Origin of the sequence: Streptomyces sp. NPDC052114 (assembly GCF_040680155.1) — a bacterium.
Taxonomy (GTDB): domain Bacteria; phylum Actinomycetota; class Actinomycetes; order Streptomycetales; family Streptomycetaceae; genus Streptomyces.
In genome coordinates this window covers 1-56,061 of the sequence record NZ_JBFAWC010000002.1, presented here as the reverse complement: position 1 = coordinate 56,061, position 56,061 = coordinate 1, and the positions used below count along the sequence as shown (strand labels likewise).

General features: G+C 73.0%; 49 protein-coding genes (1 of these 49 only partly in view). 26 read left to right on the top strand and 23 right to left on the bottom strand.

Annotated features, from left to right (window positions below; all coding sequences use genetic code 11):
• Positions 1-476, bottom strand: partial view of a MarR family transcriptional regulator gene (locus AB0L89_RS04435; RefSeq protein WP_365134152.1) — the 5' portion only. It extends 7 nt beyond the left edge of the window; 476 of the gene's 483 nt are visible here — the first part of the coding sequence; it begins with the start codon at positions 474-476; the stop codon falls past the left edge of the window.
• A 250-nt stretch (positions 477-726) separates the two neighbouring features.
• Between AB0L89_RS04435 and AB0L89_RS04430 the strand changes: the two genes are divergently transcribed.
• From AB0L89_RS04430 to pcaD, 6 genes are all read left to right on the top strand, one after another.
• Complete coding sequence (locus AB0L89_RS04430) at positions 727-1,581, top strand: CoA transferase subunit A (RefSeq protein ID WP_365134150.1); 855 nt, start codon at positions 727-729, stop codon at positions 1,579-1,581.
• On the top strand, positions 1,581-2,228 hold the full coding sequence (locus AB0L89_RS04425; protein WP_365134147.1) for a CoA transferase subunit B: 648 nt from the start codon (positions 1,581-1,583) through the stop codon (positions 2,226-2,228). Before AB0L89_RS04430 ends, AB0L89_RS04425 begins: the two co-directional genes overlap by 1 nt.
• Positions 2,229-2,362: 134 nt before the next feature.
• The gene (pcaH, locus tag AB0L89_RS04420) at positions 2,363-3,115 is read left to right on the top strand and encodes a protocatechuate 3,4-dioxygenase subunit beta (RefSeq protein ID WP_365135530.1); all 753 of its coding nucleotides are present in this window, start codon (positions 2,363-2,365) and stop codon (positions 3,113-3,115) included.
• Positions 3,115-3,672 carry a protocatechuate 3,4-dioxygenase subunit alpha gene (pcaG, locus tag AB0L89_RS04415; protein ID WP_365134144.1) on the top strand — a complete coding sequence of 186 codons (558 nt, stop codon included), beginning with the start codon at positions 3,115-3,117 and terminating at the stop codon, positions 3,670-3,672. The genes pcaH and pcaG overlap by 1 nt, the downstream gene beginning before the upstream one ends.
• Positions 3,669-5,051, top strand: coding sequence for a 3-carboxy-cis,cis-muconate cycloisomerase (pcaB, locus tag AB0L89_RS04410; RefSeq protein WP_365134141.1), 1,383 nt, complete (start codon positions 3,669-3,671; stop codon positions 5,049-5,051). The genes pcaG and pcaB overlap by 4 nt, the downstream gene beginning before the upstream one ends.
• Entirely contained in the window at positions 5,048-6,205 is a 1,158-nt protein-coding gene (pcaD, locus tag AB0L89_RS04405) for a 3-oxoadipate enol-lactonase (RefSeq protein WP_365134138.1), read from the top strand. The genes pcaB and pcaD overlap by 4 nt, the downstream gene beginning before the upstream one ends.
• A 54-nt stretch (positions 6,206-6,259) precedes the next feature.
• On the opposite strand, the gene AB0L89_RS04400 is transcribed toward pcaD, so the two are convergent.
• Positions 6,260-6,673, bottom strand: coding sequence for a helix-turn-helix domain-containing protein (locus AB0L89_RS04400; protein ID WP_365134135.1), 414 nt, complete (start codon positions 6,671-6,673; stop codon positions 6,260-6,262).
• 103 nt (positions 6,674-6,776) lie between these two features.
• Here AB0L89_RS04400 and AB0L89_RS04395 point away from each other — a divergent pair, with 103 nt between their 5' ends.
• Positions 6,777-7,625, top strand: coding sequence for an alpha/beta hydrolase (locus AB0L89_RS04395; protein ID WP_365134132.1), 849 nt, complete (start codon positions 6,777-6,779; stop codon positions 7,623-7,625).
• Positions 7,626-7,657: 32 nt separating this feature from the next.
• Here AB0L89_RS04395 and AB0L89_RS04390 read toward each other — a convergent pair whose 3' ends face one another.
• From AB0L89_RS04390 to AB0L89_RS04380, 3 genes are all read right to left on the bottom strand, one after another.
• A complete protein-coding gene (locus AB0L89_RS04390) occupies positions 7,658-8,410 on the bottom strand; it encodes a hypothetical protein (RefSeq protein WP_365134129.1) in 753 nt (250 codons plus the stop codon).
• A gap of 298 nt (positions 8,411-8,708) precedes the next feature.
• Positions 8,709-9,647 (bottom strand): SDR family oxidoreductase, encoded by a 939-nt coding sequence (locus tag AB0L89_RS04385; RefSeq protein ID WP_365134126.1) that lies wholly within the window; start codon positions 9,645-9,647, stop codon positions 8,709-8,711.
• Between the two features lie 22 nt (positions 9,648-9,669).
• Positions 9,670-10,434: an SDR family oxidoreductase gene (locus tag AB0L89_RS04380; RefSeq protein ID WP_365134123.1), complete on the bottom strand. Its 765-nt coding sequence runs from the start codon at positions 10,432-10,434 to the stop codon at positions 9,670-9,672.
• 68 nt (positions 10,435-10,502) lie between these two features.
• Here AB0L89_RS04380 and AB0L89_RS04375 point away from each other — a divergent pair, with 68 nt between their 5' ends.
• The 4 genes from AB0L89_RS04375 to AB0L89_RS04360 all read left to right on the top strand — a co-directional run bounded on the left by AB0L89_RS04375 (position 10,503) and on the right by AB0L89_RS04360 (position 14,081).
• Positions 10,503-11,258, top strand: a complete 756-nt coding sequence (locus AB0L89_RS04375) for an enoyl-CoA hydratase family protein (protein ID WP_365134120.1) — start codon at positions 10,503-10,505, stop codon at positions 11,256-11,258.
• A gap of 68 nt (positions 11,259-11,326) precedes the next feature.
• Entirely contained in the window at positions 11,327-12,175 is an 849-nt protein-coding gene (locus AB0L89_RS04370) for a CoA-transferase (protein WP_365135527.1), read from the top strand.
• Positions 12,172-12,963: a CoA-transferase gene (locus tag AB0L89_RS04365; RefSeq protein WP_365134117.1), complete on the top strand. Its 792-nt coding sequence runs from the start codon at positions 12,172-12,174 to the stop codon at positions 12,961-12,963. The genes AB0L89_RS04370 and AB0L89_RS04365 overlap by 4 nt, the downstream gene beginning before the upstream one ends.
• A gap of 35 nt (positions 12,964-12,998) precedes the next feature.
• Positions 12,999-14,081, top strand: a complete 1,083-nt coding sequence (locus tag AB0L89_RS04360; protein WP_365135524.1) for a nitronate monooxygenase — start codon at positions 12,999-13,001, stop codon at positions 14,079-14,081.
• A gap of 295 nt (positions 14,082-14,376) precedes the next feature.
• Here AB0L89_RS04360 and AB0L89_RS04355 read toward each other — a convergent pair whose 3' ends face one another.
• The 4 genes from AB0L89_RS04355 to AB0L89_RS04340 form a co-directional block, all read right to left on the bottom strand.
• Positions 14,377-17,025 (bottom strand): AAA family ATPase, encoded by a 2,649-nt coding sequence (locus AB0L89_RS04355; RefSeq protein ID WP_365134114.1) that lies wholly within the window; start codon positions 17,023-17,025, stop codon positions 14,377-14,379.
• 251 nt (positions 17,026-17,276) lie between these two features.
• On the bottom strand, positions 17,277-18,434 hold the full coding sequence (locus AB0L89_RS04350) for an acetyl-CoA C-acetyltransferase (RefSeq protein WP_365134111.1): 1,158 nt from the start codon (positions 18,432-18,434) through the stop codon (positions 17,277-17,279).
• Between the two features lie 46 nt (positions 18,435-18,480).
• Complete coding sequence (locus tag AB0L89_RS04345; RefSeq protein WP_365135521.1) at positions 18,481-19,068, bottom strand: TetR/AcrR family transcriptional regulator; 588 nt, start codon at positions 19,066-19,068, stop codon at positions 18,481-18,483.
• Between the two features lie 99 nt (positions 19,069-19,167).
• Positions 19,168-19,950 carry an SDR family oxidoreductase gene (locus tag AB0L89_RS04340; protein WP_365134108.1) on the bottom strand — a complete coding sequence of 261 codons (783 nt, stop codon included), beginning with the start codon at positions 19,948-19,950 and terminating at the stop codon, positions 19,168-19,170.
• A 114-nt stretch (positions 19,951-20,064) separates the two neighbouring features.
• Between AB0L89_RS04340 and AB0L89_RS04335 the strand changes: the two genes are divergently transcribed.
• From AB0L89_RS04335 to AB0L89_RS04320, 4 genes are all read left to right on the top strand, one after another.
• Positions 20,065-21,222, top strand: coding sequence for an acyl-CoA dehydrogenase family protein (locus AB0L89_RS04335; RefSeq protein WP_365134105.1), 1,158 nt, complete (start codon positions 20,065-20,067; stop codon positions 21,220-21,222).
• Entirely contained in the window at positions 21,222-22,220 is a 999-nt protein-coding gene (locus AB0L89_RS04330) for an acyl-CoA dehydrogenase family protein (protein ID WP_365134102.1), read from the top strand. Before AB0L89_RS04335 ends, AB0L89_RS04330 begins: the two co-directional genes overlap by 1 nt.
• 211 nt (positions 22,221-22,431) lie before the next feature.
• Positions 22,432-23,616: an anhydro-N-acetylmuramic acid kinase gene (locus AB0L89_RS04325; protein ID WP_365134099.1), complete on the top strand. Its 1,185-nt coding sequence runs from the start codon at positions 22,432-22,434 to the stop codon at positions 23,614-23,616.
• A gap of 105 nt (positions 23,617-23,721) precedes the next feature.
• Complete coding sequence (locus AB0L89_RS04320) at positions 23,722-24,672, top strand: DUF2510 domain-containing protein (protein WP_365134096.1); 951 nt, start codon at positions 23,722-23,724, stop codon at positions 24,670-24,672.
• A gap of 174 nt (positions 24,673-24,846) precedes the next feature.
• Here the strand turns inward: AB0L89_RS04320 and AB0L89_RS04315 are convergent, their stop codons facing one another.
• On the bottom strand, positions 24,847-25,431 hold the full coding sequence (locus AB0L89_RS04315; RefSeq protein WP_365134093.1) for a TetR/AcrR family transcriptional regulator: 585 nt from the start codon (positions 25,429-25,431) through the stop codon (positions 24,847-24,849).
• A gap of 189 nt (positions 25,432-25,620) precedes the next feature.
• Here AB0L89_RS04315 and AB0L89_RS04310 point away from each other — a divergent pair, with 189 nt between their 5' ends.
• Positions 25,621-26,457, top strand: coding sequence for a phosphatase PAP2 family protein (locus tag AB0L89_RS04310; protein ID WP_365134090.1), 837 nt, complete (start codon positions 25,621-25,623; stop codon positions 26,455-26,457).
• A complete protein-coding gene (locus AB0L89_RS04305) occupies positions 26,454-27,416 on the top strand; it encodes a DMT family transporter (protein ID WP_365134088.1) in 963 nt (320 codons plus the stop codon). The genes AB0L89_RS04310 and AB0L89_RS04305 overlap by 4 nt, the downstream gene beginning before the upstream one ends.
• A 78-nt stretch (positions 27,417-27,494) precedes the next feature.
• Here the strand turns inward: AB0L89_RS04305 and AB0L89_RS04300 are convergent, their stop codons facing one another.
• The 3 genes from AB0L89_RS04300 to AB0L89_RS04290 all read right to left on the bottom strand — a co-directional run bounded on the left by AB0L89_RS04300 (position 27,495) and on the right by AB0L89_RS04290 (position 33,312).
• A complete protein-coding gene (locus AB0L89_RS04300) occupies positions 27,495-28,499 on the bottom strand; it encodes a phospholipid scramblase-related protein (RefSeq protein ID WP_365134085.1) in 1,005 nt (334 codons plus the stop codon).
• An 88-nt stretch (positions 28,500-28,587) separates the two neighbouring features.
• The gene (valS, locus tag AB0L89_RS04295; protein ID WP_365134082.1) at positions 28,588-31,140 is read right to left on the bottom strand and encodes a valine--tRNA ligase; all 2,553 of its coding nucleotides are present in this window, start codon (positions 31,138-31,140) and stop codon (positions 28,588-28,590) included.
• Positions 31,141-31,254: 114 nt separating this feature from the next.
• Positions 31,255-33,312: a phosphocholine-specific phospholipase C gene (locus AB0L89_RS04290; protein WP_365134079.1), complete on the bottom strand. Its 2,058-nt coding sequence runs from the start codon at positions 33,310-33,312 to the stop codon at positions 31,255-31,257.
• Between the two features lie 510 nt (positions 33,313-33,822).
• On the opposite strand from AB0L89_RS04290, the gene mgtA reads away from it, so the two are divergent.
• Genes mgtA through AB0L89_RS04270 form a run of 4 tightly spaced genes read left to right on the top strand, consistent with a single transcriptional unit; the run spans position 33,823 to position 39,006 of the window.
• On the top strand, positions 33,823-36,552 hold the full coding sequence (gene mgtA, locus AB0L89_RS04285) for a magnesium-translocating P-type ATPase (RefSeq protein ID WP_365134076.1): 2,730 nt from the start codon (positions 33,823-33,825) through the stop codon (positions 36,550-36,552).
• Positions 36,553-36,596: 44 nt separating this feature from the next.
• Positions 36,597-37,790, top strand: a complete 1,194-nt coding sequence (locus tag AB0L89_RS04280) for a serine hydrolase domain-containing protein (RefSeq protein ID WP_365135518.1) — start codon at positions 36,597-36,599, stop codon at positions 37,788-37,790.
• Positions 37,791-37,813: 23 nt separating this feature from the next.
• The gene (locus AB0L89_RS04275; RefSeq protein ID WP_365134073.1) at positions 37,814-38,362 is read left to right on the top strand and encodes a DinB family protein; all 549 of its coding nucleotides are present in this window, start codon (positions 37,814-37,816) and stop codon (positions 38,360-38,362) included.
• On the top strand, positions 38,359-39,006 hold the full coding sequence (locus AB0L89_RS04270; protein ID WP_365134070.1) for a TetR/AcrR family transcriptional regulator: 648 nt from the start codon (positions 38,359-38,361) through the stop codon (positions 39,004-39,006). Before AB0L89_RS04275 ends, AB0L89_RS04270 begins: the two co-directional genes overlap by 4 nt.
• Here the strand turns inward: AB0L89_RS04270 and AB0L89_RS04265 are convergent.
• Both AB0L89_RS04265 and AB0L89_RS04260 read right to left on the bottom strand, forming a co-directional pair.
• Positions 38,996-39,463 (bottom strand): SAM-dependent methyltransferase, encoded by a 468-nt coding sequence (locus tag AB0L89_RS04265; protein WP_365134067.1) that lies wholly within the window; start codon positions 39,461-39,463, stop codon positions 38,996-38,998. The genes AB0L89_RS04270 and AB0L89_RS04265 overlap by 11 nt on opposite strands.
• Positions 39,464-39,542: 79 nt before the next feature.
• Positions 39,543-42,101, bottom strand: coding sequence for a glycoside hydrolase family 3 C-terminal domain-containing protein (locus AB0L89_RS04260; protein WP_365134064.1), 2,559 nt, complete (start codon positions 42,099-42,101; stop codon positions 39,543-39,545).
• Between the two features lie 415 nt (positions 42,102-42,516).
• On the opposite strand from AB0L89_RS04260, the gene AB0L89_RS04255 reads away from it, so the two are divergent.
• From AB0L89_RS04255 to AB0L89_RS04245, 3 genes are read left to right on the top strand one after another with little or no spacing between them, the layout of a single operon-like run.
• Positions 42,517-43,440: an NADP-dependent oxidoreductase gene (locus AB0L89_RS04255; RefSeq protein WP_365134061.1), complete on the top strand. Its 924-nt coding sequence runs from the start codon at positions 42,517-42,519 to the stop codon at positions 43,438-43,440.
• Positions 43,437-44,189, top strand: coding sequence for a GNAT family N-acetyltransferase (locus AB0L89_RS04250; protein WP_365134058.1), 753 nt, complete (start codon positions 43,437-43,439; stop codon positions 44,187-44,189). The genes AB0L89_RS04255 and AB0L89_RS04250 overlap by 4 nt, the downstream gene beginning before the upstream one ends.
• Before the next feature lie 38 nt (positions 44,190-44,227).
• Positions 44,228-44,728, top strand: coding sequence for an FBP domain-containing protein (locus tag AB0L89_RS04245; protein WP_365134055.1), 501 nt, complete (start codon positions 44,228-44,230; stop codon positions 44,726-44,728).
• A gap of 19 nt (positions 44,729-44,747) precedes the next feature.
• On the opposite strand, the gene AB0L89_RS04240 is transcribed toward AB0L89_RS04245, so the two are convergent.
• On the bottom strand, positions 44,748-45,137 hold the full coding sequence (locus AB0L89_RS04240; protein WP_365134052.1) for a (2Fe-2S) ferredoxin domain-containing protein: 390 nt from the start codon (positions 45,135-45,137) through the stop codon (positions 44,748-44,750).
• A 26-nt stretch (positions 45,138-45,163) separates the two neighbouring features.
• Positions 45,164-46,510, bottom strand: coding sequence for a 6-phospho-beta-glucosidase (locus AB0L89_RS04235; protein ID WP_365134049.1), 1,347 nt, complete (start codon positions 46,508-46,510; stop codon positions 45,164-45,166).
• A 187-nt stretch (positions 46,511-46,697) separates the two neighbouring features.
• Between AB0L89_RS04235 and AB0L89_RS04230 the strand changes: the two genes are divergently transcribed.
• Complete coding sequence (locus tag AB0L89_RS04230) at positions 46,698-47,513, top strand: hypothetical protein (RefSeq protein ID WP_365135515.1); 816 nt, start codon at positions 46,698-46,700, stop codon at positions 47,511-47,513.
• Positions 47,514-47,582: 69 nt separating this feature from the next.
• A complete protein-coding gene (locus AB0L89_RS04225) occupies positions 47,583-48,878 on the top strand; it encodes an MFS transporter (protein WP_365134046.1) in 1,296 nt (431 codons plus the stop codon).
• Here AB0L89_RS04225 and AB0L89_RS04220 read toward each other — a convergent pair.
• The 6 genes from AB0L89_RS04220 to AB0L89_RS04195 form a co-directional block, all read right to left on the bottom strand.
• Positions 48,875-49,360 (bottom strand): thioesterase family protein, encoded by a 486-nt coding sequence (locus AB0L89_RS04220; RefSeq protein WP_365134043.1) that lies wholly within the window; start codon positions 49,358-49,360, stop codon positions 48,875-48,877. The genes AB0L89_RS04225 and AB0L89_RS04220 overlap by 4 nt on opposite strands.
• Positions 49,357-50,313, bottom strand: a complete 957-nt coding sequence (locus AB0L89_RS04215; RefSeq protein ID WP_365134040.1) for a 3-hydroxyacyl-CoA dehydrogenase NAD-binding domain-containing protein — start codon at positions 50,311-50,313, stop codon at positions 49,357-49,359. Before AB0L89_RS04215 ends, AB0L89_RS04220 begins: the two co-directional genes overlap by 4 nt.
• 87 nt (positions 50,314-50,400) lie before the next feature.
• Positions 50,401-51,297: a 3-keto-5-aminohexanoate cleavage protein gene (locus AB0L89_RS04210; protein WP_365134037.1), complete on the bottom strand. Its 897-nt coding sequence runs from the start codon at positions 51,295-51,297 to the stop codon at positions 50,401-50,403.
• Positions 51,298-51,362: 65 nt separating this feature from the next.
• Positions 51,363-52,202 (bottom strand): TetR/AcrR family transcriptional regulator, encoded by an 840-nt coding sequence (locus tag AB0L89_RS04205; protein WP_365134034.1) that lies wholly within the window; start codon positions 52,200-52,202, stop codon positions 51,363-51,365.
• A 92-nt stretch (positions 52,203-52,294) separates the two neighbouring features.
• Positions 52,295-54,232: a beta-N-acetylglucosaminidase domain-containing protein gene (locus AB0L89_RS04200; RefSeq protein WP_365134031.1), complete on the bottom strand. Its 1,938-nt coding sequence runs from the start codon at positions 54,230-54,232 to the stop codon at positions 52,295-52,297.
• 38 nt (positions 54,233-54,270) lie between these two features.
• Complete coding sequence (locus tag AB0L89_RS04195) at positions 54,271-55,530, bottom strand: alpha-L-fucosidase (protein ID WP_365135512.1); 1,260 nt, start codon at positions 55,528-55,530, stop codon at positions 54,271-54,273.
• Positions 55,531-56,061 lie beyond the last annotated feature (531 nt).

Genomic DNA, 56,061 nt, shown 5'->3' with positions numbered 1-56,061 from the left:
TTGGCCGCCGGGGCCGGGGCCGGGGCCGTCGGCTCCACGGGGTTGCGCAGCCCCTCGGCGGCGTCCGCCACGCGGTGCAGCAGATCGAAGAAGACGGACTGCTCGTCGGCGGAGAGCGGCGCGAGGAAGACCTGGTTCATCCGGGCCGTGCGCACGGTCAGCCTGCGGTGGGTGCGCCTGCCCTCGTCGGTGAGGCCCAGCAGATAGCGGCGGCCGTCCTGCGGGTCGCGCACCTTGTCGAGCAGCCCGCGCCGGATCAGCCGGCTGATGACCTCCGCGATGGTGGAACGGTCGAGGCCCACCCGCTCGCCCACCGTGCGCTGGTCGAGTCCGGGCTCGGCGACGAGGGTGTTGAGGACCGCGAACTGCGGCGAGGTGATCTCCTCGGAGACCATCGTGTTCCACAGCAGGTGGTGCGCCTGCTGGAGCCGCCGGGCCAGGTGCCCGGGGTGGGTGGCAAGGTCCACCGCGGCCATGGGGTCCTCCGCTTCCTCGACGTGTCTCGTCGCTGCGTCTCACCGACGCGCTTCATCGGTGCGCTTCATCGCCGCGTCTCTGCGGCGCCTCTGCGACGGCCAGTTCATCGGTGCACTGAACAATACCCGCTCCGCCATTCGGATGCGTACCGCTCTTGCCAGGCTCTTCGCGCCCTCCTATCCTCGCCGAAATAGTCAGTGCCCTGATTAATCGGGGCGGTGGAGTGACGAAGGAGAGGGGACCGCGCGCATGGACAAGGTGGTGGCCACGGCCGCCGACGCGGTGGCCGACGTCCGCGACGGGGCGTCGCTCGCGGTCGGCGGCTTCGGCCTGAGCGGCGTGCCGAACGAGCTGATACGGGCGCTGTACGCGTCCGGGGTCTCCGGCCTGCGGGTGGTCTCCAACAACTGCGGGGCGATGGACTCCGGTCTCGCGGTGCTCCTGTCGGCCGGCCGCATCGCCCGCGTGACCGGCTCGTACATCGGCGCCAACAAGGAGTTCGCGCGGCAGTACCTGAGCGGTGAGCTGGAGGTCGAGTTGATCCCGCAGGGCACGCTCGCCGAGCGGCTGCGCGCGGGCGGTGCCGGCATCCCCGCGTTCTACACCCCGGCCGGGGTGGGCACGCAGGTCGCCGAGGGCGGGCTGCCCTGGCGGTACGACGGCCAGGGCGGGGTCGCACTCGCCTCGCCGCCCAAGGAGGTGCGCGAGTTCGACGGCACGTCCTACGTCCTGGAGCGCGCGATCCGCACGGATGTCGCGCTGGTGCGGGCGGCGAAGGGCGACCGGCACGGCAACCTCGTCTTCGGCAAGTCGTCGCGCAACTTCAACCCGCTGGCCGCGATGGCGGGACGCCTCACCGTCGCCGAGGTGGAGGAGCTGGTGGAGCCCGGCGGGATCGATCCCGACGAGGTGCATCTGCCCGGGATCTTCGTGCAGCGCGTGCTCGCCCTCACGCCGGAGCAGGCGGCGGACAAGGGGATCGAGCGGCGTACGGTCTCCGCGCCCGTGACGCGGCACGCGGATTCCACGCACGCGGAACGGCCGTCGGATTCCACGCACGCGCAACGGCACCCGGATTCCGCCCCCGGGGCGGTGAGCCGCTGATGGCCTGGACCCGTGAGGAGATGGCCGCCCGCGCCGCGCGCGAGCTCAAGGACGGCCAGTACGTGAACCTGGGCATCGGTCTGCCCACCCTGATCCCCAACCATCTACCCCCGGGCGTGGAGGTGGTCCTGGAGTCCGAGAACGGCATCCTCGGCGTCGGCCCCTACCCGGCCGAGGACGAGGTCGACCCCGATCTGATCAACGCGGGCAAGGAGACGGTGACCGTCCTGCCCGGCGCCGCCTACTTCGACTCGGCGCTCTCCTTCGGGATGATCCGCGGCGGCCACATCGACGTCGCCGTCCTGGGCGCCATGCAGGTCTCCGCGCGCGGGGACCTCGCCAACTGGGCGGTCCCCGGCAAGCTGATCACCGGGATCGGCGGGGCGATGGACCTCGTGCACGGCGCCCGCACCGTCATCGTCGTCATGAACCACACCGCCAAGGACGGCACCGCGAAGCTCCTCGACGCGTGCACGCTGCCGCTGACCGGCCGGGCCTGCGTCGACCTGGTGATCACCGACCTCGGCGTCCTGGAGGTGACCGGACGCGGCCTGGAGCTGGTCGAGCCGGCCCCCCGCGTGACGGTCGAGGAGATCATCGCGAGGACCGCCGCCAAGATCCATGTCCCGGACGGGTTCCCGGCATGAACCCGCGCGCCGCCACGGAGCCGCGAGAAACGGAGCCGCACGAGATGACCAGCACCGATTCCCTGCCCACCGACCCGTCCACACCTCTGTCCACCCCCCTGCCCACTGCCCTGCCCACCGCCCTGCCCGCTCCCCTGCCCGACGGGCTCAGCCAGGAGGCGATCGACGCCGAGGTCGCCAAGGCGCGGGCCGCGGCGACCGGCGGGCACCAGCCGCCGCTCGGCTACCCGCCCTACCGCAGCGCCCACTTCCGCCACCCCCACCACCCGCCGATACCGGTGCGCGACCCCGAGGCGGTGGAGCTGAGCGGCCCCGCCTTCGGCGTCACCGACGTCACCGCCCTGGACCGCGATCTGACGCGGCAGCACCAGGGCGAGCCGCTGGGCGAGCGGATCACCGTCAGCGGCCGGGTCCTGGACCGGCACGGGCGGCCCGTGCGCGGCCAGCTGGTCGAGCTGTGGCAGGCCAACGCCTCCGGCCGGTACGCGCACCAGCTCGACCAGCACCCGGCACCCCTGGACCCGCACTTCACGGGCTTCGGCCGCTGTCTGACCGACGACGACGGCGCGTACTCCTTCACGACCATCAAGCCGGGCGCCTATCCGTGGCGCAACCACGTCAACGCCTGGCGTCCGGCGCACATCCACTTCTCGCTCTTCGGCACGGCGTTCACCCAGCGCCTGGTCACCCAGATGTACTTCCCCGGGGACCCGCTCCTGCCGTACGACCCGGTGCTGAACTCGGTGACCGACGACGCCGCGCGCCGGCGCCTCGTCTGCGCGTACGACCACGCCCTGTCCGTGCCCGAGTGGTCGCTCGGACACCACTGGGACATCGTGCTCGACGGCCCGTCCGCGACGCTCTTCGAGGAAGGCGACCAGCTCTGATGACCACACACCCGCCCACGCCCTCCCAGACCGTCGGCCCCTTCTACGGCTACGCGCTGCCCTTCCCCGGCGGCGGCGACGTGGCGCCCGCCGGCCACCCGGACACGATCACCCTGCACGGGTACGTGTACGACGGCGCGGGACGCCCCGTCCCCGACGCCCTGATCGAGACCTGGCAGCCCGCCCCGGACGGCTCGCGGGCGGGCGCGCCCGGATCGCTGCGGCACGACCCCGTCACGGGGCGGGTCGTGGGGCGTGACGGCGTCGCGTTCACCGGGTTCGGCCGCGTGGCGACCGACGCGGACGGCCACTGGGCGCTGCGGACGCTGCCGCCGGGCGGCGTCTCGTACGTCTCGCTCGCCGTCTTCGCGCGCGGGCTGCTGCGGCATCTGTTCACGCGCGCGTACCTGGTGGACGAGCCCGGCGACGCGCTGCTCGGCTCCCTGGCCCCGGAGCGGCGCGACACGCTGATCGCGCGGGGCGAGTCCCCTCGTACGTACCGCTTCGACGTCCGTCTCCAAGGGGCGGACGAGACGGTCTTCCTGGAGTTCCCGTGAGCGGCCTGCTCTCGCCCGGCTCGGCGGGCTCTCCCGCCGAGGAGGCCACCGGTGATCCCGCCTTCCTTCAGGCCCTGTTGGACGCCGAGGCGGCGCTGTGCCGCGCGCAGGCGGCGGTGGGCCCGGTTCCCCGGGAGGCGGCCGCGGCGGTCACCGGGGCGGCCGACGCGCGCCGCTTCGACGCGCGCGCTCTCGCCCTCCGCGCGCGGGAGGGCGGAAATCCGGTGATCCCTCTGGTGGCGGAGCTGACGGCGGCGGTGCCCGCCGAGGCCGCGCCCTACGTCCACCGGGGCGCCACCAGTCAGGACATCCTGGACACGGCGCTGATGCTCGTGTCCGCGCGCACCCTGGACCTGGTCCTCGCTGATCTCGCGCGCACGGAGCGGGCGTGGGCGCGGCTGGCCTCGGCGCACCGGGACACGGCGATGCCGGGCCGTACGCTCACGCAGCACGCGGTGCCGACGACGTTCGGCCTGAAGGTGGCGGGCTGGCGGTCGCTGACCCTCGACGCACGGGACCGGATCGTCCGGGTACGGGAGAGTCTTCCCGTACAACTGGGCGGCGCGGCGGGCACGTTGGCGTCGTTCCGGGCGTACGCATCGTCCCAGGCGCACCACTCGTTCCGGGAGACCCCGTCGTCCCGGGATCGCGAGGACGACGACGGATCCGCGGAGGCGCTGGTCGCCGCCCTGGCCCGCGAACTCCGGCTGTGCGCGCCCACGCTGCCCTGGCACACCCTGCGCACCCCCGTGGCCGATCTCGCCGCCGCCCTCGCGTTCACGGCGGGCGCCCTCGGCAAGGCGGCCGCCGATGTGCTCACGCTCGCGCGCACCGAGATCGCCGAGGTCTCCGAAGGCGCGGGCGGCGGCTCGTCGGCCATGCCGCACAAGGCGAATCCGGTGCGGGCCACGCTGATCGCCGCCGCCGCGCGCCGCGCGCCCGCCCTCGCGGCCGTCCTGTACGGCTCGCTGGCCGCGGAGGACGAGCGGCCCGCGGGCGCCTGGCACGCCGAATGGGAGACGCTGCGCGATCTGCTGCGGCTCACCGGGGGTGCGGCGCGGGACGCGGCCGAACTGGCCGAGGGCCTGCGGGCGCACCCGGAGGTCATGCGGGAACACCTCGACCTGACCGGCGGGTTGATCGTCTCGGAGCGGCTGGCCGCCGAACTCGCGCCGCTCCTGGGCCGGGCCCGCGCCAAGGAACTGCTGACCCGTGCGGCGCGGCGCACCCGCGCCGAGGGCAGCGCGCTCGCGGACGTCCTCGCCGAGGAGCCGGACCTCAAGGACGTCGGCCTCACGGCCCTCGCCGAACTCACCGACCCCACCCGCTACACCGGTTCCGCGGGCCCCCTCACCGACCGTGCCCTGGAGCGACGTTGACCACCGAACCGAGCGGCGGGCTGCCGCACCACACCGTCGAGGGCGCGCCCACCGCTCCCCCGCTCCTGCTCGGCCCCTCCCTGGGCACCTCCACCGCCCTGTGGGACGCCGTCGCGCCCGAACTCTCCGCCGCCCACCGGGTCGTGCGCTGGGACCTGCCGGGCCACGGCGGCTCCCCCGCCGACCTGATCGGGCCCGGCGCGACGGTCGCCGAGCTGGCGGACCTCGTCCTCGCCCTCGCCGACGCGCTCGGCATCGACCGCTTCGCGTACGCGGGCGTCTCGATCGGCGGGGCCGTGGGGCTGCATCTCGCGGCCCGGCACCCCGAGCGCGTGACGGGCCTCGCCCTGATCTGCACCTCGGCGCACTTCGGGGGCGCCGAGCCGTGGCGGGAGCGGGCCGCGCTGGTGCGCGGGGAAGGGCTGGCCGACCTCGCGGAGTCGGCGCCCCAGCGGTGGTTCACGCCCGGTTTCACGGTGCCCGCGCTGGTCGCGGACCACCGGGCGGCGGACCCGGACGCGTACGCCGCGTGCTGCGACGCGCTGGCCGCGTACGACCTGCGGGAGTCGCTGGCGGAGGTCCAGGTCCCGACGCTGGTGATCGCGGGGCGCGAGGACCCGGCGACGCCGCCCGCCCATGCGCGGGAGATCGCCGACGGGGTGCCGGGCGCCTGTCTCATGGAGCTGCCGGGCGCCTCGCACCTCGCGCCCGCCGAGCGCCCGGACGCCGTCGCGGCGGCGCTGCGCGCCCACTTCACGGGCCTGCCGGGCAACGGCACGGCGGTGCGGCGGGCCGTGCTCGGGGACGCGCACGTGGACCGCGCGCAGGCGGTCACCACGCCCTTCACGGCACGCTTCCAGGACTTCATCTCCCGGTACGCGTGGGGCGAGATCTGGACCGACCCCACGCTGGCGCGCCGCGAGCGCAGCATGATCACGCTGACCGCGCTGGTCGCCGGCGGCCACCTCGACGAGCTGGCGCTGCATGTCCGCGGGGCCCGCGCGAACGGCCTCACTCCGGAGGAGATCGGCGCGGTCCTGTTGCAGACGGCCGTTTACTGCGGGGTGCCCGCGGCCAACGCGGCGTTCGCGGTGGCGCAGCGGGTGCTCGCGGAGGAGAGGCCCGAGTCCGACCGGGGCGCGCGTCGGAAGTGAATCCTGTTCAAGACCTCAACGAGTGGCTGTGATCAGCAGATTCGATGCCCGCCCCTAGTCGGGCAGTGCCCCGTCGGCGAGCTGGTTGCTGCGGTCGATCTCCGCCATGTGCGTCTCGGCCCAGACCCGCAGGGCGGAGAGCGGACCTTCGAGGGACAGGCCGAGCTCGGTGAGCCGGTAGTGGACGGCGGGCGGCACGGTGGGTTCCACTCGGCGCGCGACCAGGCCGTCGCGGACCAGATTCTGCAGGGTGACGGACAGCATCTTCTGTGAGATGCCGGGGATACGGCGCCGCAGTTCCGCGAAACGGAGCTCGTCCGGAGCCTCCGCGGCCAGCACTTTGACCGTCATCGACGTCCACTTGGTGCCGATCCGGTCGAGCAACTGACGGGTCGGGCAGCGCGGATCCAGCAGATCGCCCCGCTCACCGGGCCGCCGACCGGGTTCGCCGGGCCTCGATGTGGTCACTCAGGGCTCACCACCTGAAGGGAAAGTGCCGTCTTGGACGGCCCAGGATAGTTCCCTAGCGTGACCTGGTCACCATTCCTCACCACTCACCTGGAGCCCCTCCATGCCCGAGCTGCGGCGCGTCCCCGTCAACGGAGTCGAACTGAACGTCGCTCTGGTCGGATCGGGCCCGGCCGTACTGCTGCTGCACGGCTTCCCGCACACCTGGGAGCTGTGGACGGACGTCATGGCCGACCTGTCCGACCGCTACCGCGTCATCGCGCCGGACCTGCGCGGCTTCGGCGCGAGCAGCCGAGCCGCCTCCGGGTACGACGCGGGCACCCTGGCCGAGGACGCCGCGGCGCTCCTCACCACGCTCGGCGTGTCCTCGGCCGCGGTCGTGGGCATCGACGCGGGTACCGCGCCGGCCTTCCTCCTCGCCCATCGTCGCCCCGGTCTCGTCCGGCGCCTGGTCGTCATGGAATCGCTCCTGGGCAGGCTGCCCGTCGCCGAGGACTTCCTCGCCGACGGGCCGCCGTGGTGGTTCGGCTTCCATTCCGCGCCCGGCCTCGCCGAGACCGTGCTGGAGGGCCACGAGGCCGCCTACGTCGACTGGTTCCTGCGCGCCGGCACCCTCGGCGACGGGGTGCGCCCCGCCCTGCGGGACGCCTTCGTCCGCGCGTACACCGGCCGCCAGGCGTTGAGCCGCGCGTTCTCGTACTACCGGGCGCTGCCCGAGAGCGCGGTACAGATCGAACAGGCGGTCGCCACTGCCCGCCTGACGGTGCCGACGATGGCGTTGGGCGCCCGGCCCGTCGGTGCCGCGCTGGAACGTCAGCTCCGCCCGGTCACCGACGATCTCACCGGACACGTCATCGAGGACTGCGGCCACATCATCCCGCTGCACCGCCCGCACGCCCTGCTCAAGCTGCTGCGTCCGTTCCTGGCCGGTGAGGACGCGAAAGCGGCGTGACCGGGGCCGGGGGCCGACGTCCGATACCCGCCCTAGAGCCCGGCGCGGGCCACGAACAGGGACCGCAGGTGGGCCAGGCTCCGCTCGGCCAGGGGACGCAGCCCCGCGGCGACGGCGCGGGCGTCGGCCCGCAGCCGGTCCGGGGCGTCGGCGCCGAGGGCCTCGATGGCCTCTGCGGAGAAGGACGACTCGGCGAGCCAGTCGTCGAGCAGGCCGGGGGTGACCTCCAGATGGAACTGGAGCCCCCAGGCCGCGGATCCGGCCCGGAACGCCTGGCACTCGGTGGTGGCGGTGCGGGCGAGGGTGCGGGTGCCGGGGGCGGGGACGATGCGGTCGCCGTGCCAGTGCAGGACGGCGGGGGCGTCGGCGAGCGGGCCGACGACGGGGTCGTCGCGGTCCACGTCGTCCAGGGGGTACCAGCCGATCTCGCTGCCGTGGCCGAGCTCGGCGCCCGGCCGGACGGCCAGCCCCTCGGCGCGGGCGAGCAGTTGGGCGCCCAGGCACACGCCCAGCGTGGGCAGCCCGGTCCGCACGGCGTCGGCCAGCAGGTCCCGCTCCAGCTTCAGCGCCGGGTGCCCCGCCAGGTCGTCGGCGTTCATGGGACCCCCCATCACGACGAGCCCCGCGAGCTCGGACACCGGCGGGAGATCGTCGGCGACGACGTCCGGGGTGTCGAGGAGGTTGCGTACGTCGACGTCGAGCCCGCTGCCGTCCAGCGCGTCCAGGATCAGGCCGGGCTTCTCGACCGCGACGTGCTGGAGGATCAGGACGGTGGGCGCGGGCATGGGGAGATCTCCAGAAGAGGGCCGGGAACACCGGGTGTTCCGGTGCGAGCTACGCGGGCGCGGGGGCGCTCGGGTGTTCACCCTAACGCAGCAGGTCAGAGAGGTGCGGGGCCGCACGGGAGGATCGCGGGGCCGCCACGCGCGCGTGCGTGCGTCATCGCCAGACCTCTACGCGGACCTCTACGCGGACCTCTACGCGCGCGTGCGTCACCCCAGCCGCCACGCGCGCGTGGATCCCACACCGGGCACCCCCGCACGCGTGAATCCCGCACCGGGCACCCACCCCCCGCTCCTCACCTCACCGCGCCCCGTACACCGGCTGCGGCGTCTCCGCGGCGGAGAGGAGCTTCAGGGTGGCCTCGCCCGCCTCGGACGGCGTCCACCGCGCGCCCTTGTCCGCGGTCGGGCCGGGACGCCACCCCTCCATGACCGTGATGCGGCCCGCCTCGGCCTCGAAGACGCGGCCGGTGACGCCGGCCGATGCCGGGGAGCCGAGCCAGACGACGAGGGGCGACACGTTCTCCGGAGCCATCGCGTCGAAACCGCCGCTCTCCGGGGCGGCCATGGTCTCGGCGAAGGTCCGCTCGGTCATGCGGGTGCGGGCAGCGGGGGCGATGGCGTTCACCCGCACTCCGTAGGAGGCCAGTTCGGCGGAGGCGACGAAGGTGAGGCCGAGTATCCCGGCCTTGGCCGCGCTGTAGTTGCCCTGCCCGACGCTCCCCAGCAGACCGGCCCCCGAGCTGGTGTTGACCACGCACGCGTGCGGAGTGCGACCGGCCTTCGCCTCGGCCCGCCAGTGCGCGCCCGCGTGCTTCAGGGGCAGGAAGTGTCCCTTCAGGTGGACGCGCATCACGGCGTCCCAGTCGTCCTCGTCGACGTTGACCAGCATCCTGTCCCGCAGGAAGCCCGCGTTGTTCACGAGGGTGTCGAGGCGGCCGTACGCGTCGAGGGCGGCGCGGACCAGGGAGGCGGCGCCCTCGGAGGTGGCGATGTCGCCGCCGTGCGCGACGGCGTCGCCGCCCGCCGCGCGGATCTCCTCGACGACGTCCTGCGCGGGTCCGCCGGACTCCCCCGCTCCGTCGGGCCCCACACCGAGGTCGTTGACGACCACCTTGGCGCCTTCGGCGGCGTACGCGCGCGCGTGCGCACGGCCGAGGCCCCGGCCCGCGCCCGTGACGATCACGACGCGCCCCGCGCAGATTCCGGACGTGGCGGCCGACGTGGCGGCTGAAGTCATGCGGCAACTCCCTCAGAGGCGTTCAGTGGTTGACGGACGCGGCGTCCAGGAACGCGGGGCGTTCACCGCCGCCGTGCAGCTGGAGCGCGGCGCCGCTGATGTAGCGGGCGCGGTCGGAGGCGAGGAAGACGCAGGCGTCGCCCACGTCCGACGGGTCGGCGAGGCGGCCCAGCGGGACGGTCCGTGCGACCTGCGCGACGCCCTCCTCGTCGCCGTAGTGGAGAGCGGCGCTCTCGGTGCGGGCGAGGCCGAGGACGACCGTGTTGACGCGCACGGCCGGGGCCCATTCGACGGCCATGGTGCGGGCGAGGTTCTCCAGGCCCGCCTTCGCGGCGCCGTAGGCCCCGCTGCCCGGCGAGGGCCTGGTGCCGCTGACACTGCCGATCATCGTGATGCTGCCGCCGCTCCCCTGACGGCGCATCACGTCGTGGGCGCCGAGGGACGCGTAGAGCGGGGCGAGCAGGTTCAGTTCGACGATCTTGGCCTGGCGGGCCGGGGCGGAGTCGGCGAGCAGCCCGAAGGGCGTGCCGCCCGCGTTGTTCACGAGGGCGTCCACGCGGCCGTGGTCCGCGGCCACCTGGGCGAAGAAGGCGTGCGCGGCCTCGGCGTCGCGCAGGTCGAGCGGGCGGAACTCGGCGGCGGCGCCCGCCGCTTCGACCGGTTTCTCCGGCGGCCGGCGGGCGCAGACGACGACGTGCGCCCCCGCCGTGAGGAAGCTGCGGGCGATTCCGGCGCCGACGCCGCGGGTGCCGCCGGTGACGACGACCACCTGTCGCGTGTCAGTCATCGCTGCTACCTTTCCAACTAACAAATGTTTGGTTGAAGGCGTGTGATTGAAAGGTAGCGGATCCTCTGATGCCTGTCTCCACCTCCGCCCCGGACAAGGGCGTGGCCGTCGTCACCGTCGACTACCCACCCGTCAACGCCCTTCCTGTACAGGGTTGGTACGACCTGGCGGACGCCGTGCGCGCCGCCGGCCGCGACCCCGGGACGCGCTGCGTGGTGCTGGCCGCCGAGGGGCGCGGGTTCAACGCGGGCGTGGACATCAAGGAGATGCAGCGCGACAGCGGCCACACCGCCCTGATCGGCGCCAACCGCGGGTGCTACGCCGCGTTCTCGGCGGTCTACGAGTGCGAGGTCCCGGTGGTCGCCGCCGTGCACGGCTTCTGCCTGGGCGGCGGCATCGGGCTCGTGGGGAACGCGGACGCGATCGTGGCGAGCGACGACGCCACGTTCGGCCTGCCCGAGCTGGACCGCGGCGCGCTCGGCGCGGCCACGCATCTGGCGCGCCTGGTCCCGCAGCACCTGATGCGCGCCCTGTACTACACCTCGCGCACCGCGACGGCCGCCGAGCTGCACGCGCACGGGTCCGTGTGGCGGGTCGTCCCCCGCACGGAACTGCACGAGGCGGCCTTGGAGTTGGCGCGCGAGATCGCGCTCAAGGACGGCACGCTGCTGCGCTTCGCGAAGGCCGCGATCAACGGCATCGACCCGGTCGACGTGCACCGCAGCTACCGCTTCGAGCAGGGCTTCACCTTCGAGGCGAACCTCAGCGGCCTGGCCGACCGCATCCGCGGGGACTTCGGAACGCAAGGGGAGGGCACGGCATGAGCGACACCACCGACGACAGGACCGGCGGCGCGACCGGCGACGCAACCGGCGGCAGGACCGACAAGAGGATGACGCCCGACGAGATCGTGGGGCGGCTGGAGAGCGGGATGACGCTCGGCATCGGCGGCTGGGGCTCGCGCCGCAAGCCGATGGCGCTCGTCCGCGCGCTGCTGCGGTCCGACGTCACGGACCTGACCGTCGTCTCGTACGGCGGCCCGGACATCGGCCTGCTCGCCGCGGCGGGCCGGATCCGCAAGCTGGTCACGGCCTTCACCACGCTCGACTCGATCCCCCTGGAGCCCAACTTCCGTGCGGCGCGCGAGCGCGGCACCCTCGAACTCGTCGAGCTGGACGAGGCGATGTTCATGCAGGGCCTGACCGCCGCCGCCCAGCGGCTGCCGTTCCTGCCGATCCGCGCGGGGCTCGGCTCGGACGTCCTGCGGGTCAACCCCCAGCTGCGCACGGTCTCTTCGCCGTACGAGGACGGGGAGGAGCTCGTCGCGGTGCCCGCCCTGCGGCTGGACGCCGCCCTGGTGCACATGAACCGCGCGGACCCCTTCGGCAACGGCCAGTACCTGGGCCCCGACCCCTACTTCGACGACCTGTTCTGCGAGGCCGCCGACTCCGCGTACGTCTCGTGCGAGCGCATCGTCGACCCCGGCGAACTGACCGCGCACGCCACGCCCCAGACGATGCTGATCTCACGGCACGCGGTGACGGGCGTGACCGAGACCCCCAAGGGCGCGCACTTCACCTCCTGCGCTCCCGACTACGCCCGCGACGAGCCCTTCCAGAAGGCGTACGTCACCGCGGCGGCCGACCCCGAGGCCTGGGAGGCCTTCCGGAACCGCTTCCTCGCGGGCAGCGAGCGTGACTACCACGCGGCCGTGCAGACCTGGCACAAGGAGCAGCGATGACGAGGACCGACCCGACGACGCCCCGGGCGACCGAGCGGACCGCCACCCGCGCCGAGTACTGCGTGATCGCCTGCGCCGAGGCCTGGCGGGGCGACGGCGAGATCCTCGCCTCCCCGATGGGCTCGGTCCCGTCGATCGCGGCCCGCCTCGCCAGGCTGACCTTCTCCCCCGACCTGCTGCTCACGGACGGGGAGGCCCTGCTCATCGGCGACGTCCCGGCCGTGGGGGCGGCGTCCGCGGTGACGGAGGGCTGGCTGCCGTACCGCAGGCATCTGACGATGGTGATGGGCGGCCGGCGGCACGTGATGATGGGCGCGAGCCAGATCGACCGCTTCGGCAACCAGAACATCTCGTGCATCGGCGACTGGGCGCGCCCCACCCGGCAGCTGCTCGGCGTCCGCGGCGCCCCGGTCAACACCCTCAACAACCCGGTGAGTTACTGGATCCCGCGCCATTCTCCCCGGGTCTTCGTGGAGAAGGTCGACATGATCAGCGGGGTCGGGTACGACAGCGCGGCCGCCGCCGGGCCCTCCGCGACCCGCTTCCACGATCTGCGCCGCGTCGTCTCCGACCTCGGCGTCTTCGACTTCGCGACGCCCGATCACGCGATGCGCCTGGTCTCCCTGCACCCCGGTGTCACGCTCGACCGCGTGCGCGAGGCCACCGGCTTCACGCTGTCGGTGCCGGACGACGTCCCGTACACCCGCGATCCGACCGCCGACGAACTGCGGCTGATACGGGACGTGGTGGACCCGCGCGGGCTGCGGGAGCGCGAGGTGCGCTCGTGACCGAGGAGCCTGCCGCGCGTCCCGCGACGCCCACCCTGGAGACGCCGCTGACGAAGCTGGTCGGCGTCCGGCACCCGATCGTGCAGACCGGCATGGGCTGGGTCGCGGGCCCCCGGCTGGTGTCGGCGACCGCCGCCGCCGGGGCGCTCGGCATCCTGGCCTCCGCGACGATGACGGTCGAGCAGCTGCGCGCGGCCGTGCGCGAGGTCAAGTCCCGTACGGACGCGCCCTTCGGGGTCAATCTGCGGGCCGACGCCGGGGACGCGCGCGAGCGGGTCCGGATCATCGTCGACGAGGGGGTGCGGGTCGCCTCCTTCGCGCTCGCGCCGTCCAGGGAGCTGATCGCCGAACTCAAGGACGCGGGGGTGGTGGTCATCCCCTCGGTCGGCGCGCGCCGGCACGCGGAGAAGGTCGCCGCGTGGGGCGCGGACGCGGTGATCGTGCAGGGCGGCGAGGGCGGCGGGCACACCGGAGAGGTCGCGACGACCGTCCTGCTCCCGCAGGTCGTCGACGCGGTCGACCTGCCGGTGGTCGCCGCCGGGGGCTTCCACGACGGCCGTGGCCTCGTCGCCGCGCTCGCGTACGGCGCCGCGGGCGTGGCCATGGGCACCCGCTTCCTGCTCACCTCGGACTCGACGGTGCCGGACGCGGTCAAGGCCCGCTATCTGGCCGCCTCCGTCAAGGACATCACGGTCACCACGCGCGTGGACGGCCTCCCGCACCGGATGCTGCGCACGGACCTGGTGGCGGCCCTGGAGAGATCGGGCCGCATCGCTTCACTCGCCCGCGCGGTGCGGCACGCGGCGGCGTTCCGGAAGGTCTCCGGGCTGGGGTGGGTCCGGATGGCCCGCGACGGCCTGGCGATGAAGCACGGCAAGGACCTGACGTGGAGCCAGGTCCTTCTCGCGGCGAACACCCCGATGATGCTCAAGTCTGCGATGGTGGACGGCCGTCCGGATCTGGGGGTGATGGCGTCGGGGCAGGTGGCGGGCCTGATCGAGGACCTGCCGTCGTGCGCGGAGCTGGTGGAGAGGGTGATGCTGGAGGCGGACGAGGTACGGGGACGGCTGCGGCTGGGGCAAGAGTCGGCGACCGGCATGGGAGACGGCTGCCGCTGAGGCGAGAGTGGGGAGTCGGCATGGGGGATGGCTGCGGCTGAGGCGAGAGTCAGCAATCGGCATGCGATACGGCTGCCGCTCAGGCGAAGTCGGCAGACGGCAGACGGCACGGGAGACGGCTACGGCCGGGGTGAAGTCGGCTGTCGGCGTGCAGGACGCCACCGGCCGAACAGAACTCGTCCGCCGGAGGGGGCCTCGCCGCCTCCCCGGTCACCGCCCCGCTCGCGTCGCCTTCCCCGACCCGCCACCGCGCCCGGCCGCCGCCCGCACCTCAGTGCCTCAGTGCCTCAGTGCCTCAGTGCCTCACCAGCGTCAGATGGTCGAGGGCCTGGTCGACGAGGCCGTCCGCCCCGCAGGTCCGGGCCAGCGCGAGGCCCCGTTCCAGCTCCGGCGCGGAATCCGCCGCGATGCCGTACTCGACGCGGGCGACCGCGTGTTCGTACGCGCAGGGCGAGGCCTCCAGATAGGTGGCGGCCCTGCGGTACAGGGCGACCGAACGCGGCCCGGTCTCCAGCGCCGCCGCGCACCGCAGGGCCTCGCCGATCGCGGTGTCCGTGCCGAACCGCTCGGCCTGTATGCGGGCGTCCGAGACGAGGTGCGCCGCCCGCTTGGGGTCCACGTGGACCAGGGCGCGGGCGAGGTCGTACGCCCAGGGCGCGAGGACGGTGTTGTACTGGCCGCGCGCCGTCAGCGCCTTTGCGGTGGCCTCCAGTTCGTTGAGGCCCTCCTCGGTGCGCCCGAGGGCGAGCAGGAGCCGCCCGCGCACGGACGGCGCGTCCGGTACGTAGATCGTGGAGGCGGACGGCGGCGCGAAGCCGTACTCGTCGGCGACGGCGCCCGCCTCCTCGACGTGCCCGCGCGCCAGCAGCGTGTCGATGAGCATGCTGGCCGCTTCCCAGTGCATCGGCAGGCCCTGGCCGACGCGGTCGGCCAGGCGCAGGCTCTCGCGCAGGGAGCGCTCGGCGTCGATCAGCCGTCCGCGCCTGCGGTACACATAGCCGAGGAAGGCGTGCGAGAGGGAGAGGTGGCCGCCGCTCCAGCCCGCGGTCTCATAGGCGCGCACGGCCTCGGTGAACAGGCTCTCCGCGCGGTCGAGCCGGTCCGAGAAGGCGTACGACCCGCCCAGCATCAGGCGGAGTTCGAAGCTCCATTCCGTGTCGGTCCAGCCGAGTCCGGGCGCGAGGCGGCCGTTGACGAGGGCGCGGTCGCAGAGCTCGACGACCACTTCCGCGTTCTCCCCGCGGGTCATGGCGTCGAAGGCGCGCAGGATCAGCAGGGCGCGCTCGGAGTTGTCCCGGCCCGAGAGGGGTCCGGCGAGCGTGGCGAGCCGCCGCGACCGGCCGGGCGAGTCCTCCTCGCCCGCGTGGATGCCCTCCCACATGTAGTGGACGGCCTGGAGGCGCAGGCGCGCGGGCCCGGGTTCGAGCCGCACCGCTTCCTCCACGATGGCCCGCAGGCCCTCCTCCAGCTGGTCGTTGTGGACGAGCGCCTGGGAGAGACGGCAGACCGCGTCGACGCGCAGCTCCTGGTCGAGGCCGCGCATGGAGAGCGCCTCGCGCAGATGTCCGACGGTGGTGGCCGGTGAGGTGAGCAGCGTGGCGCAGCCGAGTTCGTAGAGCACGCGCGCGTGGATGTCGGGCAGCGGCGGCTCGCGCAGGGCCCGCTCCAGACAGCGGCGGGCCGCGTCGGGCGCGCCGACGGCGAGGTGTTCCGCGGCGGCCCTGCGCAGTTGCTCGACCAGTTCGGCGTCGTCGTCCGGGTGGACCTCCAGGAGGTGGCGGGAGGCTGCCGCGGCGCCGCGGCCGGAGCGGGTGACGACGGAGGCGGCCTGGCCGTGCATCGCGGTGCGGGTGGCCGGCGGGATGGAGTGGTAGACCGTGCTGGCGATCAGCGGGTGGACGAACTCCAGGCCTTCTTCGCCGGTGAGCAGGATGCGGGCCGTACAGAGCCGCTCCGCGCACCGCTCGGCGTTGTCGGGCCTCATGCCGGCGAGCGCGGCGGCCAGGTCGAGGGAGATGGCGCTGCCGAGGATCGCGGCGGCCCAGGCGAAGCGGGTGGCGTCGGTGCCGAGTCCTTCGAGGCGGGCGACCAGGCCGCGGCCTCGGGCGGTGCGGTTGAGGGCCCGCAGCTCGTCGGCGGAGCTCTCCACCGGTTCGAGCTCGCTGTCCTGCACCTTGGCGAGCAGTTCGACCGATTCGTACGGGTTGCCGCCGGTGACCGCCCAGACCTCGCGGCAGAACGGTGCGTCGGCGTGCTCGCCGAGCGTGGCACGGGTGAGGCCCGCGGCGGCGTCGGGGGTGAGGGCGCGCAGGGTGGTGAACGAGCGTGCGGTGGCGGCGACGGCCGCCAGGTGACGCGCGCTGTCGCCGGTGGCCTCGCCGGGGCGGTGGGCGACCACGACGAGGACGGGCAGTTCGTCCAGGCGCTGCGCGAACGCGGCCAGCCAGTGCAGGGTCTCCTGGTCGGCCCAGTGCGCGTCGTCGATGACCAGGACGAGCGGCCAGTTCAGGCGCGCGAGCCGGGACACCGCCTCGACGAGTCCGTCGCAGACACCCTGCGGGTCGGCCTGTCGGCCACCGGGCTCGGCTATGCCGAGGGCCGGGCCCGCGATGTCGTACCAGTCGCCGAGGTACTCGCGGGCCTCGTCGGGGCTGAGCTGCACGAGCGCGGGTTGCAGCAGCTGCCGCACCACGTTGAAGGGGACGGAGGTGACCGTCTCGCCGCCGCGTGCGTACCAGACGGTGGCGCGGCCCTCCGCGATGCGGCGCACCTCGCCGAGGAGCGCCGTCTTGCCGATGCCCGCCTCGCCGCTGAAGACGAGCAGGCCGCCCGAGGTCGTCGATTCCGTGCGGAGCTCCTCGACGGCCTGGGCCGCCGCGGCGAGTTCGACGTCGCGCTCCCACAGCGGGGCCCAGGCGGCTCCTCCGGGCCGTCCCTGCGTCATCGCGCTACCTCCCGGAATCGCTCAATCGACGTACAGAAGTCGAGACTAGCCCGGTCGGGGCCGCCGTGGAGAGCGGTCGGCGCAGGTACTCCCGCAAGGGATGAGGAGGAGACCCTTTCGCTGACGGAGGAGGAGCTTCCGCGAGACCGTCGGACTGACGCGCACCCGGACGCGGACGACAGCCGGACAGCCCGTGCGGGGAAGGGACGACAGACGGCCTTCGGCCCCATGGCCGCCTGCCGGGCGGGCCGTCAGAGGCGCTCGATGATCGTGACGTTGGCCTGGCCGCCGCCCTCGCACATCGTCTGGAGGCCGAACCGGCCTCCGGTGCGCTCCAGTTCGTGCAGGAGGGTCGTCATCAGTTTGGTGCCGGTCGCGCCGAGGGGGTGGCCCAGGGCGATCGCACCGCCGTTGACGTTGACCTTCTCCGGGTCGGCTCCGGTCTCCTTCAGCCAGGCGAGCACGACCGGCGCGAACGCCTCGTTGATCTCGACGAGGTCCATGTCGTCGATGCTCATGCCGGTCTTCTTCAGGGCGTGGGCCGTGGCGGGGATCGGGGCGGAGAGCATCCGGATGGGGTCCTCGGCGCGCACGGAGAGGTGGTGGATGCGGGCGCGGGGGGTCAATCCGTGTTCCCGCACGGCCCGTTCGCTCGCGAGGAGCATCGCGGCGGCGCCGTCGGAGACCTGCGAGGAGCAGGCCGCGGTGATCGTGCCGCCGTCCAGGACGGGCTTGAGGCCCGCCATCTTCTCCAGTGTGGTGTCGCGGCGCGGGCCCTCGTCGTACGCCACGTCTCCGTAGGCGACCAGTTCGCGGTCGAAGCGGCCCTCGTCGATGGCGCGGACGGCCCGCCGGTGGGAGCGGAGCGCGAACTCCTCCTGGTCACGGCGGGATATGCCCCACTTCTCGGCGATCAACTGGGCACCGTGGAACTGGTTCACGGGCCGGTCGCCGTAGCGGGCACGCCAGCCCTCGCTGCCCGCGTACGGGCCTTCGGTGAGGCCGAGGGGTTCGGCGGCCTGCCGGGAGGCGAAGGCGATGGGGATCATCGACATGTTCTGGGTGCCGCCGGCGACGACGAGGTCCTGGGTGCCGGACAGGACGCCCTGCGCGGCGAAGTGCACGGCCTGCTGGGACGACCCGCACTGCCGGTCGACCGTCACACCGGGCACTTCCTCGGGGAGCCCGGCCGCCAGCCAGCAGGTGCGGGCGATGTCCCCGGCCTGCGGTCCGACGGTGTCGAGACAGCCGAAGACGACGTCCTCGACGGCGGCGGGGTCGACGCCGGTGCGCTCGACGAGCGCCTTGAGGACATGGGCTCCCAGGTCGGCGGGGTGGACCTGGGAGAGCCCTCCCTTGCGCCTGCCGACGGGGGTGCGGACCGCTTCGACGATGTAGGCCTCGGCCATGACTGCGTACTCCTCGGTCGTGCGGCGCCGTGCGACCACGCGCCGCTCACGTACGTACGGAGATTCCGTCCAGCACCATCGACAGGTACTGACGGGCGATCTCCTCGGGGCTGTGGCCTCCGCCGGGGCGGTACCAGGACGCGGCGACCCAGACGGTGTCGCGCACGAAGCGGTAGGCGAGCCGGATGTCCAGGTCGTCGCGGAAGACGCCTTCCGCGACGCCGCGCTCCAGCGTCGTGAGCCAGGCCTTCTCGAAGCGCTGCTGGGAGTCGGAGAGGTACTGGAAGCGCTGCTGCGCGACCAGGTGCCGGGACTCCTTCTGGTAGATCGCGACGGCGGCGCGGTGCCGGTCGATCTCCCGGAAGGACTCGGTGACGAGGGCCTCGAGCGTCTCTCGGGGGCCGAGCCGGGCCTTGAGCACGTCGTCGTACCCGTCCCACAGCTCGGTCAGGAAGGTGCGGAGGATCTCTTCGAGCATCGACTCCTTGGAGTCGAAGTGGTAGTAGAGGCTGCCGGCGAGCATGCCCGCGGCGTCGGCGATCTTGCGGACCGTGGTGGCGTTGTAGCCCTGTTCGGCGAAGACGTCGGCGGCGATGGCGAGCAGCTCACGGCGGCGCTCGGGCGAGGGGCTCACCGGGGGCTTCTTCTTGGCGGCACCGCTCGCCGTGGCCTTGGTGGTGCCGCTCGGCTTGCTGGTGGTCTGTTTCGGTTTCGACACACGGTCATTCTCCGCCTAGGCGTGCTGGCTGCTGACCGAGACCGTCTCCCCCGTCATGTACGAGGAGTAGCCGCTGGCCAGGAAGACGATGACGTTGGCTATCTCCCACGGCTGCGCGTACCGCCCGAACGCCTCTCGTGCGGTGAGCTCTTCGAGGAGCTCCGGAGAGGTGACCTTCGCGAGGTGCGGGTGCATGGCGAGGCTCGGCGAGACCGCGTTGACCCTGATGCCGTGCGGGGCGGCCTCGATCGCGGCGCAGCGGGTGAGGGCCATGACGCCCGCCTTGGCCGCGGCGTAGTGCGCCTGGCCCGCCTGGGCGCGCCAGCCGAGCACCGAGGCGTTGTTGACGATCACGCCGCCCTCGTCCGTGGCCCGCATGCGGCGCAGGGCGGCGCGGGTGGCGCGGAACGTGCCGTTCAGAGTGACGTCGATGACCTTGTCCCACTGTTCGTCGGTCATCTCGGTGAGCTCGGCGGTGCCGCCGAGGCCCGCGTTGTTCACCACGACGTCGAGGCGGCCGTGGCGACGCTCCGCCAGGTCGAGCAGGCCCTGGACCTGGGCCTCGTCCGTCACGTCGCACGGGATGCCGTCGACGCGGGCGGCGCCGAACTCCTCGGCGAGCGCGGCCACCGACTCCTTGGTGCGCCGCGGGTGGGCGTCGCCGATGACGATGCGCGCGCCCTCCTCCAGGAAGCGGCGCGCGGTGGCGCCGCCGATGCCCGCTCCGGCGGCCGCCGTGATCACGGCGGTGCGCCCCGCGAGCAGGTCGTGCCCTTGCACATAAGCGGGTGCGTCCATGCGCGGCCCCCCGGCTCTCGATCGGTTCCGGCGTTCAGCCCTCGACTCGTCGACTCCCTTCAGGGTAATCTACCAAACACTTGTTAGGGAAGAGTCGACGAGAGGTGACCGCCGATGGACCTCGACTTCACCGCCGACGAGGAGGAGTTCAGGCTCCGGGCGCGCACATGGCTCGCCGCGCACGTGCCCGCGACCGCCCTGCCCTCGCTGGAGACCGAGGAGGGGTTCGCGGCGCACCGCGCGTGGGAGCGCGAGCTCGCGGCCGACCGCTGGTCGGTGGTGTCCTGGCCCGGGGAGTACGGCGGGCAGGGCGTCGACATCGTCAAGTGGCTGGTGTTCGAGGAGGAGTACTACGCGGCGGGGGCGCCGGGCCGCGTCTCGCAGAACGGCATCAACCTCCTCGCCCCGACCCTCTTCGACTTCGGCACCGCGGAGCAGCGCGCACGCGTGCTGCCGCCCATGGCGAGCGGCGAGGTCGTCTGGGCACAGGCCTGGTCGGAGCCCGGGTCCGGCTCGGACCTGGCGTCCTTGCGCTCCACCGCCCGCCGCACGGACGGCGGCTGGCTGATCAGCGGGCAGAAGACCTGGTCGTCGCGGGCCGCGTTCGCCGACCGCGCGTTCGGCCTGTTCCGCAGCGAGCCGTACGAGAACCACAGGGACCGGCCGCACCGGGGCCTGACGTACCTGATGTTCCCGCTCGACGCGGACGGCGTGACGGTCCGTCCCGTGGGTCGCCTGGACGGCAAGCCGGCCTTCGCCGAACTCTTCCTGGACGACGTCTTCGTACCGGACGAGGACGTGATCGGCGAGCCGGGCCAGGGCTGGCGCATCGCCATGTCCACCACGGGCAACGAACGCGGTCTGACCCTGCGCTCCCCCGGCCGCTTCCTCGCCGCCGCCGACCGGCTGGCACGGCAGTGGCGCGCGGACGTGGACCCGGCGGACACGGCGCTGCGCGACCGGGTCGCCGACGCCGTCATCGGGGCGCGCGCCTACGAGCTGTTCACCTGGGCCAACGCCTCGCGCTTCGCCGCCGGGGAGACGATCGGCGCCGAGTCGAGCCTGAACAAGGTCTTCTGGTCGGAGTACGACATCGCACTCCACGAGACGGCGCTCGACCTGCTCGGCGCCGACGGGGAGCTGGCCGAGGGCCACGACTGGGCCGAGGGCTACGTCTTCTCGCTCGCCGGGCCCATCTACGCGGGCACGAACGAGATCCAGCGCGACATCATCGCCGAGCGCCTGCTCGGCCTGCCGAAGGGACGCCGCTGATGAGGTTCCTCCTCGCCGACGAGCAGCGCGCGTTCGCGCGATCCCTCGACGCGATGCTGACCGCGGCCGACACCCCGGCGACCGCGCGCGCGTGGGGAGCGGGCGACCGGGCGCCAGGAGACGCGCTGTGGGCCCGGCTCGCGGACACCGGGGTCTTCGCGCTGCCGGTGCCCCAGGAGTACGAGGGCGTGGGCCCCCTCCCGGTCGAAACGGCCGTCGCCTTCGTGGAGTTGGGGCGGCACGCCGTGCCGGGCCCGGTCGTCGAGGCGGTGGGGGCCGCCGCGCTCCTCGCGCACCTGGCCGAGCGGGGCGAGCGCGAGCCCGCCAAGCGGTTCCTTCCCGCGCTGGCCTCGGGCGCGGCGCGCGCGACGCTGACGCTGCCCGGGGTGTTCCCCGGCGCGAGTCCCCATGCCCTGGACGCGGACGCGGCCGACCTGGTCCTCACCGCGGCCGACGGTGAGCTGCGGCTCGCCCCCGGGCACGCGCGCGTGCACCGCTCCCTGGACCCCGCCCGGCATCTCGCGGAGCCGCTGCCCGGCGGGGAACCGCTCGCGTCGGGCCCCGCCGTGGCCGCCGCGGCGCGGCACGCCGTCGACTGGGCGGCGCTGGCCACGGCCGCGCAGACGCTCGGCGTGGGGTTCGCGCTGCTCGACAGGACCGTCGCGTACGTGAAGCAGCGCACCCAGTTCGGGGCGCCGATCGGGTCCTTCCAGGCCGTCAAGCACCGTCTCGCGGATGTCCTGGTGCGCCTGGAGTTCGCGCGTCCCCTGGTGTTCGGCGCCGCGACGACCATGGCCCCGGGTGATCTCGCCGCCGCCAAAGTGACGTCGGCCGAGGCCGCGTACGGGGCGGCCCGTGCCGCGCTCCAGCTGCATGGCGCGATCGGGTACACGGCGGAGTTCGACCTGTCCCTGTGGCTCACCAAGGCGCGGGCGCTGCGGGGCGCCTGGGGCGATCCGGGGGTGTGGCGGGAGCGGGTCATGGCCGCCCGCGAGTGAGCCAGGGCCCCGCGAGGCCTCCACCTCGTGCCGCCGCCGGGGCAGGCGTCCGCGCGACCGCCGGAGCACACACCTGTGCGGCGCCGGAGCACACACCTGTGCGGCGCCGAGGCCTGCACCCCGTGCCGCTTTCGGGGAACTCGTGCCGCCCGCCGCCCATGAGGTGCGATGATCAAGCGCATTGGTGAGCCGACCGAGAAGGAGGCCCCACGTGCGCGTGATCGGGCTCATGTCAGGGACCTCGTACGACGCGATCGACGCGGCAGCCGCCGATCTGACACTGGACGGGGACCGCTTGACGCTCACCCCCCTCGGGCTGATCACCCGCGGCTACGACGACGGGCTGCGCGCCGAGCTCGCCGCCGCGCTGCCGCCCGCCGCCACCACCCTCGCCGACGTCTGCCGGCTCGACACCCGCATCGGCCGTGCCTTCGCCGCCGCCGCGGTCGAGGCGGACCGTGAACTGTGCGACGGGCAGGCCGAGCTGGTCGCCTCGCACGGCCAGACCGTCTACCACTGGGTGGCGGACGGACAGGTGCACGGCACCCTCCAGATCGGCCAGCCGGCCTGGATCGCCGAGGCGACGGGCCTGCCGGTGGTCGCCGACTTCCGCCCGCGCGACATCGCGGCGGGCGGCCAGGGCGCGCCGCTGGTCAGCCTGGTGGACCGGATGTGGCTGCGCGGCCGGCCCGGCGCCCCCGTCGCGCTGAACCTCGGCGGCATCGCCAACATCACCGCACCGGACGGCACCGCCTTCGACACGGGTCCGGCCAACGCCCTCGTCGACGCCGCGGTGCGCGAGGCGACGGACGGCCGGCTGGCCTACGACCTGGACGGCGAGCTGGCCGCGCGCGGCACGGTCGACGAGGGACTGCTCGCCCGCCTGCTTGACGAGCCCTACTACGCACGCCCCGCGCCGAAGACGACGGGCAAGGAGCTCTTCCATCTGCCCTATCTGCGGTCGGCGTTGCAGGGGTACGAGAAGCTGCCCGCCGAGGACGTCGTCGCCACGCTCACCCGCCTGACCGCCCGCACGGTCGCCGACGCCGTCCGCTCGGTGCAGGCCTCGGAGGTCATCGCGTCCGGCGGCGGCACCCGCAATCCGGAGCTGATGGCCGCGCTGCGGACGGAGCTGGGCGGCGGGATCCCGCTGCGCACCTCCGACGAGCTGGGCCTGCCGTCCGCCGCCAAGGAGGCGTACGCCTTCGCCGTCCTCGGCTTCCTGACCCTGCACGGACTCCCGGGCACCGTCCCGGCGAGCACGGGGGCGCGGCACGCGAGCGTGCTCGGTTCGATCACACCGGGGCGGCGCGGCACGCCGTGGCCCGAGGTGGCGGCGGGGACGGAGGGACCGGCGCGGCTGGTGGTCAACGGCCATGGGCGCGGCGGACGGTAGAGCGGCGCGCGGGGGCCGGGGCGGCGGCGAAAAAGACCCGCAGAAGGGCGACGCGAACGGCCCCCTCTCATCCGGCTTTCACGCGGGGCTCATACGCTGACGGTCATGACCCAGATGATTCCCCCAGGCTGGTACCCCGACCCCGGCCAGGCCGCCGGCGGTCCGCCCACCGAGCGCTGGTGGGACGGGAACGTGTGGACGGATCAGGTGCGCGCCGCCGGAGCCACCGCGGCGTACCCGACCCAGCCGGCCTTTCCGGCCCACCCCGGTCAGCCCCCCGCGCCTCGGCGCAAGCTGCGCATCGCGATAGCCACCGGCGTGGTCCTCGTCGTCCTCGCGGGGATAGGCGGCGGCGTGTACGCGCTGACCGCGGACGACGACGGGGGCGACGGCGGCTCCGCGGGCAAGGAGCCGTCGGCCGGCGGGCCGCGGGACCCGGGCACCCCCGGCCCCCAGGAGCCCCGGGCACCTCAGTCGCCGGGCGCCCCCGAGGACCCGGGAGCGCCGGGGCAGGAGGCGGGCTTCGCCAGTGACGTGGTGAACGGCATCAAGATCCCCGTGCCGGACGGCTGGCAGGGCGGCACCACGCAGAAGGGCGCCGCCGTGCAGACGGACCCGATCCCGTGCCCGGGGAACGAGAAGGAGAAGTGCACGCGCGGCAGCGCGTACTCGCAGTCCGCCGAGGAGCTGAAGCTCGACGCGAAGACGCCCGAGGCGGCCGCGAAGGAGGACATCAAGAAGAACGCCGAGGAGGGCTACGGCGGCAAGACCTACGGCAAGATCACCTCGCACGAGGTGCTGGCCTCCAAGTCGATCACCGTGGCGGGCCAGAAGGGCTACTACGTCCGCTGGAAGGCGGTCACGGAGAAGAGCGACGACGGCTACGTCGAGTCGCTCGCCTTCCCCTCCCCCACGGACAAGTCGAAGCTCGTCGTCGTCCGCATGGGCATCGACGTCAACGACAAGGCCCCGTCGCCGTCGTACATGGACCAGATCGCCAAGGGGATCAAGGCGGGTCCGGCCGGCGGGGGCGGCGGCAACGGACAGGACGTGTAACGGCAGGACGGGTAACGGCAGGACGCGCCAGGGCCGTACACGGCAGAGGACCGGGCGGGGTTCCTCGCCGCTCTGGAGGAACCCCGCCCGGTCCGGGGATGCGCGCCGCCCCCGTCCCCACGGTGCGGCGCGGGCGGGCCCGGGTCCCGTCATCCAACGGACCCGGGCCCACGATCAGGTGAGGCCGAGTGCGGGAAGCACACAGGCCTCGACGAAACGGGTCAGATACTCCCCGTCGGCGTGCGCGCCCTCGAGGACCGGTCTGGCCCGCACCACGCCGAACAGCTGCACCGTGACGAACTCCGTCGCCGGGTGCCCCTCGGCGATCTCGCCGCGCTCGACGCCGCGCCGCATGATCGCGGCCATCGCCTGGAGCTCCGGCTCGACCAGCGTCTCACGCAGCACCCGCCGCAGGTCCTCGTCCTGAAGGATCGCGTGGCTGAGCGCCTGGACCAGCATCGTGTCCCGGCCGGACTCCTGGCCCGCGACACGGGCCGCCTCGCGCAGGTCACCGGCGAGGCTGCCGGTGTCGATGCCGGCGAACCGCACACACCGATTGGCGCGCAGCGCGGCGGCGACGAACTGGGGCTTGGTCTTCCACTGTCGGTAGAGCGTGGACTTGCTGCACCGGGTGCGGGCGGCCACGCCCTCCATGGTCAGGGCCTCATAGCCGCACTCGCGGAGCTGGTCGAGGACGGCGTCGTAGAACTCCTGCTCACGCTCCGGCGTGATCTTCGAGCGGCTCGACGTCGACGTCATGGCTCTTCCCCTCGGTCCGGCGGCGATCGGCTCGATCGGCCCCTAGCGATACGCCAGTGTACCGGTACGCTCCCGTATCGGTACACTGGCGTATCGATGAGTGGGGCGATCCCCCGCTCGCCGTGCGGGGCGATCCCCGCCCGGCACCGCACCACGCACCACCCAGTCATCACGCAAAGGGGCCGGGGGATGGAATCCCGAACCGAGCCTGCCGAACGGGAGCCGGACATATCCGTCCGGGAGCCGGACGCGACCGCCGTCCGGAAGCCGGACACATCTGCCCGACCGCCCCTCGTCCGCGAGCTCCTCCTCGTCGTAGGACTCTTCCTCGTCTACAAATTCGGCAGGCAGCTCGCCAACGGCCACACCGCCGAGGCCTTCCACAACGCGCACCGCGTGTGGGACGCCGAGCGCACCCTGCGCCTGCCCGGCGAGGGAGCCGTCCAGGACGCCCTGCTGAGCAGCGAGACGCTGATCCACGTCGCGAACACCTACTACGCCACCGTGCACTTCCCGGCGACGCTGCTGTTCCTGGTCTGGCTCTATCTGCGCAGGCCCCGCCACTACGTCTGGACGCGGCGCGTGCTCGCCGCCCTGACCGGCGCCGCCCTCGTCCTGCACCTCGGTTTCCCGCTGGCGCCGCCGCGGATGCTGGACGCCGCGCACCTCGTGGACACCGCGCAGGTGTACGGGCCCTCGGTGTACGCCGCCGAGCCCGCGACCGACACCATGGCCAACCAGTTCGCCGCCATGCCCTCCCTGCACTTCGGCTGGGCGCTGATGCTCGCCGTCGGCATGATCGTCGCGACCTCGTCGCGGTGGCGCTGGCTGTGGCTGCTGCATCCGCTGTTCACGCTGCTCGTGGTCGTCGGCACCGCCAACCACTACTGGCTCGACGCGATCGCGGCGACCGCGCTGCTCGGCATCGCGCTCGCGGTGATCCGGCTGCCGCGCCCCGGGCGCTCGACGGTCGTGCGCCGCTCGGCGCCCGCGCCGGAACTGATCGCCTCGGGGGCCGGCCGATGAGCGCCACCCTTCTCGCCGTCGCGCTCTCCCTCGTCTCCGCCGCCGCGTACGCCGCGGCGGCGGTGGCCCAGGAGCGGCTCGCCTCGCGGGTCGCCGAGGGCGAGAGCGGGGCGCTCCGGATGCTCGGCAGCGGGGCCTGGTGGTCCTCCGTCGGGCTCAACGCGTCCGCGGCGCTGCTGCACGTGGCGGCCCTCAAGTACGGGCCCCTCACCCTGGTCCAGCCGCTCGGCGCGCTCACCCTGGTCGCCGCCGTGCCGCTGGGCGCGCGGCTCGCGGGACGCCGGGTCACGCGCCTGGAGTGGCGCGGCACCGGGCTCACGCTCATCGGCCTCGGCGCGCTGCTCCTGACCGCGTCGGGGCCCGCGCCGGACGACACCCTGACGGTGCCGGAGGCGCTCGTGGTGGCCGCCGCGACCATGGCGGTCATCGGCGTGCTCTCGCGGCCCGGCACCCGGCCGGGGCTGCGGCACGCGACCGCGTCCGGCTTCGCCTCCGGGGTCGCGTCGGCGCTCACACAGACCGTGACGGTCGCCGTCACCGACCGCACGGGACCGCTGCTCAGCCCGCAGGTGGTGATCGTGGCCCTGCTGGTCGCCGCGTTCGCCGCCGGGGGCCTGCTGCTCTCGCAGACCGCCTACCGCGGCGGCCTCGGCGCGCCGCTCGCCGTGGTGACCCTCGCCAACCCCGTGGCGGCCTCGGTCATCGGCGTGGCCCTGCTCGGCGAGCGCCTCCAGGGCGGCGCCGGCGGAATCCTCCTCGCGGTGGCGGGCGCGGCGGTGGCGGCGTACGGGGTGGTCGTGCTGACGCGGTCTCCGCGTGACGTGGCGGACAGACCGGGGCCGGCGCCTTCGCCGGACTTCCTCCCGTCGATCCCCGGCCAGCCCGTGACGTCCGAAGGAGCGCCCGAAGGGGCGCGGGGAACTGCGCGACCAGCCACATCCGGCCTGCAGAGCGCGTGAGACAGACGAACGAAACGGCGCCGGTCGCTCCCCCGGAAGAGAGCGACCGGCGCCGTTGTCGTACGGGCAGAGGCGCGGTCACCCGAAGCCGCGAGCGTCCTGCTTGAGGGCCGTGTCAACAGTGAGGGCCGTCGCCACGACGAGGCTCAGGAGCGGCTCGGGCAGCTGGTAGTGGATCTGCAGGACGTAGTTGTCCGCGGTGGTGAACATCGTCTTGGCGAGGCCTTCCCAGGTCTTCGTGATCCGGGCGACCTCGTTGTCCGCGTGGTCGACGATCGAGAAGTTCCAGGCGCGCCAGTTCTCCGCCTTGATGGCGCCGACCTGCTGGCCGTTGGCCATCATCGCGAAGTTGATCTTCCCGATGACGTTCTGCTGGACGATCTCGCCGATCGGCTGACCGTCCGGGCGCTCGACGATCACCCGCGACTTCATGAACTTGCGGGGGCGCGTGAGCGTCAGCTGCGGCTGGCCGTACGCGTCACGGATCTCCAGCTTGTGCGTCATGAACTGGTCGACGCTGGAGACGAAGCGCGCGACCTTCTTCAGCGTGCTCTGGCCGATCTGGACGACCGAGCCGAGCGTGTTGCCCGACTGGTCCATGACGCTGTACTCGTTCGTGAGCTCGATGAGCTTGGCCTTCTGGTTCACGACCAGGACCGGCTCGGTGAAGAGCGTGCCGCCGCCCTGCGCGGCCGGTGCGACGCCGGCCTGCTGCTGCACCTGGCGCTGTACCTTCGCCGGGTCGGCCATCGGCGGGGCCTGCTGCGGCTGCCCGTAGGGCTGGGCCTGCGGCTGGCCGAACTGCCCCTGCGGCGCCTGGCCCTGCGGCTGCCCGAACCCGGCCTGGGCCTGCACGGGCTGCCCCTGCACGGCCTGCGCCTGCGCGGGCTGCGCCTGCGCGGGCTGCGCCTGCGCGGGCTGCGCCTGCTGCGGGACCTGCTGGGCCTGGCCCTGTGCGGCCTGGCCCTGCGGGTCCGGGCTGGTGTGCTCCGTCCATTGGGAGCCGTCCCACCAGCGCAGCAGCTGGGGCGCGCCGTGCGGGTCCGAATACCAACCTGCAGGAGTGTTCGAATGCGTTGTCACCCGGGTGACCCTACCGTCCCGGTACGGGCCGTTCGCCACCCCTTTCACGGGGTGTGACGTCCGACTCATCCGGCCCGGCAGGGCCCCCTCAGAACGCCACCTCCACCTGAAGATCGCCCTCCGCCTCCCGCAGCTCCACCGCCCCGATCCGGCCCGCCGCCCGCAGATCCCCCTCGGCCACCGCGAAGCGGTCGAGGACCGCGCGCTCCGCCGTGACGGTCGCCTTCGCGACCTCCGCCCGCATCGACAGTTTCGCCCGCGACTTGGCCCGGCGGACCGCCGCGATGGCCTCCGACGCCGTGGCGAGGACCGCCGGGTCGCCCGCGTGCTGGAGCGCCCCGGCCGTGTCCGGCCAGGCGGCGCGGTGGACCGACCCGGCGCGCCACCACGACCAGACCTCCTCGGTAACGAACGGCAGGACCGGCGCGAAGAGCCGCAGCTGCGTGTCCAGCGCGGTGCGCAGCGCCGCCCGCGCGGACCGGGTCGCCGCCGCGTCCCCGTGGTCGCCGTACGCGCGGGCCTTGACCAGTTCGACGTAGTCGTCGCAGAAGCGCCAGAAGAACTGTTCCGTGCGCTCCAGGGCGCGGGCGTAGTCGAAGGCGTCGAAGGCCGCGGTCGCCTCCTCGACGGTGACCGCGAGCGCGGCGAGCAGCGCGCGGTCGAGCGGCTCCGTGGCGGTGGCCGCCTCGTCGACGTCGCCCGGGCTCAGCACGAACTTGCCGACGTTCAGCAGCTTCGTGGCGAGCCTGCGGCCGACCTTCATCTGGCCGACGTCGAACGCCGTGTCCGTGCCGGGACGGCCGCTCGCCGCCCAGTAGCGGACCGCGTCCGAGCCGTGCCGGGCGAGGAGGTGGTCCGGCGTGACGGCGTTCCCCTTGGTCTTCGCCATCTTCTTGCGGTCGGGGTCGAGGATCCAGCCCGAGATCGCCGCGTGCCGCCAGGGCAGCGTGCCGTGCCCGGTGTGGGCGCGGACGACCGTGGAGAACAGCCAGGTGCGGATGATCTCATGGGCCTGGGGGCGCAGGTCCATGGGGAAGACCCGCGCGAACAGGTCCGGGTCCGTCAGCCACTTGCCCGCGATCTGCGGGGTGAGCGAGGAGGTCGCCCAGGTGTCCATGACGTCCGGGTCGCCGACGAAGCCGTGCGGCTCGCCGCGCTGTCCGGCCGCGTAGCCGGGCGGGGTCTCCGCGCTCGGGTCGACGGGCAGCGCGGCGCGGTCGGGGACGATCGGGTGGTCGTAGTCGGGCTGTCCACCGCCGTCGAGCGGATACCAGACGGGGATCGGGACGCCGAAGAACCGCTGACGGCTGATCAGCCAGTCGCCGTTGAGGCCGCCGACCCAGTTCTCGTAGCGGACCCGCATGTGCGGCGGATGCCAGGTCAGTTCCGCTCCCCGGTCCAGGAGTTGCTCGCGCAGCTCCGGGTCCCGGCCGCCGTTGCGGAGGTACCACTGCCGGGTGGTGACGATCTCCAGGGGCTTGTCGCCCTTCTCGAAGAACTTCACCGCGTGCGTGACGGCACGCGGCTCGCCCACGAGGTCGCGGCTCTCGCGCAGCAGCCCGACGATGCGCTCCCGGGCGGTGTGCGCGGTGGCGCCCGCCAGTTCCGCGTACGCCGCGACGGCCTCCGGTGACGCGACGCCGGGCGGCGGATCGGCGAGGAAGCGGCCGTCCCAGCCGATCACCGGCCGGGTGGCGAGCCGCAGTTCGCGCCACCAGGTGACGTCTGTGGTGTCGCCGAAGGTGCAAATCATCGCGAGGCCCGTGCCCTTGCCGGGCGCGGCGAGCGGGTGGGCGACGACGGGGACCTCGACGCCGAAGAGCGGGGTGCGGACCGATGTGCCGAACAGGTCCTGGTAGCGCTCGTCCTCCGGGTGGGCGACCAACGCGACGCAGGCGGGCAGAAGTTCGGGCCGGGTGGTCTCGATCAGGACGGTGCGGCCGCTCCCGGCCCGGAAGCGCAGCGTGTGGTGAGCGCCGGTCCGCTCCCTGTCCTCCAGTTCGGCCTGGGCGACCGCCGTGCGAAAGGTGACGTCCCACAGCGTCGGCGCCTCGGCGACATAGGCCTCACCGCGCGCGAGGCCGTCGAGGAAGGCGAGCTGCGAGGTGGCGCGGGCGTCCGCGTCGATCGTCTGGTAGGTGTGCGACCAGTCGACGGACAGGCCGAGGTGGCGCCACAGCGCCTCGAAGGCCTTCTCGTCCTCGACGGTGAGCCGCTCACACAGCTCGATGAAGTTCCGCCGGGAGACGGGCAGTTGGTGTTTGCCCGGCGTCTCGGGCGGGGTGAAGCCGGGGTCGTACGGAAGGGTGGGGTCGCAGCGGACGCCGAAGTGGTTCTGGACGCGGCGCTCGGTCGGCAGGCCGTTGTCGTCCCATCCCATGGGATAGAAGACTTCCTTGCCGCGCATCCGCTGATAGCGGGCGACGGTGTCGGTGTGGGTGTACGAGAAGACGTGGCCGACGTGGAGCGAGCCGCTGACCGTGGGCGGCGGGGTGTCGACGGAGAAGATCTCGTCCCGCGTCCTGGTGCGGTCGAATGCGAATACGCCCGACTCGTCCCAGCGCCGCGCCCACTTCTCTTCCAGCCCGTCGAGGACGGGCTTGTCGGGGACCCCGGAGGGACGGGGGGAGGTATGCGTCATGCCCCTGGATGCTATCCGGGACGGCGGATGACGGCTTCCGCATTTCCCGGCACCGGGAGCAGCGGGGGCGGGGCCCCGGAACCGTCGGCTCCGGGGCCCCGCCCCCTGCGGTGGTCAGCCCGTGGCGATCGCCGGGTCGCTGACGCCCGCCTGGCCGTTCTCCACGTGGCCCGCCAGGCGCCGCAGGAAGCCCGCGTCGGCGTCGGACTTCACCGTCAGGTCGTACCAGCGCTTGGTGGCCCGCAGGTCGACGGTGTGCTCGACGGTGCCGCCGGCCTTGACCTTGAAGGTCTGCGCCGCGCCGCCGTAGGCGTTGGTCACCGTGAGGTTCACGTCGGCGGTGCCCGCGTTCTTCAGGGTCAGCTTGACGTTGCCCGTCGTGCCGTCGTGGCGGGCGACGACCTCGGGGCCCGCCTTCTTGCCGGGGCCCTTGAAGGTGCGCAGGAACCCGTTCGGGCCGAACACCGACAGGTCGTACACGTCCTTGGAGTACGCCGAGTTCCAGGTGTCGGAGACCGACTTGCCCGCCTCGGTGGTGTACGTCCAGGGTCCGTCGGTGCGGTTGGCGGAGCGGACGTGGAAGCAGACGCCCGCCTTGTCGCCGCCGCTGAAGGTGAGCGTGAACTTGCCGGCGGCGGCGTCCGCGGCGCCGTCCACCAGCGGCGCGTAGGGCAGCGCGCGGGCGGGCCGGGAGCCGGCCTCCTGCTTGGGCAGCGCCGGGTTGGCGGGCGGCTTGGGCAGGTAGTCGGGGTGGCGCTCGTGGTCCGGCGGCTCATAGGCCGAGGTGTCGGGGAGCTCCGCCGGGTCGGTGTCCTTACCGCCGAAGTCGAAGGCGGAGGTGAGGTCTCCGCAGATCGCCCTGCGCCACGGCGAGATGTTGGGCTCCTGGACGCCGAAACGCTTCTCCATGAACCGGATGATCGAGGTGTGGTCGAAGACCTCGGAGTTCACGAAGCCGCCGGTGCTCCACGGCGAGACCACGATCATCGGGACGCGCTGGCCGAGGCCGTAGTGACCGGCCGCGTAGGAGGCGTTGCCCGGGAAGTAGTCGAGCGTGGTGGCGACGGTGGACTTGCCCTGGCCCGCGTCCTTGGGGACGTAGGGCGGGACGACGTGGTCGAAGTAGCCGTCGTTCTCGTCGTAGGTGATGAACAGCGCGGTCTTCGCCCACACCGCGGGATTGGAAGTGAGCGCGTCCAGGACCTGCGCGATGTACCAGGCGCCGTAGTTCACCGGCCAGTTGGGGTGCTCGCAGAAGGCCTCCGGGGCGGCGATGTAGGAGACCTGCGGGAGCCTGTCCGCCTTGACGTCGGCCTTGAGGAGGTCGAAGTAGCCGTCGCCCGCCTTGGCGTTGGTGCCGGTGCGGGCCTTGTCGTAGAGCGGGTCGCCGGGCTTGGCGTTGCGGTACTTGTTGAAGTAGAGCAGCGAGTTGTCGCCGTAGTTGCCGCGGTACGCGTCGTCGATCCAGCCCCAGTGCCCGGCCGCGTCCAGGCCGTCGCCGATGTCCTGGTAGACCTTCCAGGAGACGCCCGCCTGCTCCAGGCGCTCGGCGTACGTCGTCCAGTCGTAGCCCGCCTCCTGGTTGCCGAGGACCGGACCGCCGCCCTTGCCGTCGTTGCCGACGTGGCCCGTGAGCATGTAGTAGCGGTTGGGGTCCGTGGCCCCCATGAACGAGCAGTGGTAGTCGTCGCAGACCGTGAAGGCGTCGGCGAGGGCGTAGTGGAAGGGGATGTCGTCCCGCTCCAGGTAGGCCATCGTCCGCTCGGACTTCGCGGGGATCCACTGGTCGTACGCACCGCTGTTGAAGGCCTTGTGGCCGCCGGCCCAGTCGTGGTCGAGGCCCGCGATGAACTGCATGCCGAGGTCCTCGGCGTCCGGGTGGAAGGGCAGGACCTCCTTGCCGCCGCTCTGCTGGTGCCAGACCGGCTTGCCGCTCGGCAGGGTGACCGGGCGCGGGTCGCCGAAACCGCGCACGCCCTTCAGCTTCCCGAAGTAGTGGTCGAAGGAGCGGTTCTCCTGCATCAGCACGACGACGTGCTCGACGTCCTTGATGGTGCCGGTGGCGCGCCGGGCGGGCAGGGAGGCGGCGCGGGCGATGCTCTGGTTGAGCATGGCGAACGTCGCGGTGCCACCGGCCAGCTGCATGAAGCGGCGCCGATTGAGTTCAGGCATGAATATTCCGACCTCGTGTTGTGTGGGGGACGCGAGCGGGGTGAAGTGTGCCAAGGGGAGCAAGCGATGCGGAAGGGCCTGTGACGGTCGCGTGAAGAGAAGTCCAACCCCTGATGGGCAGGACACAAGTCCCGGTCTTTTCGGGACCAAAGTCCCACATTTGACATAGCGGGACGGGCGTGACTCACTTGGCCCTGCACCGTTCTGAGGTGCGTTCTTCTCCGTCCCGCGAGCGCAAGGAGGTGTTCGGGATGAGTCCCGAAGGAAGTCCTTGCGTCAGCGGTGACCTTTTCTGAACCGGCCCACCGCCGCCCCTGAGGCGGCCGTCGCCGGTTTCTGAGGCCGCTTTCCGCAGCCGTTCTCTTTTTCTCCGCCGCGCCACCGGCGCGGCGTCACCCCCGCCTGCCGACGGCCCCGCGCCGTGGGCATTCCCGGGGATTCTTCACACCACTTTCACGTCCTCGTGCACGGGCCTGCTTCGTCATGCCCCCGCACGGAGGGAGGTCTGCCATGAACAAGCTGATTCCCCAGGTACGCCTGGCCCCGCCAGGCGAGAACCCCCGCACCGCTCCCCGTACCCGCAAGGCCGCGGAACTGGACGCCCGCACCCGTGAAGTCGGCGCCAGGCTCGCCGGGTTCAGCGAGCGCCCTGCTCGCGACGTGCTGCGCGCCCTCAACGCCTCCACCCGCGGCCTGCGTCAGGACCAGGTCCTGGAGCGCATCGAGCGCCACGGCGAGAACACCGTCGCCCACGAGCGCGTCCCGCACTGGACCGTGCAGCTCGCCAAGTCCTTCTGGAACCCCTTCATCGGCGTGCTCGTCGTCCTCGCCGCCGTCATGTACTGGCAGGACCCCGCCGACCCCGGCGTCTACATCCTCACCTCGATGGTGCTGATCAGCGCCCTCCTGCGGTTCTGGCAGGAGTTCCGCTCCGCCCGTTCCGCCGAGGCGCTCAAGGCGCTGGTCACCACCTCCTGCGCGGTGCAGCGGCGCTGGGGCGAGCAGCCCGGCACCGAAGAGATCCCGATGGAGCAGGTCGTCCCCGGCGACCTGGTCAAGCTCGCCGCCGGCGACATGGTCCCCGCCGATCTGCGGCTGCTCACCGCCAAGGACCTGATGGTCGGCCAGGCCGCGCTCTCCGGCGAGTCGCTGCCCGTCGCCAAGGCCGACACCCGCGCCCACGACCTGGGCCAGCAGACCACCAAGGACCCCGTCGAGGCGGACAACCTCTGCCTGATGGGTACGTCGGTGACCTCCGGCACGGCGACCGGCGTGGTCGTCGCGACGGGCGCCGACACCTACTTCGGCTCGATGGCGGGCGCGCTGTCCGGCGAGCGCCCCCAGACCGCCTTCGACCTCGGCGTGCGCCGGGTCAGCTTCCTGCTGATCCGCTTCATGCTGGTGATGGTGCCGGTGGTCTTCGCGATCAACGGCTTCACCAAGGGCGACTGGGACCAGGCGCTGCTGTTCTCCATCTCCGTGGCGGTCGGGCTGACGCCCGAGATGCTGCCGATGGTGGTCTCGGCGAACCTGGCGCGCGGCGCCGTGGCGATGTCGAAGCACAAGGTCGTCGTCAAGCAGCTCAACGCGATCCAGAACCTCGGCGCGATGGACGTGCTGTGCACCGACAAGACGGGCACCCTCACCGAGGACCGCATCGTCCTGGACCGCTACCTCGACACGCGCGGCACGGAGGACCGCGAGGTCCTGGAGTACGCCTACCTCAACGCCCACTTCCAGACGGGGCTGCGCAACCTCATGGACCAGGCGGTGATCGACCGCGTGGACGAGGCCGAGGAGGTTGTCGTCGATCACCTCTTCACGATGGTCGACGAGATCCCCTTCGACTTCGCCCGCCGCAGGATGTCCGTGGTCCTGCGCCGCAACGGGCTCTCCGGACCGGCGCCCGAGCACACGCTCATCACCAAGGGCGCGGTCGAGGAGGTCCTCGACCGGTGCGGCCACATGATGGACCGCGGTGAGCGCGTCGAGCTCACCGGGCGGCTGCGCGCCCACGTCGGTGCCCTCAGCGAGCGCCACAACCGGGAGGGCCTGCGGGTCCTCGCGGTGGCGACCCGGACGTTCCCCACCGCGCCCGACGGCGAGGAGCGCGCGACGTACTCCGTGGCGGACGAGAGCGGGCTCACCCTCATCGGTTTCCTCGCCTTCCTCGACCCGCCGAAGCGGGACGCCGCCGACGCGCTGCGCGCGCTCGCCGGGAACGGCGTCGCGGTCAAGGTCGTCACCGGCGACAACGAACTGGTCGCGGCGCGCGTCTGCGCCGATGTCGGCCTGGACGCGAGCGAGCTGGTCACCGGTGCCGCCATCGACGGGATCGACGACGTCGAGCTGATCGAACTGGCCCGCAGGACGACGGTGTTCGCGAAGGTCAACCCGGTCCAGAAGGCACGGATCGTACGGGCCCTGAAGGCCGACGGGCACACGGTCGGCTTCCTCGGGGACGGCATCAACGACGCGGCGGCGCTGCGCGAGGCCGACGTGGGCGTGTCCGTGGACACGGCCGTGGACATCGCCAAGGAGTCCGCGGACATCATCCTGCTGGAGAAGGACCTGATGGTCCTGGAGCAGGGCGTGCTGATGGGACGTCAGACCTTCGGCAATACCATCAAGTACATCAAGATGACGGCGTCGTCGAACTTCGGCAATGTCTTCTCGGTCCTGGTGGCCTCGGCGTTCATCCCCTTCCAGCCGATGCTCGCCATCCACCTCCTGGTGCAGAACCTCTGCTACGACATCAGCCAGCTGGCGATCCCGTGGGACCGCATGGACGAGGAGTACCTGAAGAAGCCGCGCAGCTGGGACGCGCGGGGCATCGGCCGGTTCATGGTCCGGATCGGTCCGATCAGCTCGATCTTCGACATCAGCACCTTCCTGGTGATGTGGTACGTCTTCCAGGCCGACTCGCCCGCACAGCAGACCCTGTTCCAGACGGGCTGGTTCGTGGAGGGGCTGCTGTCCCAGACCCTGATCGTCCACATGATCCGTACGCGGAAGATCCCGTTCATCCAGTCCCGCGCCTCGCTGCCGGTCCTGGTGATGACCGGCGCGGTGATGCTCTTCGGCCTGTGGCTGCCGTTCTCGCCGCTGGCGTCGGCGCTGTCGATGGAGCCGCTGCCGATGAGCTACTTTCCGTGGCTGATCGGGACACTGCTCGCGTACTGCGCGCTCACCCAGGTGGTGAAGGGCTGGTACGTCCGGCGCTACCACAGCTGGCTGTGACGCGGGTCTTGCAAAGGTAGGTGCCGTGGGCAACCATGCGCGACATGACTGTGCGCGTCCACGGCACCTGCGCCCCCGGATTCGAGGAAGTGCGCGAGGAGTTCGAGCGGAACTTCACCGAGCGCGACGAGCTCGGGGCCGCCGTCGCGGTCACGGTCGGCGGCGAGTACGTCGTCGATCTGTGGGGCGGCGACGCGGACCCGACCGGGACGCGCCCCTGGGAGCGCGACACGCTGGCGCACGTCTACTCCACGACCAAGGGGATGACCTCGCTCTGCGCCCATCTGCTGGTCCAGAGCGGGGTGTTGGACCTGGACACGCCGGTCGCGCGGTACTGGCCCGAGTTCGCGCGCGAGGGCAAGGCCGACATACCGGTGCGCTGGCTGCTCAGCCACCGCTCCGGGCTGATCGCGCCGGGCGAGCCACTGGGCCGGGGCGCGGTGCTCGACCGGGAGAAGGTCATCGAGGCGCTGGCGGCGACGCGGCCCTGGTGGCGGCCCGGCACCGCGCAGGCCTATCACGCGGTCACGTTCGGCTTCCTGGTCGGCGAGGTCGTGCGGCGCGTCACCGGTGTCTCGCTCGGGACGTTCCTGCGCACGGAGGTGACCGAACCGCTGGGCGCCGACGTCTTCGTGGGCACGCCCGAGAGCGAGCACGGGCGGTGCGCGGACATCGCGCCGCCGCTCACCGCCGCGGGCGCGCCCCCGCGCCGGCCGTTCGGCGACGCGCCCGATCCTCCGGTCGGCGGACTCGACGACCACCCGATGGCGCCGGTCACGCTGGCCCTGCGCTATCTGCCGCTCGGCGACGTGAACGACCCGGCCTACCGCGCCGCGGAGATCCCCGCGGCCAACGGTCACGCGACCGCGCGCGGAATCGCCGCGGTCTACGGGGAGCTGGCGTGCGGCAGGCTCCTGTCCCCCGAGACGGTGGACCGCCTGCGCACCCCGCAGAGCGGGCCCGACGAGCCGGACCTGATGCTCGCGGCGGGCACGCCGCTCGCGCGGTCGTGGCAGTGGGGCGTCGGCTACATGCTCAACCAGTTCGGGCAGGCGGGCCCCAATCCGCGGGCGTTCGGACACGGCGGCGTCGGCGGCTCCTACGCCTTCGCCGACCCGGAGAACGGCGTCGGCTACGCGTACACCATGAACCGCATGGGCGCCGGTACCTCCGGCGAGGACCTGCGCAGCGTCCATCTGGTGGGCGCGCTGTACCGGGGGCTGCGCGACCACGGCTGAGCGCGGGCCCCGATGATGGGGGCATGACCTCACGCAGAAGAGCCGCCTTCTTCACCGGCGAGGAGAACGATCCCCGCTACATCACGGCCGCCACCGGCGACGAACGCGCCATGCTCGTCACCTTCCTGCGCTCCCAGCGCGCGACCCTGGAACTCAAGTGCTCCGGTCTGGACCGGGAGTTGGACCAGCGCTCGGTGGCACCCTCCGCACTGTCGCTGCTCGGTCTGGTGCGCCACCTCACCGACGTCGAGCGCCGCTGGTTCCGCAAGGATCTCGCGGGCCAGGACGCGCCGCCCCTGTACGCCACGGCGGACAACCCCGACCAGGACTTCGACGGCGCCCTCGCGGAGCCCGGCGCCGTCGCGGCGGCCTGGGCGGCGTGGCGCGCGGAGGTGGAGTTCGCCGAGAAGTTCGTCGAGGAGGCCGCCGACCTGGACGTCGAGGGCGAGGACTCCTGGCTTGGCGCGGTCTCCCTGCGCTGGGTGCTCCTGCACATGGTCGAGGAGTACGCGCGCCACAACGGCCACGCGGATCTGCTCCGGGAGCGGATCGACGGGGCGGTCGGGCTGTGACCCGGGCGGCCGGGCGCCGGTACGCCGCCGCCGACGCCCGCAGGGCCGCCATCCTGGAGGCGGCCCTCGCCCGTTTCGCGCAGGCGGGCTACGGGAGCGCCTCGCTCGCGCGGATCGCCGCCGACGCGGGCACGTCCGCGCCGGTGGTCGTGCACCACTTCGGCTCCAAGGAGGGGCTGTTGACGGCGGTGCTCCGGGCCCGTGAGGAGCGTACGGCCGAGACGTTCGAGCCCCTGCGGCGGGCGGCGCGGGGCGACGACGTCCGTGCGCTGTTCCGTGCGGTCCTGGCGCTGGCGGAGGACAACCTCCGCCAGCCGGGCCTGATCGAGCTCTACACCCGCCTGTCCGCCGAGGCCGGCGCCCCGGACCACCCGGCCCACGCCTACTTCACCGAGCGCTACGAACGCGTCGTGGCCCTGCTGGCCGGCGCCCTCGCCCGCGCCCGGACCGCCGGCCACCTCCGCCCCGACACCGACCCGTCCGCCGTGGCCCGCGAGGTCCTCGCCGTCTCGGACGGCCTCCAGGTGCAGTGGGCGTTCGCCCAAGGGCGCCTGGATTTCGTGGGGCTGTACCGCGCACACCTGGACCGGCTCGTCCGGGCGCTCGCCGTGGACGGCGCGGGCCTGGACGGGCCTACGGCGTGAAGTAGTCCGCCATCAGCGGGCCGACCCATTCCGGCTGCTTCACGTCCACGGCCTGGAACTCCACCATCACCGGCTTCAGGTCGACGACCGGGGTGCCCGAGACCGCGTCGAGGCCCACGACCGTCAGTTCGCGTCCGTGGACGGACTCGACGGCGCAGCACGTCACCCCGATGCGGTTGGGCCGGCGGGGGCCGCGGTCGGCGAAGACACCGACGGGCGGGAGGTCGGCACGACCGCGGTAGGGGCGGGGTTCGCGGTAGTCGTCCCGTTCCGGAAGCCGGTCGAAGACGAAGAGGACCTCCACGTGGGAGAAGCCGTCGAGCCCCTGGAGGCACGCCTCCCCGAAACGCTCGTCGACGGTGATCGTGCTGCGGACGGCGCCCCAGTTGTCCGTGTGCTGGACGTCCGTCCGCTCGTTGCGGACCGTGCCGATCGGTGTAATTTCGAAGCTTGGCATGGCTCGGTTGTATCTCATCGGCTTGAACTGATGTGCGTCATGGCGGGATTGGCACGGGTCGAGAGAGACATCCGCTCCGTCAGTCGGCCGTGCCCCGCAGGCGGATGTCCCGCGAGGACGAGCCGACGTACACGGCGCGAGGGCCGCGCGGGCGGATCCAGCGCGCCTGTTCCGTGTCCCAGTACGACAGTTGGCGCTCGGCCACCTGGAGGGTCAGGCGGCGCGAGCGGCCCGGACGGAGTTCGACGCGGCTGAAGGCGGCGAGGGTGCGCGGGGGCAGGTCCACGGGCGCGTGGCGGGGCGGGCCCACATAGAGCTGGGGGACCTCGGCGCCGGTGCGGTGGCCGCTGTTGGTGAGGGTGAACGACACCTCGTAGCCCCGTCCCGCGCGGCGCACGGAGAGCCCGGAGTAGGCGAACCGCGTGTAGGACAGGCCGTGTCCGAAGGGGAAGAGCGGCACGGTGCCCGCGCGGTCGAAGCCGCGGTAGCCGGTGAAGACGCCCTCGGTGTACGTGACGGTCCGGTCGACGCCGTGGTACCGCTCGGGGTGCGCGGGGTCGAGGGTCGGGTGGTCGGCCTCCCGCTTCGGCCACGTCACGATGGACTTGCCGCTCGGGTTGGCGCGGCCGAGGAGCAGGTCGGCGGTGGACCAGCCGCCCTCCTGGCCGACGTAGCCGGCGTGCAGGACCGTGCCGACCGCGCGGCGCCAGGGCATCGTGACGGGGCCGCCGGTGTTGAGGACGACGACCGTGCGCGGGTTGGCGGCGGCGACCTCGGCGATCAGCTCGTCCTGGTGGGCCGGGAGCGCGAGCGTGGTGAGGTCGCCGCTGCCGCCGAGCGCGCCGCCCTCGCCGTTGTACGCGAAGACGACGGGGGTGTGGACGCCGCGGGCGAGCCGGGCCGCCGCCGCGATGCCGGCGGCGCGCCGCTCGGGGGTGACCCAGGCGAACCGCACCTGGACGGGGGCCCGTTCGACGACGGTGGCGTCCCAGCCGGCGGCCTTGACCACGAGGGCGTAGGAGCGGCCCGCGGTGAGCCTCACCGGTGCCGCCCGGCCGTTGTCGAGGCCGTCCGTCGTGGGCACGATCGAGGACCACTTGCGCGTGAAGGCGTCCCGGACGCCGGACGCCGTCGCCAGCTCCTCGCCGTCCAGGCTCAGGGAGAGGGCGGCGCCCCAGCCCTGGATGTTCAGGGCGTACTCCCCCGTGGTGGGCGGCACGAAGGTGCCGGTCCACTGGACGGTCGTGCCGAGGGGCAGGGCCCGGTCGCCGGTGAAGTCGACGTTCGCGTCGGTGCCGCCGCCCGCGCGGGCCAGGCCGTCGGGGAACACGGCGGCGGGCACGGCCGTGCCGGTGAGGTCGACGCCCACCTCGTACGCGATCCTCCGTCCTGTCGTGCGGCGCAGCGCGTCCAGCGGGCCGACCATGCGGTCCTCGAAGCCGTACGCGCGCTCACCGGAGACCGAGACGGCGACCTGGGCGGCGGTCGGGCCGATGAGGGCGAGGCTGCCCAGGGCCGCGCGGGACAGCGGGAGGCCACCGTCGTTGGCGAGCAACACCGCTCCCTGGACGGCGACTTCGCGGGCCACGCGCGCGCCCGCCTCGACGTCGATCCGCTTGCGGGCGGGCACGCGGGTGCCGTCGAGCATGCCGAAGGCGTCGTAGCGGCCGAGGATGCGGGAGACGGCGGTGTCGAGGGCGGCGAGCGGCACGGCGCCGTCCTCGATGGCCTTCTTCAAGGGCTCCCCGAAGTGCGAGCCGTCCCACATCTGCAGGTCGAGGCCGGCTTCGAGCGCGGCCGTGGAGTGGGTGGCGCCCCAGTCGGAGGTGACGAAGCCCTCGAAGCCGAGCTCGCCGCGCAGGATGTCGGTCAGGGCGGTGCGGTTCTCGCTGTTCCAGGGGCCGTTGAGGTGGTTGTACGCGGACATGACGGAGGCGACGCCCGCACGGACGACGGCCTCGAAGGCCGGCAGGTACAGCTCGTGCAGGGTGCGGTCGTCGACCACGAAGTCGTAGGAGTTCTCCGGGTTCTCGCGGTCGAACTCGTGCAGCCGCTGGTTGTTGGCGAGGAAGTGCTTGGCCTGGGCGAGCATGCCCTCTGCCTGCACACCTTCGACCTGGGCGGCCCCGATGACCGCGTTGAGGTAGGGGTCCTCGCCGGACTGGTCCTTGTTGCGGCTGAAGAACGGCGTGCGGGACAGCTCGATCTGCGGGGCGAGCAGCACGTCCTGGCCGAGGGTGCGGCCCTCACGGCCCATCACCGCGCCGTACGCGCGGGCGAGTTCGGCGTTGAAGGCGGCGCCGAGCGTGGAGACGGGCGGGAGGCCGGTGGCCGAGCGGGCGACGTTGACGCCCGCCGGGCCGTCGGACAGGCGCAGTTCGGGGATGCCGAGGCGGGCGACGCCCGGGAGATAGCCGGCCTGGCCCAGTCTCCTGGGGTCGGTGGCGCCGTGCACGAGGCCGATCTTCTCGTCGAGGGTGAGGCGGGCGAGCAGCTTGCGGACGCGGGGCGTGGTCGCGGCGGTGGAGCCGGGGCCCGGGGCGGCGGTGGCGAGCGGGGCCGCCGCCGCGACGAGGGCGAAGGCGGCCGCGGTGCCGCCCAGTTGCTTCAGAAGTTCACGGCGAGTGGTGGCGGGCATGGCGAAATGACCTCCAGGACACGGCTCTTGGACAGGCCGGACTGGCCGACGACGCCAAGAACCGAATGCGCCATCCGCTCCAGTGCGGGGTTACGGGGCCTGAGTGTTGATTGGTTGAACGATGAAGGTCAAGGGGTCGTCGGCCCAAAGTTTTCGATGCGTTCAATTTCTGCGGCCGCCGCGTCGGCCGTGGACCCGGGGCGGCTGTGCGGCCCCACGAGGGCGGTGCGCGCCCGCGAGGGCGGTGCGGCCCCACGCAGGCATGACGGCGGCGCGAAGGCTTTACGGCCGCGTGCAGCGTTGCGGCCGCGTGAAAGCGTTGCGGCCGCGTGAACGCTCCGGCGTCCCGGGAATAGCAGGGCGATCTTGCTCGTCGTCCTCTACGGAAGTCCGTCGACCCGAACGAGGGAGCACCATGCCCAAGGCGTACGCATTCACCGAACACGGCGGCCCCGAGGTGGAGGCCTTCCTCGACCTGCCCGAGCCGCGGCCCGGACCCGGTGAGCTGCTCGTCGCGGTGCGCGCGGCGGGCGTCAACCCGGTCGACTGGAAACTGCGCGCGGGCAAGCGGCGCCCGGGGCAGGGGCCGCTGACCGGCCCCGAGGTACTGGGCAGCGAGGTCGCCGGAATCGTGCGGCAGGTCGGTCCGGGCGTCGAGGGGTTCGCGGTCGGCGACCCGGTCTTCGGCAACCCCGTCACCGGCGGCTACGCCCAGTACACGCTGGTCCCCGCCGCCATCGCCGCGCACAAGCCGGACGCCCTCTCCTACGTCGACGCGGCCGCCCTGCCCGTCGCGGCGGCGACCGCGTACGACGGCGTGCGCCAGCTCGACCTGCCCGCCGGGTCGACCCTGCTGATCACCGGCGCGGGCGGCGGCGTCGGGGTGGCCGCGACGCAGATCGCCGTGCACTTCGGGCTGCGCGTGATCGGCACGGCGAGCGCGGGCAAGAAGGAGTTCGTCGAGTCGCTCGGCGCCGTCCATGTGCCGCGCGGCCCGCGCCTCGTGGAGCGGATACGCGAGGCGGCCCCCGACGGCCGCGTCGACGCCGTCTTCGACCTGGTCGGCGGCGACGGCCTGGCCGAGGTCGCGGAGCTCCTCGCCGACCGCACGAAGCTGATCACGGCGGCGGCCAAGGAGACCGTGACCGCGCTGGGCGGCGCCCCGGTGGCCCGCGCCCGCACCTCCGCCGTCCTCGACGAGGTGGCCCTGCTCGCCGTGGCCGGCGTGCTGCGCCCGCACGTGACGGCGACGTACCCCCTGGACCGCGCGGACGAGGCGCTGCGCGCGGTGGAGGACGGTCACACGCGCGGCAAGATCGTGATCGAGGTGACCTCGTGACGACCGGGACCCCGCTCACGGCGCCGACGGCCCACCACCCGGCGGCGCGCGGCCCGCACCCCCTCGACAACCCCGCCTACGCCTCCCTGTCCGGCCCGCACGCGCACCTCGCCGAGTGGCGGGGGCACGTGGTGCGCTACCCCACCGACGTGTCGCCGTGGATCGCGCTGCCCTCCGAACCGACGGCCGCGGACTGGACGGACCTCGCCACGCTCGCCGGGGCCGGGACCGAGGTGCCGCTGCCCGGAGTGGTCGTGGACCCGCCCGACGGGTGGGAACTGACCTTCGCGATGCCCGGCGTGCAGCTCGTGGACGACGGGGTCGCCGCCGCGCCGGACCCCGAGGCCGTGCCGCTCGGCCCCGCCGACGTACCCGAGATGCTGGATCTGGTCGCGCGCACGCGGCCCGGCCCCTTCCTGCCGCGCACCGTCGAGCTCGGCACCTACCTGGGCCTGCGCAGCGGCGGTGCCCTCGTCGCGATGGCCGGGGAACGGCTGCACCCGCCCGGCTGGACGGAGATCAGCGCGGTCTGCACCGACCCGGCGTACCGCGGCCTGGGCCTGGCGACCCGGCTCGTCCGCGCCGTGGCGCACGGCATCAGGGCCCGCGGCGAGACCCCGTTCCTGCACACCTCGGCGCGGAACACCGACGCCATCCGGCTCTACGAGTCGCTCGGTTTCCGGCTGCGGCGCACCACCGAGTTCCGTGCCGTGCGGGTGCCTGCCGAGGCGGTCGCCGGGGAAAAATGACACGACGGTCCCGTGGGCCCGTTGATACCTTCCGGATCATGCAGCCCGTCAGTGAGAACGAGATCCGCGCGTCCTTTGTGAACTGTTCGAAGGGCGAGGCCCGCAGGCTCACCCTCCCTGCCGGTTTCGCCGACACCCCCTGGTCCGACCTGGACTTCCTCGGCTGGCGCGACCCGAAGGCGCCCGAGCGCGGCTATGTGGTGGCCTGGCGCGACGGCGAGCCCGTGGGCATCTCCCTGCGGGCCTCGGCCGGTGCGCGCAAGAGCCTGCTCAAGTCGAGCATCTGCTCGGTCTGCGTGACGCCGCAGTCCGGCTCGGGGATCACGCTGCTGGTCGCCCCCAAGGCGGGGGCGGCGGGCCGTCAGGGCAACTCGGTCGGCCTGTACATCTGCGCGGACCTGGCCTGCTCCCTCTACGTACGGGGGAAGAAGACGACGGCACTGGCCCGCCGCTTCGAGGAGAGCCTGACGTTGGAGGAGCAGAACGCGCGCACCGCGCAGAACCTGAACGGCTTCCTGGACCAAGTGCTCGCCGACTGAGCTGGCCGCCGCTGGGTGCTCAGAGCGCCCGGGGGTCGACCAGTTGCAGGGCGAGCGTGGCCGACGGTTCGGCCACGCCGGGGCCGCCCGCCTCGGCCCAGGTGATTATCTCCTCCAGCGCCGCGTCGTCCGTGACGAAGCCGACCCACGACGCCCGGCCGCCCCGCCTGCGCCCCTCGGGAGAGGGCTGGACGACCACGATGTTCGCCTGGCCGCACGGCCCGAGGCAGTCGCTCGTGCGCACCGCGAACCGGCCGCGCGAGGCCGCCGCCGCGGCGCGCATCCGCTCCAGCTGCCAGGCGTGGTCGATCCCGGGGTTCTTGCGCGCGTCGCCGCAGCAGCAGCCCCGGCACACGACGAGCGTGCAGGGACGGCGGGCGGCGGCACCGATGGAGACGACGGGACTCATCCCGTGATCATGTCAGGCCCCTCGGATCAGCTCCGCCCCAGGTAGCCGAGCCCGGGGTGCGCCTGCCGGTAGCCGTCCACCAGGCGGCGCGCCACCGCCACCGAGTCGACCAGCGGATGCAGGGCGAACGCCTTGACGGCGGTGGCGATGGAACCGCTGTCCGCGGCGGCGAGCACCTCGCGCTCGACGGCCTTGACCGCGCAAACCAGTCCGGTGGCGTGGCCGGGCAGCGGGGCCACCGCCATGGGGTGGGCGCCGTTGGCGTCGACCGAGCACGGCACCTCGATGACGGCGTCCGCGTCCAGGGCGGACAGGGTCGTGCCGTTGCGGACGTTGAGGATCAGCGTCGTGCGTTCGTCGCGCGCGACGGCCCGCATGAGGGCGAGGGCGACCTGTTCGTACCCGCCGGACTCCAGGTCCTCCTCGGCCCGCTCCCCCACGCCCGCCGCTTCCCTGTTCTCCGCCATGTACGTGGCCTCGCGCTCGGCGCGGGTGGCGTCCCAGGTCTTGAGGGCGGGGGCGTCGGCGCGGGCCATCTCCTCGTAGAAGCGGGCCTGTTGGTCGCGGAGGAAGGCGCCGCGGGTCTGCTCGGCCTCCTGGTAGGCGCGCACCGCCTCGCGGTTGAAGTAGTAGTAGTGCAGGTATTCGTTGGGGATCGCGCCGAGGGACTGGAGCCAGTCGGCGCCGAACAGCCTGCCCTCCTCGAAGGAGCCGAGCAGCTCGCGGTCGGCGAGCAGCCGCGGCAGCTCGTCGCGCCCCGCGATGCGCAGCCCGCGCAGCCAGCCCAGGTGGTTGAGGCCGACGTAGTCGATGAACGCCTCGTCCGGGTTGCCGCCGAGGATCCGCGCGACCCGGCGGCCCAGGCCCACGGGCGAGTCGCAGATGCCGATGACGCGGTCGCCGACGTGGCGGGACATGGCCTCGGTGACCAGGCCCGCGGGGTTGGTGAAGTTGATGACCCAGGCGTCGGGGGCGAGGCGGGCGACGCGGCGCGCGATGTCGACGGCGACGGGCACCGTGCGCAGGCCGTACGCGATGCCGCCCGCGCCGACCGTCTCCTGTCCGAGGACGTCTTCGGCGAGGGCGACGCGCTCGTCGGCGGCGCGGCCCTCCAGGCCCCCGACGCGGATCGCGGAGAACACGAAGTCCGCGCCGCGCAGCGCCTCGTCGAGGTCGGTGGTGACGGTGACGGCGGGCGCGTCGGGGACGCCCGCGGCCTGCTCGGCGAGGACGCGGGCGATCGCGCCGAGCCGCGCCGCGTCCAGGTCGTGCAGGACGACGTCGGTGACGCGGCCCTCGGCGCGGTCGCGCAGGAGGGCCCCGTACACCAGCGGCACACGGAATCCGCCTCCGCCGAGAATTGCCAGCTTCACGTCTCAACCGCCTTCTGTCGGACTTCCGTCGGGCCGATGCCGCCGGGGTTCACGTTACGTACATCCCTGAGGTTCACGTTACGTACGATGGCGCCGCAGCGTTCCGACCCCCCACGGAGGTAGCGCCCCGATGACCCTTTGGAAGGCATCGACCAAGGCATCCGCCGCTCTGTTCGGCGCCGTGACGATGGCGGTGATGGCGGGCGGTCCCGCCTCGGCCGCGCCCGCGTCGCCCGGCGGCTGGCAGGAGTCCGGCAGCTCGCTCGTCAATTCGCTCACCGGCAGCCAGGGGTTGGCGAGCCGCGCCGACGGCAGCCTCCTGTACCGCGGCCTCGGCTCCATACCGCTGGACCTGCGGGCCAAGGGCTGGGGCCACATAGGCGACCCGGACATCGCGAACGGCCACACCTTCGACGCCTACCAGGGCGGCGACGACGCGAAGTCGAAGATGTACGCGGTCACCACGCCCGACGGCAAGCGGTACCTGTACGAGCACCGGCTCGACGCCGGCGAGAAGCTCAACAACTCCTTCGCGGCGGTGTCGCCCGACGCGCGGTGGCTGGTCTCCGGCGAGTGGGGCGACCAGAACCGCCTCCAGGTCTTCCCCGCACCGCTCCTCAACCCCTCGACCCCGCCCACCGGGGGCGACCTCCCGCAGGCCGGGCAGATCTCGCTCGACAAGCCGGTGCGGGACATCCAGGGCTGCGACTTCGTCTCGGACACGCGTCTGGTGTGCGCCTCGAACGACGCGTCCAAGGAGCTCTTCCCCGAGGACCGCCCGGTGCTCCAGGTCGACCTGGAGCGGCCGCTGGACGGGCAGCCGGTGACCGGCCGCGTCTCCAGCCTCTTCGCCGCGCCGCAGCGCAGCATCTGCTCCGGCACCTTCGAGACCGAGGGCGTCGACTACGACGCGGCGCGCCGCACCCTGCGCGTCGAGGTGGTGCCGCCGTCGCCGTGTCTGGTGACGACCACCGTGTACGCGTACAAGCCGACCACGGGGTGAGGCGACGGCCGGTGTCCGGCTGACGGACGGTACGTGTGGGGCGCCGCCGGGTGGGGGAAAGTCGTGATCATGACACAGCACGACCAGCAGGTGACCGACACCGCACCCGCCCACGAGCGGCGCCCGACACGGCAGTTGCTCGCCGCGTCGGTCGGCAACGCCGTGGAGTGGTACGACTGGTACGCGTACACCTTCCTCGCCACGTACATCGCCGACCAGGTCTTCCCCAAGGGGTCGGGCAACTCCCTGGTGCCGCTGCTCTCCACGTTCGCCGTCTTCGCGGTGGGCTTCTTCATGCGGCCCGTCGGCGGGCTGCTCATGGGCGCGGTCGCCGACCGGCGCGGCCGGCGGGCCGCGCTGACCGTGACGATCCTGCTGATGGGCGGCAGCAGTCTGCTGGTCGGCCTCACCCCGACGTACGCGTCCGTCGGCGTGCTCGCGCCCGTCGTGCTGGTGGGCGCGCGGCTGCTCCAGGGCCTTTCCGTGGGCGGGGAGTTCGCCGCGTCGACGACGTTCCTCGTGGAGTCGGCGGGTCCGGGGCGGCGCGGCCTCTTCTCCAGCTTCCAGTACGTGTCCACCAGTGCGGGACAGCTCGCCGCGTCCGGTGTCGCCGCCCTCCTGGTCGCCACGCTCTCGGAGGGGCAGATGGACGGCTGGGGCTGGCGGCTGCCGTTCCTGTTCGGCGCGGTGCTCAGCCTGGTCGGCTTCTGGATCAGGCAGGGCGCGCACGAGACGCACCGGGCGCCCGCCGAGGAAGCCGAGCGGCCCGGCCTGTTCGACGCGCTGCGCCACCACCCGCGCCAGTCGCTGCTCATCTGCGGCATCACGGCGGGCGGCACCATCGCGTACTACACGTGGACGTCGTACCTGCCGACGTACGCCGAGCTGAACACCGACATCGGCAAGAGCCAGGCGCTGCTCGCGGGCACGCTCTCGCTCGCCTTCTTCGCGCTGCTCCAGCCGGTCGGCGGGCTGCTCTCGGACCGCTTCGGCCGGCGGCCACTGCTCCTCTTCTTCGGCGTCGGCTTCGCCGTCCTGAGCGTGCCGCTGCTGAAGTCCCTCACCGGGTCGTTCGCCTCGCTGCTGCTCGTGCAGTGCGCGGGCATGGTGCTGCTCACCGGCTTCACGTCGATCTCGGCGGCCGTGAACGCGGAGGTGTTCCCCGCAAGGGTGCGGGCGGCCGGGATCGGCTTCCCCTATTCGCTGACCGTCGCGCTGTTCGGCGGCACGGCCCCGTACATGGGCACCCTGTTCAAGGAGATCGGCTCTCCCGGGCTGTTCCCCGTGTACGTGGCCGTGCTCTGCCTCGTCTCGTCGGCGGTGTACCTGCGGCTGCCGGAGACCGCCCACAAGGAGCTGGACTAGCCGCCCACCGCGGCGATCGAGCGGCCCGCCCACGCGGGGGCGTCCTCCACGAGGCCCGTCAGGCGCGCGCGGATCTCGTCGGGGAAGGGGGCCGAGCGGCCCGCGTTCTGGTCGACGTGGAGGGCGAGCAGCTCCGTGGTCGCCACCGGGGCGGCGTCCGGCGCCGGGGCGGCCTCCGCGTCCTCGACGACGTACATCTCGTGCGTGAAGCGCGCCTTCTTGGCGTCGGCGCCCAGCAGACGGGTGCGGACGGCGAGATGGGCGCCCTCGGGGACGTCGTTCAGATAGCGGACGTGCGCCTCGACCGTGTAGAGGGAGCAGCCGGTGGACTCGCGGTAGCCCGCGTGCAGACCGGTCTCGATCATCATCGCGTCGGTGGCGTAGCCGAAGACGAGGACGTAGAAGGCCTCGCTCATGTGACCGTTGTAGTCGATCCACTCGGGGCGGACCTGCTGGCGGAGCAGCGGCAGGGGCTCGGTCACTTCGTGCCCCCGTGGAGTCGGCCGGTGGCGCGCAGGACGTCGATGACGCCCTGGTCGCGCTCGGCGACGAGGTCCGCGATGGTGCGGCCGTTCGCCTCCTCGTCGCAGCCCGCGACCACGGCGTCGTACAGCTTCTTGTCGAGCTCGGGCGCCTCCAGGCGCGTCCACGGCGACTTCAGGGACGGGCCGAAGTGGTCGAGCATGTGGGCCATGCCGCCCTCGCCGCCCGCGAGCGCGAAGGTGAGCATGGGGCCCATGAACGCCCAGCGCAGGCCGGGGCCCTCGGTGATGGAGTCGTCGATCTCCTGGACGGTGGCCTCGCCGTTGGCGACCATGTGCAGGGCCTCGCGCCACAGGGCTTCCTGGAGGCGGTTGGCGATGAACCCGGGCACCTCGCTCTTCATCGTGATCACGGACTTGCCCGCGACCTCGTAGAACCGGGACGCCCAGGTGACCGCGTCGGCGTCGGTGCGCTCACCGCCGACGACCTCGACGAGCGGGATGAGGTAGGGCGGGTTGAAGGGATGCCCGACGACGAGGCGGCCGGGGGTGGCCGCGGCCGTCTGCATGTCGGTCATCGGGTAGCCCGAGGTGGAGGAGGCGATGACGACTCCGGCGGGGGTGGCGGCGTCGAGCCGTGCCAGGAGGCCCCGCTTCAGCTCCAGCTTCTCCGGTGCGCTCTCCTGTACGAACTGGGCGTCGGCGACGGCCTCTTCGAGGGTCGCTGCGACGGTGAGGCGGTCCTGCGAGGCGCCGTCGGCGAGGCCGAGCTGGGTGAGGGCGGGCCAGGCGGCCTCGACGAGCCGCCGCAGCTTTTCCTCGGCGTCGGGCGCCGGGTCCCAAGCGGTGACGTCGTAGCCGCGGGCCAGGAAGTGGGCGACCCAGCCGCCGCCGATGACTCCGGCGCCTATGCAGGCGACGCGGCGGGCTTCTTCAGGGGTGGTGACGGTCATGGGGAATTCCTCTCGTACGGCGGGGTCGTGCCCCGAAGGGGCGCGGGGAACTGCGCGGCCGGCCGGGGACGGCCCGCGGAAGAAGCGCTACGAACGCGGCCGCAGGCCGAGCTTGGCCCGCGCCTCGTCGGGCGTGGCGACCCGCGACCCGAGGTTCTCCGTGATCTGGACCGCACGCTCGACGAGCTGCGCGTTCGTCACCTTGTTGCCCTTGCCGAGGTAGAGGTTGTCCTCCAGGCCGACGCGGACCTGGCCGCCGAGCAGGATCGACTGGGCGACCCACGGCATCTGCATGCGGCCGAGCGCGAAGCTCGCCCACTGGGCGCCCTCGGGGAGCATGTTGACCATGGACTGCAGGACGCCCGGGTCGGCGGGCGCGCCCCACGGGATGCCCATGCAGAGCTGGAAGACGGTGGGGTTGTCGAGCAGGCCCTCGGCGAGCAGCTGCTTGGCGAACCACAGCTGACCGGTGTCGAAGATCTCCAGCTCGGGCCGTACGCCCAGCTCCTGGATGCGCCTGGCGCCCTGGCGGAGCATGTCGGGCGTGGAGATGTAGAGGTTGTCGCCGAAGTTGAGGGAACCGCAGTCCAGGGTGCAGATGTCGGGGAGCAGGTCCTCGACGTGCGGGAGCCGGTCGAGGCCGCCGACGAGGTCGGTGCCGGGCAGCGCGCCGAGCTCCTTCAGCGGCTGGACGGGGTCGATGACGAGGTCGCCGCCCATGCCCGCGGTGAGGTTGATGACGACGTCGGTGCCGGTCTCCTTGATGCGCTCGACGACCTCGCGGTACAGGCGCGGGTCGCGGGAGGGGTCGCCGGTCTCGGGGTCGCGGACGTGGATGTGCACGACGGCGGCGCCCGCCCCGGCGGCCTCGACGGCCGAGGTGGCTATCTGCTCGGGCGTGACGGGCACGTGCGGGCTCTTGCGCACGGTGTCGCCGGCGCCGGTCAGGGCGGCGGTGATGATGACGTTGTCGTTCACGGGCATGCGGAACTCTCCCTCGGGGGTGGGGTGTTGCGGACGGGGAACGGCCGTACGGTGCGTACGGGAGGTCAGTGCGCGGTCAGCGTCGCGTCGACGTAGGCGGTCAGGGCCGCGTGCATGTCGTCGGGGCTCGTGCCGGGGCCATCAGGGGCCGAGGCGAGGACCTGGGTGGCGAGGCCGTCGATGAGCGCGGTCAGGCGCAGCGCCGCGGCGGCGGGGTCGGCGAGGCGGAAGACGCCCTCGGCGACGCCCCGGCGGATGACGTCGGCGACGGTGGTGCGCCACTGGCGGTAGTAGTCGGCGTGCAGGCGGCCCATGGCGGTGGACCGGGCGGCCTCCGCCCACAGGTCGAGCCAGACGCTCCACTGCCAGCGCTGCTGCGGGGTGCGGGGGATCTGGAGCTCGATGAGCTGGCGCAGTTCGTCGGCGGTGTCGGCGGCGTCCGCGACGCGTGCGGCCCGGCGCGCGGTGTCCTCGTCCATGCACCAGCGCACGGCGGCTTCGAGGAGGTCGTCGCGGCCGGGGAAGTGGTAGTGGATGGCGGCGGTGCTGGTGTCGCAGGCCGCCGCGATGTCCTGGACGCGGACGGCGTGGAAGCCGCGCTCGGCGATGAGCCGCACGGTCTCACGGACGATCTGCAGCGGGCGCCCGCCGTCGGGGGCCGCGGCGCGCTCGCGCCGCTGGGCGGCCTCCGGGGCGCGGGCCGCGCCGAGCAGCCATCCCGCGTCGACCCCGCCCTCGTCGGCGATGCGGGCGAGCTCCGCCGCCGTGAAGCGCCGGGTGCCGCCGAGCGAGCGGGAGAGCTTGGAGGGGTCCATGACGATGCGGCGCGCGAACTCGCGCTGCGTCACGCCGGCGTCGGCGATCACCTTGCGGACGCGGTCCGCCACCTCGGGGTCGGGCTGCATGGTCGGCAACCGTACCCGCGCGTTGCGATGAACGCAACGCGCGGGAGGCAGATCAGCAGGTGAACCAGGGCATTGAGCTTCTGACTGATGTATCAGTCGAGAGCATCAACACGCTCTCCGACGCCCTTGACGAAGTCGTCGAGGTACGGATCGGCGATCTTCACGGACCCGCGCTGGTGGTGCTCGGCGGGGTCGACGACGATCTTCGAGATCCGCTCGGCGAGCGCGTCCGTCCGCGCGCGCTCCCGCGCGGCCTCCGCCCCGTCGCCCGCCTCGACGGCGGTGAGCGCGGCAAGACCGTGCCGCAGGGCCTCGCCCCACAGCCGCGTCGCGTCCAGCCAGCGGTCCGCGTCGTGCAGGAAGAGCGGGTCGGGCAGGCGCGAGCGCAGGATCTCCGGGGTCGTGCCGATCTCCTTCGCCACGGGCGCCAGCGCGCGCAGCGCAGCGCGCGGGTCCGTCTCGTACGTCTTCCAGAACGCGTCCAGCTTCGGGCCGAGGACCGGCGACTGGGGCTGCCAGTTCCGCTCCCCGAAGGTGGGCGCCATGTGGTTGAGGTCGACGAAGGTCTGCACGGCGTCGGCGGTGCGCGCGTCGCCGCCCGCCAGGTACAGGGCGGCCTGCCGTCCGGACCGGGTCCGGTCGTAGCCGCGGTCGTTCCACGAGAAGTCGTTCATGGTGAAGACGGCGAGCTTGCCGGCCGCCTCCTGGTTCATCGGGTTCGACACCAGACCGCTGAGGTGGTCGGACAGCCCCTTCTCGCGCTTGTCGTACGGCGCGAGCAGCAGCCGGCCCGCGGTGCGCGCGAAGTCGTTGACGGGGTAGTTGTCCCAGACGAACACCTTGCGCCCGAACAGCTCCGAGGCCCGGCGCGCCTGATCGACGGTGATCTCGGGCGGCACGACGTCCGTGCCGGTCCACATCACCTCGACGGCCCTGTCGAGATCCGCCCGCAGGGTCTGCTTGTACGCGGTGTCGGTGAGGTCGCCGTACTCGGTGGGGACGGTCTGCAGCGGATATGTGCCCTCGTGCCCGGCGACGAACTCCCGCTGGATCGTGTTGAGCAGCCCCGCCTGGGCCTTGGCGGCCGCGGCCCGCCCGGGAGCGCCGAACGCCGCCTCGTCGGCGGCGCAGTTCCACTTGGTGTAGCTGATGTCGTCGAGCGGCACGGAGAAGGACCGCACGCCCAGGTCGTACAGCGAGCGCAGTTTCGCCGTCAGGGCCGTGACGTCGGCGGGGTCGGAGTAGCAGATCGAGGCGCCCGGCGAGACGGCGAAGGTGAAGCGCACATGGTTGGCCCGCGCGCGGTCCACGAGTTCGCCCAGTTCGGTGAGCTTGTCCGCCGGATAGGGCTCGCGCCACTTCTCGCGGTGATAGGGGTCGTCCTTGGGTGCGTACACATAGGTGTTGGCCCGGGTGTCGCCGAGGAAGTCCAGCTGGTCGAGGCGTTCGGCGGCGGTCCAGGGCGGTCCGTAGAAGCCCTCGATGCTACCGCGCAGGGCCATCGAGGGGTGGTCGGAGATCTCGGCGCCCGCGATCGAGGTGCGCGTGATCAGCTGCGCCAGGCTCTGCACCCCGTAGAACTGCCCGGCCGCGTCGGTCCCGCCGACCGCGACGGTGCGGTGCCCGACCCGCAGGGCGTATCCCTCGGCCCGCCGCGGGACGTCCGTACCGCCGAGGGCCTTCGCGATGTCGGGCCGGGTGGCGGGACCGAGCAGGAAGGTCAGCGGAGCGCGCCCCGAGCTCTTCCCGCGTACGTCGATGTCACGCACCCCGTGGGCGCGCAGCGTCTCGGTGAGCCGACGGCGGGCGGCCTCGTCCGTGTCCTCGCCGACGACGAGTTCGGCGCGGCGGGCGAGCGGGACGTCGGCGCCGGCGCGCGCGATGTGCTGCGGGGCCGGGGAGACGACGGGGAGCGGACGGGAACCGCTCGCGGGGCCCGCGGTGGCGGACGGGGCGAGGGGCGCCGCGAGGGCGGCGACGGACAGGAACGCGACGAGGGCTCGGACGCTGGATCTGGTGACGCGGGGCATGCAACCTCCAGGTGGCGTACGTGCGGTGCCTTTCGTGTTCAGTCGCGGGTGTGCTCGCGGTACAGGTCGAGCGGGCCGTCGAGTTCCAGGGCGAGCACGGTGCAGAGCGGGTCGAGCTGGTCGTCGCCGAGGTGGACGTACTCCCAGCCGGGTACGTCACCGAGTCCGCCGACCCGCTCGCGGCGCGCCGCGGTGTCCGTGCCGAGCACGCGCGCGGAACGCACGGCGTTGCGCAGGCCGCGCAGGACGACGTACTCGTTGGGCCGGTCGAACAGGAAGAGGTAGAGGGTCCGGCGGTCGACGGAGAGCGTCGAAGGGCCGTAGAAGTGCCCGTGCGGCAGCCCCCGCACGGTGCCGTACACCGCGTCGGCGTGCCGTCCGATCCACTCCCCCAGCGCTTCGAGCCGCTCGGTCTGCTCGGGCAGCAGCGTGCCGTCGCCCTTCGGGCCGACGTCCAGGAGCAGATTGCCGCCGCCTCCGATGGTCTCGGCGAGGATGCGGACGAGCCGGCGCGGGGTCTTGTGGCTGTGGTCCTGGGGCTGATAACCCCAGGAGTCATTGAGGGTGAGGCACAACTCCCAATCGCCGTCGGGCGGTTCGACGGGGACCCCCTGCTCGGGGGTGGCGTAGTCGCCGTGCCCGGTCAGGCGTCCGTTGACGACGGTGTGGGGACTGGTCGCGGCGATCTCCTGGGCGAGTTCGGTCATCCCCCACTGCTCGGGGCTGCGCTCCCACTCGCCGTCGAACCACAGCAGGTCGGGCTGGAACAGGCCGATCAGCTCCCTGACCTGTGCGCGGTGGAAGGCGAGGAACTCCGCCCAGCGCTCGGATGATTCCTCGCCGACGGCGGGCATGGAGTAGCGGTTGCCGCGCTCGGCCGGGTCCTGGCCCTCGGGCCTGACGGTCGCGTAGTCGGGGTGGGACCAGTCCAAGTGGGAGTAGTAGAGGCCGACTTTGAGGCCGCGGGCGCGCAGGGCGGCGACGTAGGGGGCGACGAGGTCGCGGCCGGCCGGGGTGCGCCGGGGGACCGACAGGTCGTTGGCCCCCGTGTCCCACAGGGCGACTCCGTCGTGGTGCTTGGCGGTGAGGACGGCGTAGCGGGCGCCTGCCCGGACGAACAGGTCTGCCCAGGTGTCGGGGTCGTAGCGGTCGGCGGTGAAGCGGTCGAGCTGGGACATGTAGCGGTCGTAGGGGACCTCGTCGTGGAAGAACGACCAGGACTCGGCGACGCCGTCCACGCTGTAGATGCCCCAGTGGACGAAGATTCCGAGCTTGGCGTCGGGGAACCAGGGCTGGATCACGGGCGGGTCTCCCTCGGTCGCGGGGCGGGCGCCTGGGCCTTCCGCAGGCTAGGTCGACTCCCGTCCCGGACACAATAGGTCGGAGGTCTCCCTCTCGCCCTTGCCGGTCTGCCCCCGATTCCTCCTCCCCTGCACCGGGGTCCGAGCCCGCCTGCGCCGGGCTTGGCGCCGCCTTCATCGCCGCCCGGCACGGGTCGGCTGCGCCGGGGCTTGAGCCACGGTCATCGCCACCCGGCACCGTCCGCTCCCCGGCGCTCCGCGCCGGGTCTTCCCCACCCACCCACCCGTTTACCCCGCACCGCCCTGCGGGACCGGCTGCGCCGGGGCGGGTGCCACCTTTACCGCTGCCCGGCACCGGGGGCTGTGCCCACCCGTTCCGCCCTGCGGAACGCCTGCCCACAGCGGGGGGCGGCTACCCGGCCAGTGCCGCCGACCACAGCGGAGCGGCACGGTCCCGTCCGCCGCGGCGCGGGCGCACCGGCCCCCACCGGGCCGCACGCGCCCGACCGGCCCGAGGGGACGTGGGGG

What these genes read in the sequence shown, in the direction of transcription:
- AB0L89_RS04430 (WP_365134150.1), top strand. Translation starts at nt 727, where the DNA reads ATGGACAAGGTGGTGGCCACGGCCGCCGACGCGGTGGCCGACGTCCGC.
- AB0L89_RS04425 (WP_365134147.1), top strand. Translation starts at nt 1,581, where the DNA reads ATGGCCTGGACCCGTGAGGAGATGGCCGCCCGCGCCGCGCGCGAGCTC.
- pcaG (WP_365134144.1), top strand. Translation starts at nt 3,115, where the DNA reads ATGACCACACACCCGCCCACGCCCTCCCAGACCGTCGGCCCCTTCTAC.
- AB0L89_RS04395 (WP_365134132.1), top strand. Translation starts at nt 6,777, where the DNA reads ATGCCCGAGCTGCGGCGCGTCCCCGTCAACGGAGTCGAACTGAACGTC.
- AB0L89_RS04390 (WP_365134129.1), bottom strand. Translation starts at nt 8,410, where the DNA reads ATGCCCGCGCCCACCGTCCTGATCCTCCAGCACGTCGCGGTCGAGAAG.
- AB0L89_RS04385 (WP_365134126.1), bottom strand. Translation starts at nt 9,647, where the DNA reads ATGACTTCAGCCGCCACGTCGGCCGCCACGTCCGGAATCTGCGCGGGG.
- AB0L89_RS04380 (WP_365134123.1), bottom strand. Translation starts at nt 10,434, where the DNA reads ATGACTGACACGCGACAGGTGGTCGTCGTCACCGGCGGCACCCGCGGC.
- AB0L89_RS04375 (WP_365134120.1), top strand. Translation starts at nt 10,503, where the DNA reads ATGCCTGTCTCCACCTCCGCCCCGGACAAGGGCGTGGCCGTCGTCACC.
- AB0L89_RS04370 (WP_365135527.1), top strand. Translation starts at nt 11,327, where the DNA reads ATGACGCCCGACGAGATCGTGGGGCGGCTGGAGAGCGGGATGACGCTC.
- AB0L89_RS04365 (WP_365134117.1), top strand. Translation starts at nt 12,172, where the DNA reads ATGACGAGGACCGACCCGACGACGCCCCGGGCGACCGAGCGGACCGCC.
- AB0L89_RS04355 (WP_365134114.1), bottom strand. Translation starts at nt 17,025, where the DNA reads ATGACGCAGGGACGGCCCGGAGGAGCCGCCTGGGCCCCGCTGTGGGAG.
- AB0L89_RS04350 (WP_365134111.1), bottom strand. Translation starts at nt 18,434, where the DNA reads ATGGCCGAGGCCTACATCGTCGAAGCGGTCCGCACCCCCGTCGGCAGG.
- AB0L89_RS04340 (WP_365134108.1), bottom strand. Translation starts at nt 19,950, where the DNA reads ATGGACGCACCCGCTTATGTGCAAGGGCACGACCTGCTCGCGGGGCGC.
- AB0L89_RS04335 (WP_365134105.1), top strand. Translation starts at nt 20,065, where the DNA reads ATGGACCTCGACTTCACCGCCGACGAGGAGGAGTTCAGGCTCCGGGCG.
- AB0L89_RS04330 (WP_365134102.1), top strand. Translation starts at nt 21,222, where the DNA reads ATGAGGTTCCTCCTCGCCGACGAGCAGCGCGCGTTCGCGCGATCCCTC.
- AB0L89_RS04320 (WP_365134096.1), top strand. Translation starts at nt 23,722, where the DNA reads ATGACCCAGATGATTCCCCCAGGCTGGTACCCCGACCCCGGCCAGGCC.
- AB0L89_RS04315 (WP_365134093.1), bottom strand. Translation starts at nt 25,431, where the DNA reads ATGACGTCGACGTCGAGCCGCTCGAAGATCACGCCGGAGCGTGAGCAG.
- AB0L89_RS04310 (WP_365134090.1), top strand. Translation starts at nt 25,621, where the DNA reads ATGGAATCCCGAACCGAGCCTGCCGAACGGGAGCCGGACATATCCGTC.
- AB0L89_RS04305 (WP_365134088.1), top strand. Translation starts at nt 26,454, where the DNA reads ATGAGCGCCACCCTTCTCGCCGTCGCGCTCTCCCTCGTCTCCGCCGCC.
- valS (WP_365134082.1), bottom strand. Translation starts at nt 31,140, where the DNA reads ATGACGCATACCTCCCCCCGTCCCTCCGGGGTCCCCGACAAGCCCGTC.
- AB0L89_RS04290 (WP_365134079.1), bottom strand. Translation starts at nt 33,312, where the DNA reads ATGCCTGAACTCAATCGGCGCCGCTTCATGCAGCTGGCCGGTGGCACC.
- mgtA (WP_365134076.1), top strand. Translation starts at nt 33,823, where the DNA reads ATGAACAAGCTGATTCCCCAGGTACGCCTGGCCCCGCCAGGCGAGAAC.
- AB0L89_RS04280 (WP_365135518.1), top strand. Translation starts at nt 36,597, where the DNA reads ATGACTGTGCGCGTCCACGGCACCTGCGCCCCCGGATTCGAGGAAGTG.
- AB0L89_RS04275 (WP_365134073.1), top strand. Translation starts at nt 37,814, where the DNA reads ATGACCTCACGCAGAAGAGCCGCCTTCTTCACCGGCGAGGAGAACGAT.
- AB0L89_RS04265 (WP_365134067.1), bottom strand. Translation starts at nt 39,463, where the DNA reads ATGCCAAGCTTCGAAATTACACCGATCGGCACGGTCCGCAACGAGCGG.
- AB0L89_RS04260 (WP_365134064.1), bottom strand. Translation starts at nt 42,101, where the DNA reads ATGCCCGCCACCACTCGCCGTGAACTTCTGAAGCAACTGGGCGGCACC.
- AB0L89_RS04255 (WP_365134061.1), top strand. Translation starts at nt 42,517, where the DNA reads ATGCCCAAGGCGTACGCATTCACCGAACACGGCGGCCCCGAGGTGGAG.
- AB0L89_RS04245 (WP_365134055.1), top strand. Translation starts at nt 44,228, where the DNA reads ATGCAGCCCGTCAGTGAGAACGAGATCCGCGCGTCCTTTGTGAACTGT.
- AB0L89_RS04240 (WP_365134052.1), bottom strand. Translation starts at nt 45,137, where the DNA reads ATGAGTCCCGTCGTCTCCATCGGTGCCGCCGCCCGCCGTCCCTGCACG.
- AB0L89_RS04230 (WP_365135515.1), top strand. Translation starts at nt 46,698, where the DNA reads ATGGCGGTGATGGCGGGCGGTCCCGCCTCGGCCGCGCCCGCGTCGCCC.
- AB0L89_RS04225 (WP_365134046.1), top strand. Translation starts at nt 47,583, where the DNA reads ATGACACAGCACGACCAGCAGGTGACCGACACCGCACCCGCCCACGAG.
- AB0L89_RS04215 (WP_365134040.1), bottom strand. Translation starts at nt 50,313, where the DNA reads ATGACCGTCACCACCCCTGAAGAAGCCCGCCGCGTCGCCTGCATAGGC.
- AB0L89_RS04210 (WP_365134037.1), bottom strand. Translation starts at nt 51,297, where the DNA reads ATGCCCGTGAACGACAACGTCATCATCACCGCCGCCCTGACCGGCGCC.
- AB0L89_RS04205 (WP_365134034.1), bottom strand. Translation starts at nt 52,202, where the DNA reads ATGCAGCCCGACCCCGAGGTGGCGGACCGCGTCCGCAAGGTGATCGCC.
- AB0L89_RS04200 (WP_365134031.1), bottom strand. Translation starts at nt 54,232, where the DNA reads ATGCCCCGCGTCACCAGATCCAGCGTCCGAGCCCTCGTCGCGTTCCTG.